Annotated in this window: 55 protein-coding genes, 4 tRNA genes and 2 pseudogenes (1 of these 61 only partly in view); 22 read left to right on the forward strand and 39 right to left on the reverse strand. The window is 74.3% G+C overall.

The genetic code is table 11. The features are described from left to right. Positions 1–341 (forward strand): annotated as a pseudogene (locus MY520_RS16050) (hypothetical protein); the annotation flags it as partial. Further along, entirely contained in the window at positions 338–2,929 is a 2,592-nt protein-coding gene (locus MY520_RS16055) for a LuxR C-terminal-related transcriptional regulator (protein WP_436693438.1), read from the forward strand. The pseudogene MY520_RS16050 and the gene MY520_RS16055, both read left to right, overlap by 4 nt. 50 nt (positions 2,930–2,979) lie before the next feature. On the opposite strand, the gene MY520_RS16060 is transcribed toward MY520_RS16055, so the two are convergent. Next, positions 2,980–3,204 carry a hypothetical protein gene (locus MY520_RS16060; protein ID WP_436693440.1) on the reverse strand — a complete coding sequence of 75 codons (225 nt, stop codon included), beginning with the start codon at positions 3,202–3,204 and terminating at the stop codon, positions 2,980–2,982. A 125-nt stretch (positions 3,205–3,329) separates the two neighbouring features. Here MY520_RS16060 and MY520_RS16065 point away from each other — a divergent pair, with 125 nt between their 5' ends. Next, positions 3,330–3,968, forward strand: coding sequence for an MBL fold metallo-hydrolase (locus tag MY520_RS16065; RefSeq protein ID WP_436693442.1), 639 nt, complete (start codon positions 3,330–3,332; stop codon positions 3,966–3,968). Positions 3,969–3,986: 18 nt separating this feature from the next. Here MY520_RS16065 and MY520_RS16070 read toward each other — a convergent pair whose 3' ends face one another. The 3 genes from MY520_RS16070 to MY520_RS16080 form a co-directional block, all read right to left on the reverse strand. After that, on the reverse strand, positions 3,987–4,262 hold the full coding sequence (locus tag MY520_RS16070; RefSeq protein WP_436693444.1) for a GlsB/YeaQ/YmgE family stress response membrane protein: 276 nt from the start codon (positions 4,260–4,262) through the stop codon (positions 3,987–3,989). A 108-nt stretch (positions 4,263–4,370) separates the two neighbouring features. Continuing rightward, positions 4,371–4,847, reverse strand: a complete 477-nt coding sequence (locus MY520_RS16075) for an SRPBCC family protein (RefSeq protein ID WP_436693446.1) — start codon at positions 4,845–4,847, stop codon at positions 4,371–4,373. A 58-nt stretch (positions 4,848–4,905) separates the two neighbouring features. Then, on the reverse strand, positions 4,906–5,361 hold the full coding sequence (locus tag MY520_RS16080) for a MarR family winged helix-turn-helix transcriptional regulator (RefSeq protein WP_436693447.1): 456 nt from the start codon (positions 5,359–5,361) through the stop codon (positions 4,906–4,908). Positions 5,362–5,509: 148 nt separating this feature from the next. Between MY520_RS16080 and MY520_RS16085 the strand changes: the two genes are divergently transcribed. Then, the gene (locus tag MY520_RS16085; protein WP_436693449.1) at positions 5,510–6,625 is read left to right on the forward strand and encodes a hypothetical protein; all 1,116 of its coding nucleotides are present in this window, start codon (positions 5,510–5,512) and stop codon (positions 6,623–6,625) included. 18 nt (positions 6,626–6,643) lie between these two features. Here MY520_RS16085 and MY520_RS16090 read toward each other — a convergent pair whose 3' ends face one another. Then, complete coding sequence (locus MY520_RS16090; RefSeq protein ID WP_436693451.1) at positions 6,644–7,384, reverse strand: GntR family transcriptional regulator; 741 nt, start codon at positions 7,382–7,384, stop codon at positions 6,644–6,646. 165 nt (positions 7,385–7,549) lie between these two features. On the opposite strand from MY520_RS16090, the gene MY520_RS16095 reads away from it, so the two are divergent. Beyond that, entirely contained in the window at positions 7,550–8,125 is a 576-nt protein-coding gene (locus MY520_RS16095) for a TetR/AcrR family transcriptional regulator (RefSeq protein ID WP_436693453.1), read from the forward strand. A 5-nt stretch (positions 8,126–8,130) separates the two neighbouring features. Here the strand turns inward: MY520_RS16095 and MY520_RS16100 are convergent, their stop codons facing one another. After that, entirely contained in the window at positions 8,131–9,357 is a 1,227-nt protein-coding gene (locus MY520_RS16100) for a metallophosphoesterase (protein ID WP_436693455.1), read from the reverse strand. A gap of 4 nt (positions 9,358–9,361) precedes the next feature. After that, positions 9,362–10,897, reverse strand: coding sequence for a CHAD domain-containing protein (locus MY520_RS16105; protein WP_436693457.1), 1,536 nt, complete (start codon positions 10,895–10,897; stop codon positions 9,362–9,364). A gap of 128 nt (positions 10,898–11,025) precedes the next feature. Here MY520_RS16105 and MY520_RS16110 point away from each other — a divergent pair, with 128 nt between their 5' ends. Next, positions 11,026–12,021, forward strand: coding sequence for a PRC and DUF2382 domain-containing protein (locus tag MY520_RS16110; RefSeq protein WP_436693458.1), 996 nt, complete (start codon positions 11,026–11,028; stop codon positions 12,019–12,021). A 48-nt stretch (positions 12,022–12,069) separates the two neighbouring features. Here the strand turns inward: MY520_RS16110 and MY520_RS16115 are convergent, their stop codons facing one another. The 7 genes from MY520_RS16115 to MY520_RS16145 all read right to left on the reverse strand — a co-directional run bounded on the left by MY520_RS16115 (position 12,070) and on the right by MY520_RS16145 (position 17,087). Continuing rightward, positions 12,070–12,828 (reverse strand): nitrilase-related carbon-nitrogen hydrolase, encoded by a 759-nt coding sequence (locus MY520_RS16115; RefSeq protein WP_436693460.1) that lies wholly within the window; start codon positions 12,826–12,828, stop codon positions 12,070–12,072. Continuing rightward, positions 12,825–14,015: a pyridoxal phosphate-dependent aminotransferase gene (locus MY520_RS16120; RefSeq protein WP_436693462.1), complete on the reverse strand. Its 1,191-nt coding sequence runs from the start codon at positions 14,013–14,015 to the stop codon at positions 12,825–12,827. The genes MY520_RS16115 and MY520_RS16120 overlap by 4 nt, the downstream gene beginning before the upstream one ends. A gap of 122 nt (positions 14,016–14,137) precedes the next feature. Continuing rightward, entirely contained in the window at positions 14,138–14,353 is a 216-nt protein-coding gene (locus MY520_RS16125; protein WP_436693464.1) for an RNA-binding S4 domain-containing protein, read from the reverse strand. Between the two features lie 4 nt (positions 14,354–14,357). Further along, positions 14,358–15,074, reverse strand: a complete 717-nt coding sequence (locus tag MY520_RS16130) for an MOSC domain-containing protein (protein ID WP_436693466.1) — start codon at positions 15,072–15,074, stop codon at positions 14,358–14,360. Further along, positions 15,075–15,992 carry an aldose 1-epimerase family protein gene (locus MY520_RS16135; RefSeq protein WP_436693468.1) on the reverse strand — a complete coding sequence of 306 codons (918 nt, stop codon included), beginning with the start codon at positions 15,990–15,992 and terminating at the stop codon, positions 15,075–15,077. Positions 15,993–16,032: 40 nt separating this feature from the next. After that, complete coding sequence (locus tag MY520_RS16140) at positions 16,033–16,497, reverse strand: GNAT family N-acetyltransferase (protein WP_436693470.1); 465 nt, start codon at positions 16,495–16,497, stop codon at positions 16,033–16,035. Next, positions 16,494–17,087 carry a TetR/AcrR family transcriptional regulator gene (locus tag MY520_RS16145; protein WP_436693472.1) on the reverse strand — a complete coding sequence of 198 codons (594 nt, stop codon included), beginning with the start codon at positions 17,085–17,087 and terminating at the stop codon, positions 16,494–16,496. Before MY520_RS16145 ends, MY520_RS16140 begins: the two co-directional genes overlap by 4 nt. Before the next feature lie 84 nt (positions 17,088–17,171). On the opposite strand from MY520_RS16145, the gene MY520_RS16150 reads away from it, so the two are divergent. The 3 genes from MY520_RS16150 (at position 17,172) to MY520_RS16160 (ending at position 19,419) form a co-directional block, all read left to right on the forward strand. Beyond that, positions 17,172–18,332 (forward strand): acyl-CoA dehydrogenase family protein, encoded by a 1,161-nt coding sequence (locus MY520_RS16150; RefSeq protein ID WP_436693474.1) that lies wholly within the window; start codon positions 17,172–17,174, stop codon positions 18,330–18,332. A 41-nt stretch (positions 18,333–18,373) separates the two neighbouring features. Then, the gene (locus MY520_RS16155) at positions 18,374–18,853 is read left to right on the forward strand and encodes a pyridoxamine 5'-phosphate oxidase family protein (protein ID WP_436693476.1); all 480 of its coding nucleotides are present in this window, start codon (positions 18,374–18,376) and stop codon (positions 18,851–18,853) included. 89 nt (positions 18,854–18,942) lie between these two features. Next, entirely contained in the window at positions 18,943–19,419 is a 477-nt protein-coding gene (locus MY520_RS16160) for a DUF1707 SHOCT-like domain-containing protein (RefSeq protein WP_436693478.1), read from the forward strand. A 142-nt stretch (positions 19,420–19,561) separates the two neighbouring features. Here MY520_RS16160 and MY520_RS16165 read toward each other — a convergent pair. Next, positions 19,562–19,644, reverse strand: a tRNA-Leu gene (locus tag MY520_RS16165). 175 nt (positions 19,645–19,819) lie between these two features. On the opposite strand from MY520_RS16165, the gene MY520_RS16170 reads away from it, so the two are divergent. The 7 genes from MY520_RS16170 (at position 19,820) to pknB (ending at position 29,284) form a co-directional block, all read left to right on the forward strand. Beyond that, a complete protein-coding gene (locus MY520_RS16170) occupies positions 19,820–20,629 on the forward strand; it encodes an FhaA domain-containing protein (protein WP_436693480.1) in 810 nt (269 codons plus the stop codon). A gap of 13 nt (positions 20,630–20,642) precedes the next feature. Continuing rightward, positions 20,643–21,104 (forward strand): FHA domain-containing protein FhaB/FipA, encoded by a 462-nt coding sequence (locus tag MY520_RS16175; protein WP_436693482.1) that lies wholly within the window; start codon positions 20,643–20,645, stop codon positions 21,102–21,104. Positions 21,105–21,144: 40 nt separating this feature from the next. Then, positions 21,145–22,548 carry a PP2C family protein-serine/threonine phosphatase gene (locus MY520_RS16180; protein ID WP_436693484.1) on the forward strand — a complete coding sequence of 468 codons (1,404 nt, stop codon included), beginning with the start codon at positions 21,145–21,147 and terminating at the stop codon, positions 22,546–22,548. Further along, entirely contained in the window at positions 22,545–23,963 is a 1,419-nt protein-coding gene (locus MY520_RS16185) for an FtsW/RodA/SpoVE family cell cycle protein (RefSeq protein ID WP_436693486.1), read from the forward strand. Before MY520_RS16180 ends, MY520_RS16185 begins: the two co-directional genes overlap by 4 nt. Continuing rightward, positions 23,960–25,402 carry a peptidoglycan D,D-transpeptidase FtsI family protein gene (locus MY520_RS16190; RefSeq protein ID WP_436693488.1) on the forward strand — a complete coding sequence of 481 codons (1,443 nt, stop codon included), beginning with the start codon at positions 23,960–23,962 and terminating at the stop codon, positions 25,400–25,402. The genes MY520_RS16185 and MY520_RS16190 overlap by 4 nt, the downstream gene beginning before the upstream one ends. Next, entirely contained in the window at positions 25,402–27,225 is a 1,824-nt protein-coding gene (locus MY520_RS16195) for a serine/threonine protein kinase (RefSeq protein ID WP_436693490.1), read from the forward strand. Before MY520_RS16190 ends, MY520_RS16195 begins: the two co-directional genes overlap by 1 nt. 133 nt (positions 27,226–27,358) lie before the next feature. Then, on the forward strand, positions 27,359–29,284 hold the full coding sequence (gene pknB / locus MY520_RS16200; RefSeq protein ID WP_436693491.1) for a Stk1 family PASTA domain-containing Ser/Thr kinase: 1,926 nt from the start codon (positions 27,359–27,361) through the stop codon (positions 29,282–29,284). 57 nt (positions 29,285–29,341) lie between these two features. Here the strand turns inward: pknB and MY520_RS16205 are convergent, their stop codons facing one another. Beyond that, the gene (locus tag MY520_RS16205) at positions 29,342–29,998 is read right to left on the reverse strand and encodes an aminodeoxychorismate/anthranilate synthase component II (RefSeq protein ID WP_436693492.1); all 657 of its coding nucleotides are present in this window, start codon (positions 29,996–29,998) and stop codon (positions 29,342–29,344) included. Positions 29,999–30,025: 27 nt separating this feature from the next. After that, positions 30,026–30,793: a DUF881 domain-containing protein gene (locus MY520_RS16210; protein WP_436693494.1), complete on the reverse strand. Its 768-nt coding sequence runs from the start codon at positions 30,791–30,793 to the stop codon at positions 30,026–30,028. Between the two features lie 68 nt (positions 30,794–30,861). Here MY520_RS16210 and crgA point away from each other — a divergent pair, with 68 nt between their 5' ends. Continuing rightward, positions 30,862–31,134 carry a cell division protein CrgA gene (gene crgA / locus MY520_RS16215; protein ID WP_436693496.1) on the forward strand — a complete coding sequence of 91 codons (273 nt, stop codon included), beginning with the start codon at positions 30,862–30,864 and terminating at the stop codon, positions 31,132–31,134. Positions 31,135–31,202: 68 nt separating this feature from the next. Here the strand turns inward: crgA and MY520_RS16220 are convergent, their stop codons facing one another. After that, entirely contained in the window at positions 31,203–31,598 is a 396-nt protein-coding gene (locus MY520_RS16220; RefSeq protein WP_436693498.1) for a VOC family protein, read from the reverse strand. 573 nt (positions 31,599–32,171) lie between these two features. Next, entirely contained in the window at positions 32,172–33,329 is a 1,158-nt protein-coding gene (locus MY520_RS16225) for a thiolase family protein (RefSeq protein ID WP_436693500.1), read from the reverse strand. 102 nt (positions 33,330–33,431) lie between these two features. Here MY520_RS16225 and MY520_RS16230 point away from each other — a divergent pair, with 102 nt between their 5' ends. Next, positions 33,432–33,857, forward strand: coding sequence for a PH domain-containing protein (locus tag MY520_RS16230; RefSeq protein ID WP_436693502.1), 426 nt, complete (start codon positions 33,432–33,434; stop codon positions 33,855–33,857). Here MY520_RS16230 and MY520_RS16235 read toward each other — a convergent pair. From MY520_RS16235 to MY520_RS16245, 3 genes are all read right to left on the reverse strand, one after another. Beyond that, entirely contained in the window at positions 33,854–34,612 is a 759-nt protein-coding gene (locus MY520_RS16235) for a rhomboid family intramembrane serine protease (RefSeq protein ID WP_436693504.1), read from the reverse strand. The two genes, MY520_RS16230 and MY520_RS16235, sit on opposite strands and share 4 nt — an antisense overlap. Positions 34,613–34,749: 137 nt before the next feature. Next, positions 34,750–35,283 carry a peptidylprolyl isomerase gene (locus MY520_RS16240; RefSeq protein WP_436693506.1) on the reverse strand — a complete coding sequence of 178 codons (534 nt, stop codon included), beginning with the start codon at positions 35,281–35,283 and terminating at the stop codon, positions 34,750–34,752. 61 nt (positions 35,284–35,344) lie between these two features. Next, complete coding sequence (locus MY520_RS16245) at positions 35,345–35,839, reverse strand: DUF1059 domain-containing protein (protein ID WP_436693508.1); 495 nt, start codon at positions 35,837–35,839, stop codon at positions 35,345–35,347. Positions 35,840–36,024: 185 nt separating this feature from the next. Here MY520_RS16245 and MY520_RS16250 point away from each other — a divergent pair, with 185 nt between their 5' ends. Then, entirely contained in the window at positions 36,025–36,627 is a 603-nt protein-coding gene (locus tag MY520_RS16250; RefSeq protein WP_436693510.1) for a carboxymuconolactone decarboxylase family protein, read from the forward strand. Positions 36,628–36,659: 32 nt separating this feature from the next. Here MY520_RS16250 and MY520_RS16255 read toward each other — a convergent pair whose 3' ends face one another. The 6 genes from MY520_RS16255 to MY520_RS16280 all read right to left on the reverse strand — a co-directional run bounded on the left by MY520_RS16255 (position 36,660) and on the right by MY520_RS16280 (position 41,172). Next, positions 36,660–37,244 carry a dihydrofolate reductase family protein gene (locus tag MY520_RS16255; protein ID WP_436693512.1) on the reverse strand — a complete coding sequence of 195 codons (585 nt, stop codon included), beginning with the start codon at positions 37,242–37,244 and terminating at the stop codon, positions 36,660–36,662. 201 nt (positions 37,245–37,445) lie between these two features. Next, positions 37,446–37,532: transfer RNA gene (locus MY520_RS16260), tRNA-Ala, on the reverse strand. 30 nt (positions 37,533–37,562) lie between these two features. Continuing rightward, complete coding sequence (locus MY520_RS16265) at positions 37,563–38,003, reverse strand: DUF1636 family protein (RefSeq protein ID WP_436693513.1); 441 nt, start codon at positions 38,001–38,003, stop codon at positions 37,563–37,565. A 66-nt stretch (positions 38,004–38,069) separates the two neighbouring features. After that, positions 38,070–39,380: an amidohydrolase family protein gene (locus MY520_RS16270; protein ID WP_436693515.1), complete on the reverse strand. Its 1,311-nt coding sequence runs from the start codon at positions 39,378–39,380 to the stop codon at positions 38,070–38,072. A 118-nt stretch (positions 39,381–39,498) separates the two neighbouring features. Continuing rightward, positions 39,499–40,260: an alpha/beta fold hydrolase gene (locus tag MY520_RS16275; RefSeq protein WP_436693517.1), complete on the reverse strand. Its 762-nt coding sequence runs from the start codon at positions 40,258–40,260 to the stop codon at positions 39,499–39,501. Between the two features lie 27 nt (positions 40,261–40,287). Then, positions 40,288–41,172 carry a fumarylacetoacetate hydrolase family protein gene (locus tag MY520_RS16280; RefSeq protein WP_436693519.1) on the reverse strand — a complete coding sequence of 295 codons (885 nt, stop codon included), beginning with the start codon at positions 41,170–41,172 and terminating at the stop codon, positions 40,288–40,290. Between the two features lie 144 nt (positions 41,173–41,316). Here MY520_RS16280 and MY520_RS16285 point away from each other — a divergent pair, with 144 nt between their 5' ends. Further along, on the forward strand, positions 41,317–41,976 hold the full coding sequence (locus MY520_RS16285; protein ID WP_436693521.1) for a FadR/GntR family transcriptional regulator: 660 nt from the start codon (positions 41,317–41,319) through the stop codon (positions 41,974–41,976). A gap of 675 nt (positions 41,977–42,651) precedes the next feature. Beyond that, a pseudogene (locus MY520_RS16290) lies at positions 42,652–43,128 on the forward strand (tyrosine-type recombinase/integrase); the annotation flags it as partial. A 217-nt stretch (positions 43,129–43,345) separates the two neighbouring features. Here the strand turns inward: MY520_RS16290 and MY520_RS16295 are convergent. From MY520_RS16295 to MY520_RS16325, 7 genes are all read right to left on the reverse strand, one after another. After that, positions 43,346–43,418 (reverse strand) — tRNA-Ala (locus MY520_RS16295). 25 nt (positions 43,419–43,443) lie between these two features. Further along, on the reverse strand, positions 43,444–43,581 hold the full coding sequence (locus MY520_RS16300) for a DLW-39 family protein (RefSeq protein ID WP_436693523.1): 138 nt from the start codon (positions 43,579–43,581) through the stop codon (positions 43,444–43,446). 105 nt (positions 43,582–43,686) lie between these two features. Next, positions 43,687–43,760, reverse strand: a tRNA-Ile gene (locus MY520_RS16305). Positions 43,761–43,902: 142 nt separating this feature from the next. Then, a complete protein-coding gene (locus MY520_RS16310) occupies positions 43,903–44,688 on the reverse strand; it encodes a DUF3566 domain-containing protein (protein WP_436693525.1) in 786 nt (261 codons plus the stop codon). Positions 44,689–44,859: 171 nt separating this feature from the next. Continuing rightward, the gene (gyrA, locus tag MY520_RS16315; RefSeq protein WP_436693526.1) at positions 44,860–47,328 is read right to left on the reverse strand and encodes a DNA gyrase subunit A; all 2,469 of its coding nucleotides are present in this window, start codon (positions 47,326–47,328) and stop codon (positions 44,860–44,862) included. A gap of 110 nt (positions 47,329–47,438) precedes the next feature. Continuing rightward, positions 47,439–49,472, reverse strand: a complete 2,034-nt coding sequence (gyrB, locus tag MY520_RS16320; protein WP_436693528.1) for a DNA topoisomerase (ATP-hydrolyzing) subunit B — start codon at positions 49,470–49,472, stop codon at positions 47,439–47,441. A 244-nt stretch (positions 49,473–49,716) separates the two neighbouring features. After that, positions 49,717–51,132 (reverse strand): APC family permease, encoded by a 1,416-nt coding sequence (locus tag MY520_RS16325; protein WP_436693530.1) that lies wholly within the window; start codon positions 51,130–51,132, stop codon positions 49,717–49,719. 126 nt (positions 51,133–51,258) lie between these two features. Between MY520_RS16325 and MY520_RS16330 the strand changes: the two genes are divergently transcribed. Further along, positions 51,259–52,782: an SDR family oxidoreductase gene (locus MY520_RS16330; protein WP_436693532.1), complete on the forward strand. Its 1,524-nt coding sequence runs from the start codon at positions 51,259–51,261 to the stop codon at positions 52,780–52,782. Positions 52,783–52,859: 77 nt separating this feature from the next. Here the strand turns inward: MY520_RS16330 and MY520_RS16335 are convergent, their stop codons facing one another. The 4 genes in view from MY520_RS16335 to recF are tightly spaced (at most 44 nt apart) and all read right to left on the reverse strand, a layout consistent with a single transcriptional unit that may run on beyond the window. Beyond that, positions 52,860–54,629 carry an ABC transporter ATP-binding protein gene (locus MY520_RS16335; RefSeq protein ID WP_436693534.1) on the reverse strand — a complete coding sequence of 590 codons (1,770 nt, stop codon included), beginning with the start codon at positions 54,627–54,629 and terminating at the stop codon, positions 52,860–52,862. Then, on the reverse strand, positions 54,626–55,519 hold the full coding sequence (locus MY520_RS16340; RefSeq protein ID WP_436693536.1) for a hypothetical protein: 894 nt from the start codon (positions 55,517–55,519) through the stop codon (positions 54,626–54,628). Before MY520_RS16340 ends, MY520_RS16335 begins: the two co-directional genes overlap by 4 nt. A gap of 44 nt (positions 55,520–55,563) precedes the next feature. Further along, on the reverse strand, positions 55,564–56,061 hold the full coding sequence (locus tag MY520_RS16345) for a DUF721 domain-containing protein (protein ID WP_436693538.1): 498 nt from the start codon (positions 56,059–56,061) through the stop codon (positions 55,564–55,566). Next, positions 56,058–56,295 carry the final stretch of a DNA replication/repair protein RecF gene (gene recF / locus MY520_RS16350; protein ID WP_436693540.1) on the reverse strand. 965 nt of this gene lie beyond the right edge of the window, so the window shows 238 of its 1,203 coding nt (coding positions 966–1,203); its start codon lies beyond the right edge, outside the window; its stop codon occupies positions 56,058–56,060. Before recF ends, MY520_RS16345 begins: the two co-directional genes overlap by 4 nt.

The raw sequence follows: 56,295 nt of genomic DNA on the forward strand, positions 1-56,295 counted from the left end.
GGCTCACAGACCGCCATGGCTCCGACCCGACTTCGGGCGGCCGCGCCGCCGCACCCGTGGCCGGCACCGGCAGCCCGAGCTCGGGCACCACCCCGCCGGCGCAGAACCCGAGCGAGTCCCCGGCGCCGCCCCCGGTCCCGACCCCGACCGAGCCGCCGGCCGGTCCCCCGCCCGCCACCGGCACCCCGGCCACGGAGACCCCCGCCCAGGACCCGCCGCCCACCGCGACCCCGCCCAGCAACCCGCCGGTCCAGCAGCCCCCGGTCGAGACGCCCCCGGTCTCGCCCACCCCCGAGCCGACGCCGCCGCCCGCCGAGGTGCCCGTGTCGGAGGCGGCATGAGCGCCGGCCTCGCCCCCGCGGGCCCGCTCCTGGCCGGCTGCGGACCGGAGACCGTCTCCGAGCTCGCCACCGGGTCCGCGGCCGCGGTGACCGTGCAGGGCCCCGGTGGCACGGGGAAGACGCTGCTGCTGGGTGAGCTGGCCGCGGCCTACGAGCGGGCGGGCGTTCCCGTCCTCGACCCGGCCGGCACCTGCGCACCGCCGTCCGGCCCGTTCGTCGTCGTCGTCGACGACGCCCACCGGCTGGCCGAGGGGCCGGCGGCGCGGGTCCGCGAGCTGATGGGCGCGCCCGAGGCGCGGGTCGTGCTCGCGTTCCGCCCCTGGCCCCGACCGGCGCCGCTGGCCGGCCTCCTGCGCGGGCTCGGGGCCGACCGGCGCGCGGTGGTGCTCGGTCACGCCGACCGGGCCCTGGTCCGCGGCTGGACCCGGGAGCACCTGGGGGACGCCGTCCCCCCGGCGTTCGCCGACGCCGTGTCGACCGAGACCGGCGGGCTGCCCGCGCTGGTGCACGCGCTGCTCCGCGCGCTGGCCCGGCGGGGCGGCCCGGCCCGGCCGGCGCCGGGTCAGCCGGTGCGGCTGGTGGTCCCCGGGGAGGTCACCGACCGGGTGCGCGCCTCCCTCGCCGCGGTGGACGACGAGACGCGCGCGCTGCTGCACGCCGTCGCCGCCGGCGCCCCGCTGGACGACGAGGTGCTCGGCGGCCTGCTCGGGGTCGACGAGCTGCACGCGGCCGACCTCATCGGCGCGGGGCGGTCCACCGGCGTGCTGCTGCCCGACGGCTCCCTCGTGCCGATGGTGGCGCACGTGCTGCTGGGCACCACCCCGCCCGACGTCACCCGCCGCACCCGCCGGCAGCTGCTGGGCCTGCTCGTGGAGCGCGGCGAGGAGCCGGTGGACCTGGCACGCCGGCTGGCCGCGGAGGGGATCCGCGACCGGCGCGCCGCGGAGCTGCTGGAGCGGCACGGCGAGGCCGCGCTCTCGGTCGACCCGCGGCGGGCGGCCCAGCTGTTCGGCGAGGCGGTGTCGAGCGGCGCGCCTCCGGCCGGGCTGGCCGCGCGCCGGGCGCAGGCCGTCGCGCTGGCCGGCGACCTGGACGGCGCGCTGCACTGGGCCGACGCCGTCCTCACCGACGACACCGCCCCCGACCGCGCCCGCGCCGCCGGCGTGGCCGCGGCCGTGCTGGCCCAGCGCGGGCTGCTCACGCAGGCGGCGCAGCTGTGCCGGATGGCGGGGCCGGAGCGGGCGGGGGCCGCGGCGCTGGCGCTGCTGGCCACCGGGGCGCCGGAGGAGGCCGGCGTGGTCCTCGCCTCGGGAGACGCGGCCGGCGGCGTCCCGACCGTGCTCTCGGTCAGCGAGCAGCTGGCCGCGCGCGGCGTCACCCAGTCCCTGCAGACCGGTGCCGACGCCGCCGACGACATCGCCGCGGCGCTGTCCACGCTCACCCGGGCCGCCGCGCTGCTGGAGCCGGTCGGCCGGACCGCGCTGCTGGTGGACTCCCCGGCGGCACTGGCCGCCCTCGTCGCGCTGCACTGCGGCGAGCTGCGGGTGGCCGAGTCGGTGCTGCAGCGGGCGGTGGACGCCGACCTCGGCGGCCCGCCCTGCCGGCCGCGGCACCGGCTGCTGCTGGCCTGGATCGCGATGCTGGCCGGGCGGATGTCGCGGGCGCGCGAGCTCATGGCGGCGGCGCAGGACTCGGCGCGCCCGGGCACGGCGCAGGAGGGGGACGGGGCGCTCGAGCCGCGGGACGAGGTGTTCCTGCAGGCGCTGGAGGTGGGCCTGGCCCGCCGCAGCAGCGACGTCCCGGCGCTCGTGCGGGCGTGGGTGCGGGCCCGAGAGGCGGTGGTCCGCTACCCGGTGGACCTGTTCACGCTGCTGCCACTGGGCGAGCTGGTGGTCGCCGCGGCACGGCTGGAGGACGGCGACCGGATGCGGCCGCACCTGGCCGAGGCGCAGGCCCTGCTGACGCGGCTGGGCGAGCCGCAGCTGTGGGCGACGTCGCTGCACTGGAGCGGCGCGCAGGCGGCGATCATCGCCGACGACCCCGCGGCACTGCGCCCGCACGCGGCGGCGCTGGTGGCGGCGGCGCGGACCAGTCCGTACGCGGCCACGCTGGCCCGGGCGGGGCGGTCGTGGACGCGGGTGCTGGCAGGTGACATCGACGCGGCCGCCGTGGTGACCGCGGCCGAGCAGCTGACCGCCGTCGGGCTGGGGTGGGACGGCTCCCGGCTGGCCGGGCAGGCCGCGGCGCGGACCACCGACCAGAAGGCGCGCGCCGTTCTGCTGGGCTGCGCGCGGTCACTCGCCGACAGCGCCGGCTGCGAGGCGGCCGCGGTGCCGGCTCCGGCCCCGCGTCCGGCCGAGGACGCCGGGCCCGTGCCCGCGGTCGCCACCGGCGTGCTCAGCGACCGGGAGCGGGAGGTGGCGCGGCTGGTGGTCGAGGGGCAGACCTACCGGGAGATCGGCGGCCGGCTCTACATCTCGGCGAAGACCGTCGAGCACCACGTCTCACGGATGCGGCAGCGCCTGGGCGCGAGCACCCGGTCGGACCTCCTGGCCCGCCTCCGCGCGGAGCTCGCCGACGGCGCCTGAGACCCGAGCTCCGGCGGTTTCCGCGGAAACCGCCGGTGACGGGGCGTTCCTCAGCGGGTGAGGACGACGCAGGCGGGGCAGACGTCGCGGGCCGGCGTCGGCCAGGGCTGGTCGGCGTCCACCCGGGCCAGGGATCCGCAGAGGGTCAGCTCGCAGGCGCCGTCGAGCTCGGCGGTGGGCCGGTGCAGCTCGACCGCGTGCCACAGGGCGGCGGTGGGTCCGTGGGCGCGGCTGCGGGCGGCGACGACGGTGGGGGCGAGGGTCGGGGTGCGCATGCCCAGGAGGTCGGCACCCGGGCGCCCGCGGGCAACGGCGCGGACGGGGCGTCTCCCCCGGAGGGGTGAGGCCGGCCACCCGACCGGGCTCAGCGCGCCTCGGGAAGTCACGGCAGGATGCGGACATGGAGCTGACGAAGCACGGTCACGCCTGCGTCGTCCTCAGCGAGGACGGCCGCCGGGTGGTCATCGACCCCGGGGCCTTCACCGATCCGGCGGCCCTCGACGGAGCCAGCGCCGTCCTGGTCACGCACGAGCACGTCGACCACTTCGCCCCCGACGCCCTGCGTGCGGCGATGGACGCCGATCCGGCGCTGGAGGTCTGGACCAACGGGTCCGTGGCGGGTCAGCTGGAGGGGCTGGGGAACCGGGTGCACGTCGTCGGGGACGGCGACGCGGTCACGGTGGCCGGCTTCGAGGTGACCGTGCACGGAGAGCTGCACGCGGTCATCCACCCCGACATCCCGCGGATCCCCAACGTCGGGTTCCTGGTCGGCGGGCACGTGTTCCACCCGGGCGACGCGCTCACCGTGCCGGACGAGCCGGTCGCCACCCTGTTGCTGCCGGTGCACGCGCCCTGGTCGAAGGTGTCGGAGGTCATCGACTACGTGCGGGCGGTGGACGCCGACCAGGCCTTCGCGGTGCACGACGGGCTGCTCAACGACACCGGACTGGGCGTCGTCGGCGGGATGCTGGGCGAGCGGGGGCCGGGGACGCCGACCCCGTACAGCCGGCTGGCCCCGGGGGACTCGGTCGAGCTCTGAGTCCCCCGGGCACCCGGGTCAGCGGACGGCGCGGTGGCTGCGCCCCGACATCCCTGCGTAGAGGCCGACCAGGATGACGGCGGCCACCACGGCGAGGATGAAGCCGAGGATGTTCAGCTCGAAGATGTCACCGGTGCCGAGCAGGCTGGCGATGAAGCCGCCGATCAGCGCGCCGATGACGCCGAGCACCATCGTGGCGAGGATGCTCATCTGCTGCTTGCCCGGCTTGATGAGGCGGGCGAGCGCCCCGATGATCAGGCCGACCACGATGAGTCCCAGGATGTCCCAGACCATGGCGTTCTCCCTTGCACTGGCGGGTGCGCCCCTACGACGCCCCCGATCGACGAGGGATTACCCCAAGATCACCGGCCAACACCTGCAGGTCACCGGTTCGGGTGAGGGTCAGCCCTCGGGGAGATGCTCGACGTGCTGTGAGAGCTTGTCCAGCTCCCCGTCCACGGTGCGCTGCACCATCTGCAGCACGCTGCGGCGCAGGAGCCGCTGGACCAGCCGGCCGCCGGTGCGCGCCTCGTGCGTGACGGCGATCGTCACCCGGGTGGCACCCGCCCCGGCGTCGTCGAGCTCGATGCGCGTCGTCCACGTCTCCGGGGTGAGCTCGAGCCGGGTGGTGACCCGGCGGCGCGGCTCCCACTCGACGATCTCCCCCTGCGGCGCACCGGCCTTCGGTTCCTCGCCGTCGGCCAGCCGGCCGGGCACGCAGACGAAGCGGGTGCCCCGTCCGAGCGCGCCGGCGCCGTCGACGACGTAGGAGACGTCGCAGACCGCGCAGTAGGGGGCGAGGACGGCCAGCGCCTTCCACACCCGGCCCCGGTCGTAGGGCACCTCGCGGGTGCCGCTGGCGGTGACCGGCTGCGGCATCGGACCTCCGGGGACGTGGATCGGGGCGAGGGGTGCGGTCCCGGTCGCCGGTCCGACGTTAGTCGGCGGAGGGCCGCGGCCCGCCGGAGGCGAGGTCGGTGAGGACGGCCCGGGCCGCGGCCCAGCGCTCGGCGCCCACCAGGCCGGCCCACTCCTGCTCGACGCCGGCCAGCCGGGCCCGCACCGCGGCGTTCGCCTCCCGGCCGAGCGGGCTGAGCCGGACCAGGCGCGCGCGGCGGTCCGACGGGTCGGGCACGACCTCGACGTAGCCGCCGGCCTCCAGCGGCGCCAGCGCCTGGGCCAGCGCCTGCTTGGTGAGCCCGCTGTCCTCGGTGAGCCGGCTGACCCGCTCACCGTCGGCCGGGAGCAGCGCGAGCAGCCGGTAGTGCCGCGACCGCAGGCCGGGGAAGCGGGCGTCGCTGAGCGCGTACAGCTCGTCGCGCACCCGCTTCATGGCCAGCTCGAACAGCGACATGATGATCGGTTCGGGGCGCCCGTTGACAGCAGTGGACAAGCTGCTTCACCATCTCCGCATCAGACAAGGTGCTTGACCATCTTCGCACGAGGTCCGCCATGACGTCCCTCCCCGCCGTGTACCGCTGGTCCCTCCTCCTGCCGCGTCCGCGGCACCCCCACCGTCCGGCCGCACCCCGCCCGGTCCGGTGACCGGCCTGCCCGGTGGCCTGGCCACCGACGCCCTGCGCGACGACCTCCGCCGGTGGACCGGCCGCCCGGCCCTGACCGTCGACGCGGTGGACTGCGCGCCGCTCCCCCACCGCATCTCCGCGCCCACCACCCGCGCGCTCACCCGTGTCCGGGTCACCGCCAACGACGGCACCGGGACGCAGGAGCTGCGGCTGGTCGCCAAGGAGCTCCAGGCCGCCCGCCACGGGCTCCCGCCGGAGATGCCGGACGACGTCCGCGCCCACCTCGACGCGGTCATCCCGTGGCGACTGGAGGCCGACGTCCTCACCTCCGGCGTCGACGCGCTGATGCCGCCGGGACTGCGGACGCCGGACGTGGTCGCGCTGCACGAGCAGGACGGCGACCGGATCACCCTGTGGATGGCCGACGCGGACCCGCTCGGCACCCCGTGGACGCCCGCCGACACCGTCCGGGCCGCGGCCGGGCTGGGCCGGCTGGCCGCGCGGCGGATCGGCACCACCACCGCGCCGATCCCGGGCGGGGACTTCCTCACCGGCTACCGCGACGAGCAGCTGGGCGCCTGGGCGGTCCCCTGGCTGCTGGACGACGCCACCTGGGCGCACCCGCTGTTCCGGCTGCCCGAGGTCGCGGTCCTGCGGGAGGAGGTGTGCGGCCTGGCGCGCCGAGTGGCCGACATCCACGCCCGGCTGGCGCCGCTGCCCCTGCTGCCCGCCCACGGCGACCCCACGCCGATGAACCTGCTGCGCCCGCGGTCCCGGCCCGGCGAGTTCGTGCTCATCGACTGGGGGATGACCGGCCCGGCGCCGGCCGGCTTCGACCTGCTGCCGCTGCTGTTCGGCCGCGCCGAGTCGGGGATCGGGCCGGCCGACGAGGTGCCCGCGCTGCTCGAGGCGGCCGTCCCCGCCTACGCCGAGGGCCTGGCCGCCGAGGGCGTGGAGCTGCCGGTGGGCGAGCTGGCGGCCGGCGTCCTGACCGCGGCGCTGCTGCGCTACCCGTGCACCACCATGCCGCTGTCGCTGATGACGGAGCCGGTCACCGACGGGGCCGTGGCCCGGGCGCGGGAGCGCGCCGCGTTCGTCCGGATGGTCCTGGACCTCGAGCACACGGCCTGACGCGGGCGCCGACGGCTCTCAGCGGCCGCCGACGGAGACCTCGAACTCGACCTGGCTGACGTCGGGACGCAAGCGGGAGAAGCTGTGCACCTGCGGCCGGCCGTCGCTGTCGCGCACCGTCGTCCGGACGACGAGCAGCGGCGAGCCGGCGATCACCCCGAGGACGTCGGCCTCGTCGGGCGCCGCGGTGCCGACGTCGACCACGATCCGGGCGTGCGCCAGGTCGGCGTCGTACTCCCGCCGCAGGAAGTCGTAGAGCGACCCCTGGCTGAAGTCCTCCTCCGCGGCGCGCGGATAGGCCGTCGCGGCCAGGAAGCTGTGCGCGACGTGGTTGGGCGTGCCGTCCACGCTGCGCAGCCGGACCAGCTCGACGACGTCGGCCGCCGGCTCCAGCCCGAGCTCGGCGGCGACGGGGACCTGCACGGGGACGATCCGCTGGGTGAGCACCGTGGTGCCGACCTGGGCGCCCTGCTCCGTCATGACCGAGTTGAACCCCGCGATGCGGTGCACGAAGCTCTCGCGGTACTCGTGCCGGATGGCCGGACGGGTCACGTAGGTGCCGCGCCCCTGCTCGCGCACCAGGTGGCCGTCGGCCACCAGCCCGTCGACGGCGCGGCGCAGGGTGATCCGGCTGACCCCGTACTCGGCGCACAGCACCGGCTCGGGCGGCAACAGGGTGTGCTCCGGGAGCGCGGACACCCGGCGGCGCAGGTGCTCCCGGACCGACAGGTACTTCGGCCCCGACACGGCGCTCGTCACGGCTCCGAAGGTACTGGAGAGCTAGACGTCTGGTCATCTGAGACGTCTGCCTCACCCGTCCGGGCGGGTCGGTCGCGGTGGCCTCCTCCGTTCCGGAACAGTTGAGAGCGAAAGCACACCTGGATGACCTGCACGGACGCCCCGCGCACCGGAGGATGGGAACCTGTGACGTCGCCGCCCCCGGACCACCGCGCCCGCAAACGCGCGGAGACGCACCGGCGCATCTACCGCGCCGCGATGGACCTGTTCCACGAGCACGGCTACGACGCCGTCACCGTCGGCCAGATCGTGGCCGCCTCGCAGGTCTCGGTGCCGACCTTCTACGACCACTTCCCCAGCAAGGAACACGTCGTCCTGCCGATGCCGGACCCCCGCGACATCGAGAAGATCCTGCTCGCCCAGGGTGAGGGCCTGACGATCGCCGAGCGGATGCGCAGCGGGATCATCAACTGGCTGTCGACCTTCCAGGGCACCGCCCGCGACGAGCTGCTCGAGCGCTGGCGGATCGTCGTCGACACGCCCGGGCTGCGCACGCGAGCCGCCACGTTCGAGCGGGCCACCGCCGAGATCGTCCTGGGCCTCGTCACGCACGACGACCGCCCCGGCGTCGTCCCCGACATCGTGGTCACGGCCAGCCTGTCGGCCTACACCCAGATCCTCGTGCGGTGGGCCGAGGCCGACGGCCGCCGGCCGCTGGAGGAGGTCGCCGAGGAGGTCCTGGCCGCCCTGCACGAGCTCTGAGCAGCTCACGGCGCGCGCAGCTCGATGACGGCGACCTCGGGCCGGGCGCCGATCCGCATCGGCGGGCCCCAGAACCCGGCCCCGGTGCTCACGTAGAGCTGGGTGTCGCCGAACCGGGACAACCCCTCCACGGCCGGCTGGTCGAGCCGGATCGCGTAGTCGAAGGGCCACAGCTGCCCGCCGTGCGTGTGACCGGAGACCTGCAGCTGCACGCCGGCGGCGCTGGCCTGGTCCACCATCCAGGGCTGGTGCGCCAGGAGCACCACGGGGACGGCGTCGTCCCGCCCGTCCAGCGCGGCGTCGAGGTCGGCCCCGTGGCCGGGCAGGCCGGAGCGCGCCGCCGTCCGGTCGTCGATGCCGGCCAGGTCGAACGAGGCGCCGCCGCGGACGATCGGCACCCGCTCGTTGCGCAGCACCTGGATCCCCAGCGTCGGCAGGTGCCGCAGCCAGGCGGTCGTGTCGACGAAGTACTCGTGGTTGCCGGTGACGAAGAAGACGCCCTGCTCGCTGACCAGGTCGGCCAGCGGGGCCGCCTCCTCGCGCAGGGCGGCCACCTCGCCGTCGACCAGGTCCCCCACGATCGCCACGACGTCCGGGCGCTGGGCGTTCACGGCCTCCACCAGACGCTCGAAGCGGCGGCCGCCGTGCATCGAGGACAGGTGGCCGTCGGTGAAGGTGACGATCCGCAGTCCGTCGAGCGCCGGGGCCAGGCCGGGCAGGGTGACCGGCACCCGGCGGACCACGGGGCCCGAGTTGGCCAGGTACGCCCCGGTGCCGGCGGTCCCGAGCGCGACGACGCCCGCGGTGAGCGCCAGCCCTCGGGCCACGAAGATCCGGCGGGACGGGTCGGGGACCGCGCGGTCCTCCCGGGCGGCTGCCGACCCCGCGTCGGGCGCCGCCGCGTCGTCCAGGCGGGCCGTCCTCGGGCGCCCGAACCGCGCCGCCCACCGGACCGGCTCGAGCACCAGCAGGGCGAGGAAGGCGTAGAAGGCCACCCCCAGCCAGGTGAAGCCGACCCAGCCCACCACCGTGGTGACGGGGGAGTCCTCGCGCCGGAGCACGACCGCCGCGGCCGGCAGGAGGGTGAGGACGACGGTGAGCAGGGTCAGCCACCGGCGCGCCCGTCCGGGGCGGGTGGTGCTGCGGACCAGCCGCCACCACAGGTAGCCGTGCAGGATGAGCATGGCCAGCAGGACGACGGTGGCGAAGCCCAGCAGGCCGATGAGGGACACCCGGTCAGGCCCGGACGGCCGCTCGGACCGCGCGCGCCACGGACGGTTCCAGCGCCCAGAACGCCGCCTCGGCCCGCTCGGCGCGGGCCTCCTCCAGCCCGTGCAGCCGGCCGTAGGTCCAGGCGTTCTCCCCGGCGGCGAACGCGGCGCCCCCCACGCGGACGGCGTACCCGCGGGTGACGACGGTGTCCTGGGCGTCCCCCAGCGCGTCCTGCACCGACTTCATGCAGTCGACCAGCTCCTCGGCCGGGCCGCCCAGCACGTCGGCGGCCACCTCGGCGGTGTAGCGCACCCGCTTGCCGGCCTTGCGCACCTCGTGCAGCGCGGTGTGCCGCTCCTCCCCCTCGCGCTCCTGCGCCGCCGCGATCCCCCGCCGCAGTCGCTTGCCACTGCGGCGGATCGCGTCGGCCAGCACCGGGGCGGCCCGCTCTCCCGCGAGGTCGGTCAGCGGCGGGTCGGCCAGCAGCGCGTCGAGCCCGTCGAGCAGCCGCAGGTAGCGCTGGTCGGTGAGCGCGCGGAGCACCCTCCGCGCGCCGTCGGCGGAGTCCTTCAGCGCGGTCTGCTGCAGCCGGGCGGCGACCGGGCCGAGCACCATTTCGACCGGCTGGGCGGCGACCACCTCGCGCAGGTGCGCCAGCGCCACCTCGCTGTCCCGCGCTGCGGACAGCTCGGCACCCACCCACCGCAGCTCCTCCCGCAGCGGGTCGGTCGCCTCGCGGGCCAGGACCGGGCGGAACGCGGCGAAGATGCTGCGCAGCCGGCGGCAGGCGACCCGCAGGTCGTGCACCCCCTCGGGCTGCTCGGTGCGGACGGCGACGTCGGCCTCCCGCAGCGCGGCGAGCCGGCCGGCCACGGCCGCGAGGACGACGTCCCCCGCCGCCCGCGTCTTCTCGCCGTTGGTCTCCGGCGGCTGCTCCTGCTGCCCGCGCCGGCCCTCCAGCACCCGCCCGACCTTCGACGGGGAGTCCGACACCCGGGCGCCGGCCGCCACGAGCCGCTCGGTGACCGCGTCGAGCAGCGTCTCGTCGCCGTGGACCAGCTCCACCTCGACCTCCCGCCAGCTAGTCACCGTCGCCGGCTCGCCGGGGGCGGCCGGCAGCGCCGTCCCGAGGACGGTGTCGTCGGCGACCTCGGCCAGCACCGCGCCGCCGTCCGCCATCAGCCGGCGCACCAGGCGGCGGGTGCGGAGGGTGGCCACCGGCTCGGGGCTCGCCGTGCCCAGCAGGCCCAGGACGGGGGCCAGGACCACCTCCGGGACGGTGCCGGAGGCCCGGCCGGGCGGGTGGTGCAGCTCGCGGCGGGAACCCGCGGCGGCGGGCAGCTTGACGTGCCAGCCGGCGTCCTCGCCCCCGGTGCGGCGGCGCAGGGTCACCCGGGACCGCAGCAGCCGGAGGTCGGGGGTGTCGAAGTAGGTGGCCTCGAGCGTGTGCTCCTCCGGCTCCCCCACCGCGGCGACGCCGTCCACACCCCCGAGGTCGGGCAGGACGAAGGAGTCGTCGGCCTCGAGCTTCCGCTCGACCTCCAGGTGCTCCGTGGTCACGACCGGTCACGGTATGCCAGGTCGACGCTGGTCAGCACGCCGTCGACGCTGCCCGATGTTCGCCGGGCGCCCGAGCTGGGCACGCTGCCCGGAGGAGCCCGTGCGGGCCCCACGAGGGGAGCCGACCCATGTTGAGCGAGCGTGAGCTGTCCGCGGCCATCGGCAGCGCGGCCTACGGGCCCGACGGCGAGAAGATCGGCACGGTCGAGCACTTCTTCACCGACGACCTCACCGGCGCGCCCACCTGGGTCGCGGTCTCCACAGGTCTGTTCGGCACCCGGCACTCCGTCGTCCCCGCCGGGGAGGCGACGTTCAGCGACGGGGTGGTGCAGCTGCCGGTGACCAAGGACGCCGTCAAGAGCGCGCCGTCGGTCTCCGACGAGCACCTCGACCCGGACGCCGAGCAGCTGCTGCGCCGCCACTACGGGCTCGGCGGGCAGACCGGCACCGACGGAGCCGGGAGCGGGGGTGCCGACGCCGGCGTGGCGTCGAGCGAGCCCGGCCCGGCGTCGAGCGAGCCCGGCACGGGCTCGAGCGGGCCCGCTCGTGCCGGCGTCGCCCCGGCCGGAGCCGCTCCGGCCGGCGCCGCCGACGCGACCACCGCGACCGTGCCCCCGGGCGGGCGCGCCGGGGACACCGTGAGCGTCGACGAGGCCGCCCTCGCCACCGGCGCCGCACCCACCGCCGCGGCACCGGCGACCGACGGGGCGATGACCCGCAGCGAGGAGCAGCTCCGCGTGGGCACCGAGCGGGTCGCCACCGCCCGCGCCCGGCTGGTGAAGTACGTGGTGACCGAGGAGGTCACGATCACCGTGCCGATCCGGCGGGAGGAGATCCGGGTCGAGGAGGTGCCCGTCGACGCCCCGCACACGGCCGGCGAGTCGCTGGTCGACACCCCGGCGGCGGGCGGCGCCGCGCCTGTGCCGGGCGGTGACACCGCTGCGCCGGGCGGCGCCGGCCTGCCCGAGGAGATCGTGCTGCACGCCGAGCGGCCGGTGGTGTCGGTCGAGGTGGTGCCGGTGGAGCGGGTGCGGCTGCGCACCGAGGTCGTGCAGGGGCAGGAGCAGATCAGCGACCAGGTGCAGCGCGAGCAGATCGTCGTCGACCAGGACCGCACCCGCTGACCCCTGATGGAGTGGGTCCGTCGGTGTGACGCCCACGCACCCACTCCGTCAGCGGCGATCGGGGAGGAAGCGCAGCTGGTCGCGGGTGGCGGCGACCTCCGCGGCGTCGACGTCGGCCAGCACGATCGTCTCCACCCCGGCCGCCGTCGCCAGGTACTCGCCCATCGGGCTGATGACCGCGCTGTCACCGGCGTGCTCGGTGCCGTCGCCGGCCGCACCCACCCGGTTGCAGCCCACGACGTAGGCCTGGTTCTCGATCGCGCGGGCGCGCAGCAGCGTCTGCCAGTGGTGCCGGCGGCGGGCCGGCCAGTTCGCCGTCACCAGGTAGACGTCGGTGTCCAGGGCGGCGGACCAGAAGACGTCGGCGAAGCGCAGGTCGTAGCAGATGAACGGGGTGACACGCAGGCCACCGATCTCCACGGTCAGCGGCTTCTCCCCGGCGCGGAACCGCTCGTCCTCGCCGCCGTGGGTGAACGGGTGCAGCTTCCGGTAGCGGTGCACCGTGCCGTCGGGCCCGGCGAGGACCAGCGAGTTGTAGGGCAACTCGCCGTCCGGCGCGACCTCCGGGCAGCTGCCGGCCACCCACACGCCGTGCCCGGCCGCCTGCTCCTGCAGGAACCGTGACGACGGCCCGCCCTCCGGCTCACCGATGCCCGGCGTCATGGTGAAGCCGGTCGAGAACGTCTCGCTGAGCAGCACGAACTCCGCGCCCGCGCCGACCGCCCGAGCCACCTGCGGGGCCAGCCGTTCGAAGTTCGCCGTCCGGTCCTCCCAGACGATGTCGTGCTGCACCGCCGCGATCCTCACGACCCCATCCTCCTCAGCCGCTCGACGGCCTCGCCGAGCACGTCGTCGCCCTTGCAGAACGCGAACCGCACGAGGTGCCGCCCGAGGTGGGCGTGCGCCGGGTCGTAGAACACCCCGGTGGGGATGCCGACGACGCCGGCGCGCTCGGGCAGGGACCGGCAGAACGCCGTCCCGTCGCCGTCGGGCTGCACCGACCGGACGTCGACCGTCGCGAAGTACGTCGCCTCCGGGCTGACCACCGGCAGCCCCGCCTCGGCCAGCCCCCGCACCAGGACGTCGCGGCGGTACTCCAGGTCACGGGCGATCCCGGCGAAGTACTCGTCGGGCAGCCGCAGCCCGGCCGCGATCGCCGGCTGGAACGGCCCGGCGTTGACGTAAGTGAGGAACTGCTTGGCCGTGCGGACGGCGGACACGAGCGGCGCCGGGCCGCAGATCCAGCCGACCTTCCAGCCGGTGACGTTGAACGTCTTCCCGGCGCTGCTGACGACGAGCGTGCGCTCCCGCATCCCCGGCACGGTGGCCAGCGAGGTGTGCCGGGCCCCTGAGAAGACGAGGTGCTCGTACACCTCGTCGGTGAGCACCAGCAGCTCGTGCTCCATGGCCAGCGCCGCCAGCGAGCCGAGCTCGGCGCGGCTGAACACCTTGCCGGTCGGGTTGTGCGGGGTGTTGAGCAGCAGCATCCGCGCCCGCGGGGTGACCGCCGCGCGCAGCTCGGCGACGTCGAAGGTCCACGGGCCGGAGCCGGAGGCCGGGGGGCGCAGCGGCACCGGCCGGGCGACGCCGCCGGCCATGGCGATGCCGGCGGCGTAGCAGTCGTACATCGGCTCGAAGAGCACGACCTCGTCGCCGGGCTCGAGCAGCGCCAGCAGAGCGGCCGACAGCGCCTCGGTGGCGCCGGCCGTCACCAGCACCTCGTCGGCGGGGTCGTAGACGTGCCCGCCGAAGCGCCGCACGTGCTCGGCGATCGCCGCCCGCAGCTCCGGGATGCCGGGGCCGGGCGGGTACTGGTCGTGCGGGGTGCCGATCGCCGCGCGGGCCACCTCGAGCACCTCCGGCGGGCCGGGGTAGTCGGGGAAGCCCTGGCCCAGGTTGATCGCGCCGGTGGCGACGGCGAGCGCGCTCATCTCGGCGAAGATCGTCGTCCCGAAGCCCTGCAGGCGGGCCGACAGGTACGGCGCGCGGGTCATGCCCCCAGCCTGGCAGACGCCGTTCCACGTGGAAGGCGATCAGCCGACCATGCCATCGGTCGGCTTCCGCGCCCCGGTCCGCTCCTCGCTCGCTGGCGCTCGCTGCGATGCTCCCGGGGCTGTCAGCCGACGGTGACGTCCTCTCCGCCCTCGATCGACACGACGTCGCCCCGGCGGACCTGCCGGCCGCGCCGCTCCTCGGGCTCGCCGTTGACCCGCACCGCGCCGGTGAGCAGCACGTCCTTCACCTGGGCGCCGGTCGGGACGGCGTCGACCAGCTTGAGCAGCTGGCCGAGCCGGATGGAGTCCTCACCGGGGCGGAGCTGGACGGTGCGCACCGGCTCAGTCTGCAGCCAGGGAGAGCTCGTCCCCCACCGACACGGTGCCCGGCCGCGCGACGAGGGCACCGACGGCCAGGAAGCCGTCCCGCTCGCGGTGGATCGTCTTCAGCACGCCGGTGTCCCGGCCGATCCCGCCGGGCTGCGGCCGGGTGACCATGACGCAGCGCGGCACCGCGACCCCGACGTCCAGCAGCACGCCCCCCACGACGACCCGGTGCCCGACCAGGTCCTGCTCGCCGGCCCCGTCGAGGACGACGTTGGCGCGGAACCGCCGCCGGTCCCAGCTGCCGAGCGAGCCGGTGGTGAGCAGGGTGACCCGGGCCGACGCGCTGTCGTGGAACGCCCCGCCGCCGGCGCCCTGCCACTGTCGCCACCGGCCGGTCGTCTCCTCGTCGTCCTCCGGGCTCTCGTAGGACGGCGGCACCGGACCGGCCCGCCGCAGCTGCACCGGCCGGCCGACCCAGGCCGAGAGGACGGCGTCGTCGGCGGTGACCGTCCCGTCCGGCAGCACCACCTCCACCTCCCCGTCGGCGCGCAGCCGGGCCGCCCCGAACAGCAGGTCGGGGACCCGCCGGGCGGTCAGCCCCAGCCCGGTGGCCTCGTCGAACAGCGCCCACTGCCGGTCGCCGGGCAGGCCCTGCGCGCCGACGTCGGCGGTGTCCAGCCGCTCGCCCTGCAACGACTTGACCGGGTAGCGCCACAGCTCGGTGACCCGCACTCAGACCTCCCGGGTCCAGGCCAGCGTCCAGGTGCCCGACCAGACGTCCCCCGGCTCCAGGACGACGACGTCCACCCCGTCGGCCAGGGCGTTCGGCGGGCAGCTCATCGGCTCGACGGCGACGCTGCGGCGCCGCTGGCCCTCGGGGAGCGTGTCGCCGGTGTAGACCTGCAGCCACGGCCAGGACCGGTCCACCGCGAGCTCCAGCTCCCCGGCCGGGCCACGCAGCCGGGTCCGGGCCCAGCCGTCGGCGTCGCGGGCGAGGTCGGTGAGCGGGTGGTTGAGCGCGCGGTCGCCGATCCGCCCGACGGCGCCGTCGAAGGCCGTCCGGCCGCCGGTGGGCAGGTTGTCCTCGGTGTCGAGGACGGTGCGGGCCGGGACGGAGAGCTCGGCGTCCGCGATGTCACCCTCGGCCGTGGAGCCGACCGCCAGGTACGGGTGGACGCCGACCCCGAGCGGCGCGGCGTCGGCCCCGGCGTTGCGCACCCGCACGGTGACCGTGAGCCGATCGGGGGTCAGCGCGTAGTCGACCGCCGCGGCCAGCCGGAACGGGTACCCGGGCCGCGCCTCCACGGAGGCGCCGACGGTGACGGCGTCGTCCCGCTGCTCGAGGACGGCGAACGGCTGCCAGGAGAGCAGCCCGTGCGAGGCGGTGGGGGACGACGGCGAGGCGACGTCCAGCTGCAGCGTGCGGCCGCGCCAGCTCCACCGGCCGTCGCGGATCCGGTTGGGCCAGGGGAGCAGCAGGCCACCGCGCCGGCCGGCCGGGACGGTGCCGGACGGATAGCCGTCGAGCACCTCCCAGTCGCCGACGGTGAGGGCCCGCGGCCCGCCGCCGCGGAGGTCCACGGCCAGCCGCGCGTCCCCCGCCGCCACCTGGACCTCGGTCGGCTCGGTGGCCGGCCACGCACCGCTCATGGCCCCACCCCACCACACGCACGCGGCGGGCCGCAGCGGGTCAGGCGGGGGCGAGCAGCCGCTCGTAGAACAGCGAGCCGGCGGCCTCGGGGGCGTCGACGTAGCCGCCGAAGGGCCCGATCGGCCGGTATCCCGCGCCCTCGTACAGCGCGATCGCCTCCGGCTGCCGCGGCCCGGTCTCCAGGCGCAGCGTCGTCCACCCGCGCTCCAGCGCAGCCGCCTCCAACCCGGCCAGCACCGCCTTCGACAGCCCCCGCCCCCGGGCGGAGGGGACGACGAACATCCGCTTGACCTCCGCGACGCCGCCGTCGAGAGCCCGGAGCGCGCCGCAGGCCAGCGCGGTGCCGGCAGGGTCGCGGGCGACCAGGACGACGCTCACGTCCGCAGCCGACGGCGGCGTCCCCGGCTCGCCCGCGCCGTCGTAGCGGGCCCGCAGCTCGACCTGCTGCGCCGCGGTGAGCCGCTGGACGTCGGGGTGGTCCCAGGCGACCGGCTCGACCCTCACAGGCTGATCCCGTGCAGCAGGAGCGCGGCGAGCTCGCGGTACGCGGCGGCGTCGTCCAGCCCCGTGGCCCGCGCGGTGTCGCCGCGGCCGATCCGGAACATCAGCGTCGAGACGGTGTCGGCCACCAGCGCGGGGTGGACCTCGCGGAACCGGCCCCGGGTCACGCCCTCGTCGATGAGCTCGCGCACGCGCTCGGCGGCCATGGCGGTGTTGCGCTCGTAGACCGCCCGGCCCGGCGGGAAGGAGTCCAGGTCGCGGTAGAACGCCGGGCCGGCCGGGGCGAGGGCCCGCGCCACCGCGGTGAGGTAGGCGGTGACCCGCAGCGCGGGGTCCTGCTCGGTCGCCGTCCGCGCCTCCACGGCGGCGGTGGCCTTGCGGAAGAAGTGCCGGATCACCCGGGAGGCGAGCTGCTCCTTGCTGCCGGCCAGCGCGTACAGCGTGCTCTTGGAGCAGTGCAGCCGGACGGCGAGGTCCTCGAGCGTGAACCGCGCGAAGCCCTCGGTGAGGAACAGCTGCTCCAGCTGGTCGAGCAGCTCGGCCTGCCGGCGGGTGAGCCGGTCGGCCGTCGCGCCCGTGGTCGTTACCGGCACGGCACCTCCCGGGTCATCATGGCCCTGGACGGGCAACAGTACTGACGTATCGTCGTCGGTACTGTTTCCGACGGAGGGACGCCGGTGCCGGTCGACCGCGAACTGCCCACGGAGGAGGCCGCCGACCTCCTCGCCCTCACGCGCGAGATCGCCGACGCCGAACTGGCGCCGAAGGCCGCCGGGTACGAGCGGGAGGAGCGCTTCCCCCGCGAGGTGTTCCGGCTGCTGGGCGAGGCCGGGCTGCTCGGCCTGCCCTTCGGCGAGGACGTCGGCGGGGGCGGCCAGCCCTACGCGGTCTACCTGCAGGTCGTCGAGGAACTCGCGGCGCGGTGGGCCAGCGTCGCCCTCGGCGTCAGCGTGCACACCCTCGCCTGCTTCCCGATCGACCGGTTCGGCACCGAGGCCCAGCGGCGGGACCTGCTGCCGGAGATGGTCGGCGGCCGGCTGCTGGGCGCCTACTGCCTCTCCGAGGCGCACGCCGGCTCCGACCCGCGGGCCATGCGGGCCGCCGCCAAGGGTGGCGCGGACGGCTGGGTGGCCAGCGGCGAGAAGGCCTGGGTCACCCACGGCGGCCACGCCGACTTCTACTCCACCTTCCTGCGGACGCCGGACGACGGGCCGCGGGGCATCTCGTGCTTCCACCTCACCCCCGACCTGGCCGGGTTCTCCGCCGCCCGGCCGGAGGAGAAGATGGGGCTGACCGGCTCGACCACCGCGGCGATCCGCCTCGACGACGTGCCCGTCCCCGCCGACCGGCTGGTGGGCGGCCGCGGCCAGGGCCTGGGCATCGCGCTGGCCGCCCTCGACTCCGGCCGGCTCGGGGTGAGCGCCGTGGCGGTGGGGCTGGCCCAGTCCGCCCTCGACCTCGCCGTCGCCTACGCCCTCGAGCGGGAGACCTTCGGCCGCCCGATCGTCGAGCACCAGGGCGTCGCGTTCCTGCTCGCCGACATGGCCGCCGCCGTCGAGTCGGCCCGGGCCACCTACCTGGTCGCGGCCCGCCGCAAGGACGCCGGCAAGCCCTACTCCCGGCAGGCCAGCATCGCCAAGCTGGTAGCCACCGACGCGGCGATGAAGGTCACCACCGACGCCGTCCAGGTGCTGGGCGGTGCCGGCTACACCCGCGACCACCCCGCCGAGCGGTTCATGCGCGAGGCGAAGGTCATGCAGATCTTCGAGGGCACCAACCAGATCCAGCGGATGGTCATCGGCCGGCACCTGGCCGCGGAGGGCGTGAGCGGCCGCTGAGGTCTGCCGTTCCGTCGGTGGCCGGGTGCACGATGCCGCCCATGTCCACCTTCGCGGACGTGGCCGCGGCCGAACCGGAGTTCGCCGACCGGGTGCGCGCGGCGTTCGACGCGCACCGCCACAAGGTCCTCGCGACGCTGCGGGCCGACGGCTCGCCGCGGGTCAGCGGCATCGAGATGAGCTTCGTGGCGGGCGAGCCGTGGCTGGCCGGCATGCCGCAGTCGGTCAAGTTCGCCGACCTGCGCCGCGATCCGCGCTTCGCACTGCACGGCGGCAGCGCCGATCCCGACACCTTCACCGCCGACGCCAAGCTCTCCGGCCGCGCGACGGAGGTCACCGACCCCGAGGAACGCCGCCGGTTCGCGGCCGCGGCGGGCGTCCCCGCCGAGCTGGGGGCCTTCGAGCTGTTCCGGGTCGACGTGGAGCAGGTGGTGCTGGTCGCGCTCAACGACGAGAAGACGGCGCTGGTCGTCTCCTCGTGGCGGCCCGGCCGCGGCCTCAGCCGCACCGAGCGGACCTGACGCGTTCCACGTGGAACGGGTGACGGACGTCAGTGGACCGCCCGGGGAGCCACGGACGAGACTGGACACCCCGAACCAGGAAGGTCCCGATGCCCGACCCGCACCTGCGCGCCGCCGACGTCGACCGCGCAGCTGTCGCCGCCCAGCTCGGCGAGCACATGTCCGCCGGCCGCCTGACCGTCGCCGAGTACGACGACCGGCTGGCCCGCGCCTACGCCGCCCGCACCTACGGTGAGCTGGCCGAGCTCACCGCCGACCTGCCGACGGCGATCGAGCGCCGCTCCCAGCCCACGCCGCCCGCGCCGGCGCCCTCCGGGCACGGCATCAGCCACGCCGGCTCCTGGGGCGGCTGGGCCGGCGGCCCCTCGAGGTACTCGGCCTGGCGCAACTGGCTGGCCGTGGCGGTCATCGTGCTGACCGTCTGGCTCGCCACGTCCATCGGCTCGGGCGAGCTGCTCTACCCGTGGCCGATCTGGGTCATCGGCCCCTGGGGCGCGGTGCTGCTCGCCCAGACGATCACCGGCGGCCGCCGGGACGACGACGACGAGCGCCGCCGGCTGACCTGACGCCGGGGCGCGGCGGACCCGGAGCTCAGGTCGTCGGCCTCCGCAGTCCTCCGCGGCCGCGGCCGTTCCCGCGGGAACGGCAGGCGGCTCCGACGACGAGGACGGGCGCCCCGCGAAGGGCGCCCGTCGTGTCACTGCTGAGTGGGCAAGGGGGGAGTTGAACCCCCACGTCCTTTCGGACACACGGACCTGAACCGTGCGCGTCTGCCATTCCGCCACTTGCCCTGGCGAGGAAGAACAGTAGCAGTCCTCCGTGACCTCCCTGGCCGGGGGGCCGAGGCGTCCCGCCGGCCCGGCGCGCCCGGGGCGTCGTGGGGTCGCTGGCCGGTCACCCGCTCCGCACCCGGCTACGATCAACAGTGCCAGATCGGGATGTCCGCGCGAACGCAAGGGAGCGACTGTGGGTGTGCTGCAGCGCTTCGAGCGGCGGCTGGAAGGCATGGTCGGGCTTGCCTTCGCCCGCCTCTTCAAGGGCAAGGTCCACCCCGCCGAGATCGCCAAGGCACTGACCCGCGAGGCCGACGAGCAGCGTTCGGTGCTGGGCGAGGGGCGTGTCCTGGCCCCCAACGTCTACGACGTCCGCCTCGGCTCCACCGACTACGACAACCTCGCCGAGTGGTCCGAGCAACTGGCCGCCCAGCTCGCCGACATGGTGACCGAGCACATCGAGACCGAGGGGTACCAGGTCTTCGACGCGGTGCAGGTCCGCATCGAGCGGGACGAGAACCTGCCCACCGGCGTCTTCGAGGTCAGCTCGCACGTCGCCGACCCGGCCCGGCCGGGCACCGGCGTCAACGACGTCCTCCCCCCGCCGGCCACCGGCGGCGTCCCGCCGCTGCCTCCGCTGCGCGGCCGCATGGCCACCGACACCGGCCGGCAGGTGCCCTCGGCGGTCGTCGGTCGGGCCGGCTCCAAGCCCGGCGTCACCCACGTCCTGCTCGTCGACGGGCCCGGCACCCGGCACGAGCTCACCACCGGCCGCAACGTCATCGGCCGGGGCACCGACGCCGACATCCGGCTGCCCGACACCGGCGTGAGCCGCAAGCACGTCGACGTCGTCCTCGACGGCGGCACCGCGATCGCCGAGGACCTCGGCTCGACCAACGGCACCCTGGTCAACGGCCGCCGGATCACCCGGCAGCCGCTGGCCGACGGCGACGTCATCCGCATCGGCCACTCCGTGCTGGTGTACCGGCAGGACGGCGCGTGAGGCGGGTCGAGCCGTGACGGCCGAGATCGTCCTGCAGATCTTCCGCTTCGGCTTCCTCCTGCTGCTGTGGCTGTTCATCTTCGCCGCCTTCCGCGTGGTGCGGGCCGACCTCTTCGGCGGCCGGGCCGGCCGGGTGGCCTCGGTGCCGCCACGCGCGGCCGCGGCCGGCAAGAAGAAGAGCCGCGGACCGAAGACGCTGGTGGTCACCGCCGGCCCGCTGAGCGGCACCAAGATCACCCTGGGCGACCAGCCGATCCTCATCGGCCGGGCCGACGACTCCACCCTCGTCCTCACCGACGACTTCGCCAGCTCCCGCCACGCGCGGCTGACCAACCGCGGCGGCTCGTGGTACGTCGAGGACCTCGGCTCGACCAACGGCACCTACCTGGACCAGCAGCGCGTCCAGGGCCCCCTGCTCGTGTCCCCGGGCCAGCCGATCCGCATCGGCCAGACGGCCCTGGAGCTGCGTTCATGACCGAACTGCGGAGCAGCCGCACCACCGGAGGCCCCACCCGATGAGCCTCGCGCTGCGCTACGCGGCCCGGTCCGACCGCGGCCTGGTCCGCGGCAACAACCAGGACTCGGTGTACGCCGGGCCCCGGCTGCTCGCCGTCGCCGACGGCATGGGCGGCCACGCGGCCGGCGACGTCGCCAGCAAGGTGGTCATCGCCGCGCTCGAGCACCTGGACGACGACGCGCCGTCGGGCGACATGCTGCAGGCGCTGCGGGCCGCGGTGTTCGACGGCAGCGAGCACCTGCGCGAGGTCATCCGCGAGTCGCCCCAGCTCGAGGGCATGGGCACCACGCTGACCGCCGTCCTGTTCGCCGGCGGCCGGCTGGCGCTCTGCCACGTCGGCGACTCCCGCGCCTACCTGCTGCGCGACGGCGTCCTCACCCAGATCACGCACGACGACACGTTCGTCCAGACGCTGATCGACGACGGGCGGATCACGCCCGAGGAGGCCAACCACCACCCGCAGCGGTCGCTGCTGCTGCGCGCGCTCAACGGCCAGGACGTCGACCCCGACCTGTCGATGCGCGAGGCCCGCGCCGGCGACCGCTACCTGCTGTGCTCCGACGGGCTCTCCGGCGTGGTCAGCGAGGAGACCCTGGCCGACGCGCTGCAGGACCCGGACCCCCAGTCGACGGCCGACCGGCTGATCGAGCTCGCCCTGCGCAGCGGCGGGCCCGACAACATCACCGTGATCGTCGCCGACGTCGTCGAGGACGGCGGCCACGCCACCCCGCTGGAGCCGGTCGTGGACGGCGCGGCCGGCGACAACGTCGGGCAGCGGGAGGTCGACCCGCGGTCGGCGGCCGGTCGCGCGGCGCTGCACGACCCGCCCCCGACCTCGCCCCCGCCGTCGGCGCCCGTGGCGTCGGCCCCGTCGCCGCGCCGTCGCCGGCGCCGGCTGCTCTGGATCCTGGCCGCGGTGCTCCTGGTGGCCGCCGCCGCGGTGGGCGCCTATCTCTGGCTGCTGTCCAACTGGTTCGTCGGCGTCCAGGCGGCCGACGACGGGGAGCGGGTCACCGTCTTCCGGGGCCTGGACACCTCGCTGCTCGGCGTGGACCTCAACCAGGTCGACGACGTCACCGACCTCGCCGTCAGCGACCTCACCCAGGCCGACGCGAGCAAGGTGCGCCGCGGCATCGAGGCCGACGACGCCGACCACGCCGACCGGATCGTCGCGATGCTCCGCGACCAGCGGCTGCCGGTGTGCCCGGACGCCGAGGAGGCCGGCAGCGCCGTCTCGGCGTCGCCGAGCCCGTCCGCCACCCAGCCCGTCCCCGCCCCCGACGGCCAGGTGCCCCAGGGCGTCACCCCGACCACCCCGGCCGAGCCGACCGCTGCCGAGCCGACGGCCGAGCGGACGACGCAGACGCCCGAACCCGGAGTGGACTGCCGGGAGGTGGAGTGACCGCCGGCCCGACCACCGACCCGCGGGGCGCCGCCGCCGGTGCCGCCCCGCCCAAGCGGCGCGGCACCGAGCTGGCGCTGCTCGGCTTCGCCGTGCTCATCACCCTCACCGCGCAGGCCGTCGTCGACCTGACGATCACCGGGTCGCTGCGGGCGGAGCTCCCGGTGTTCGGCGCCTGGATCACCGCGCTGTGGCTGGTCGCGCACCTCGTCGTCCGCCGGTTCGCGCCGTACGCCGACCCGCTGCTGCTGCCCGCCGTCGCCCTGCTCGTGGGGCTGGGTCTGGCCGTCATCCACCGGCTCGACCTCGCCGCCGAGCAGGTGGACTCCACGGTCACGCGGGAGGACGCGCCGGTCCAGCTGGTGTGGGCGACGCTGGGCGTGGTGCTGTTCGTCGTCGTCCTCGTGGTGCTGCGCGACCACCGGGTGCTCTCCCGGTTCGCCTACACCCTGGCCCTGGTCGGCCTGGTGCTGCTCGCCATCCCCGCGGTGCTGCCCTCGTCGCTGTCGGAGGTCAACGGCGCGAAGATCTGGATCCGCATCGCCGGCTTCAGCATCCAGCCCGGCGAGTTCGCCAAGATCTGCCTGATCGTCTTCTTCGCCGCCTACCTGGTCGACAAGCGCGACGTCCTCGCGCTGGCCAGCCGGCGGGTGGCCGGCCTCGAGCTGCCCCGCGCCCGCGACCTCGGGCCGGTGCTCGTCGCCTGGGCGATGTCGATCCTCGTGCTGGTCTTCGAGCGGGACCTCGGCAGCTCGCTGCTGCTGTTCGGCATCTTCGTGGTGATGCTCTACGTGGCCACCGAGCGGGCCAGCTGGCTGCTCATCGGCCTCGGGCTGTTCGCCGGCGCCGCGCTCATCGCCTACCAGGTCTTCGCCCACGTGCAGTCGCGCGTCGACGTCTGGCTGAGCCCCTTCGACTACCGGGACGGCGCCGGCTACCAGCTGGTCCAGTCGCTGTTCGGCCTCGGCACCGGCGGGCTGTTCGGCGCCGGCCTGGGCGGTGGGCGGCCCGACCAGGTGCCGGTGGCCAAGAGCGACTTCATCGCCGCGGCGATCGGCGAGGAGCTCGGCCTCTTCGGCCTGGTCGCGGTGATCATCGTCTACCTGATCCTGGTCGAGCGCGGCCTGCGCAGCTCGCTGATCGTCCGGGACGCCTTCGGCAAGCTGCTCGCCGCCGGCCTGGCGTTCGCCATCGCCTGGCAGGTCTTCGTCGTCCTCGGCGGGGTGACCGGCCTGCTCCCGCTCACCGGTCTCACCACGCCGTTCCTCGCCTACGGCGGGTCGTCCCTGGTGGCCAACTTCGTGCTGGTCGCCGTCCTCGTGCGGATCAGTGACGCCGCCCGCCGCCCGGCCGCCCCGGCCGGGCCCCCCAAGCCGGCGCTCGGTGACGCGCCAACAGAGGTCGTGAAGCAGTGAACGCGCCCCTGCGCCGGGTGGCGATCAGCGTGCTCGTGTTGTTCACGCTGCTGATCATCAACGTCAACTACATCCAGGTGGTGCGCTCGGAGGAGCTGCGCAACGACACCGGGAACACCCGCGTGCTCTCCGAGGAGTACGACCGCGAGCGCGGCTCGATCCAGGTGGCCGGCACCGAGGTCGCCTCCTCGGTGGCCACCGACGACCGGCTCACCTATCTGCGGCAGTACTCGCAGGGCGAGTTGTACGCGGCCGTCACCGGCTACTACTCGCTGGTGTACGGGAACTCGCAGATGGAGCGGGCGACCAACGACGTGCTCTCCGGCAACGACGCCCGGCTGTTCGCCCGGCGCCTGGCCGACCTGTTCACCGGCCGCGACCCGTCCGGCGGGGACGTCCTGCTCACCCTGGACCCGGCGGTGCAGGAGGCCGCCATGGCCGGGCTCGAGGGGCTGACCGGCGCCGTGGTGGCCCTCGACCCCTCGACCGGCGCGGTGCTCGGCATGGCGAGCACGCCGACCTACGACCCGAACCTGCTGTCCAGCCACGACCCGCAGGGGATCCGCGACTACTGGGCCCAGCTCAACGAGGCCGAGCGGGACCCGCGGCTGAACCGGGCCGCCAGCGAGATCTACCCGCCCGGGTCGGTGTTCAAGGTGGTCGTGTCAGCGGCGGCACTGTCGGAGGGGTACACCCCCGAGTCGGTGATCCCCGCGCCGGACGTGCTCACCCTGCCCGGCACCTCCACCGAGCTGGAGAACTTCGGCGGCTCGAGCTGCAGCAGCTCCGGCGAGCAGACGCTCATCGACGCGCTCACGATCTCCTGCAACACCGCTTTCGCCCAGCTGGGCATCGACCTGGGTGAGGACAGCGTGCGGGAGATGGCCGAGGCCTTCGGGATGGACGGCGAGGAGCGGGAGATCCCGCTGACCGTCGCCGGCAGCAGCATGGGCGACCCCGAGAACGACGCCCAGCTCGGCGTGAGCTCGATCGGCCAGCAGGACGTGCGGATGACCCCGCTGCAGGCGGCGATGATCGCCGCCGCGGTCGCCAACGACGGCTCCCTGATGACGCCCTACCTGGTCGACCAGCTGCGCGCCCCCGACCTCAGCGTCATCGACGAGACCGACCCCGAGGAGCTGAGCCGGCCGGTCAGCGCCGAGGTCGCCGACCAGCTCACCGAGATGATGCGCAGCGTCGTGACCAACGGCTCCGGCCGCGCCGCGCGCATCCCGGGGGTCGACGTCGCCGGCAAGACCGGCACCGCCGAGGTGGGCAACGACCAGCCCGACCACAACTGGTTCATCGGGTTCGCCCCCGCCGAGGATCCGCAGATCGCGGTCGCGGTCTTCGTCGCCAACGGCGGGGGTACGGGTGGGGACGTGTCCGCCCCCATCGCGCGTGAGGTCATGCAGGCCTACCTGGAGGGGCAGGGCTGATGGCGCTGTCCACCGGCACGATCCTCGCCGGCCGTTACGAGATCACCGCCCCGATCGCCACCGGCGGGATGGGTGAGGTGTGGCGGGCCCGCGACCGGGTGCTCGACCGCGTCGTCGCCGCCAAGGTGCTGCGCAGCGAGTTCACCGGGGACCCCAGCTTCGTGGCGCGGTTCCGCAACGAGGCCCGGCACACCGCGGCGCTCACCCACCCCAACATCGCCTCGGTCTACGACTACGGCGAGACGACGGAGGACGAGCGCTTCCCCGGTCAGCAGCTGGCGTTCCTCGTCATGGAGCTGGTCGAGGGCAAGCCGCTGGTGACGATCCTCCACGAGGAGGGCAAGCTCCCGGCCGACTGGACGCTGCACGTGCTGGGGCAGGCCGCCGACGGGCTGTCGGCCGCGCACAAGGCCGGCGTCGTCCACCGGGACATCAAGCCGGGCAACCTCATCGTGCGCCCGGACGGCGTGGTGAAGCTGACCGACTTCGGCATCGCCCGGGCCCGGGACGCCACACCGCTCACCCGCACCGGCATGGTGGTCGGCACCGCGCAGTACCTCTCCCCCGAGCAGGCGCAGGGCTTCGAGGTCACCGCGGCGTCGGACGTCTACTCCCTCGGCGTCGTCGGCTACGAGTGCCTGACCGGCGGACGCCCCTTCGACGGCACCTCGCAGGTCGCCGTCGCCCTCGCGCACATCAACCGGCCGCCGCCGCCGCTGCCGGCCACCGTGCCGCCCGCCGTCCGGCTGCTCATCGAGCGCGCCCTCGCCAAGGACCCGGCCGACCGCTTCGCCGACGGCGCGGCCTTCGCCGCCGCCGTCCGCTCCGTCGCCGCCGGCAACGGGCTGGCCGGCACGTCCGGCACCGGGGCGGTGTTCCCGCAGCCGACGTCCAAGGCCGCGGAGCCGCCCACCGCGGCGACCGAGCTGCTCGCCGACGGCGACAACAGCCGCACCCAGGTGCTGGGCGCGACCTCCGCCGCGGCGGCCGCGGTCGGCGCCGCCGGCCAGGGGCCGGGGACCGCGCCGGGCACGATGCCGCCGCTGCGCCGCCCCTCGGACGACGAGGACAGCACCTGGGAGGGCCGGCACCGGGCGACCGACGACCGCCGCTGGGGCTGGCTGGTCGCCGGCCTGGTCGCGCTCGCGCTGCTGGCCGGCGGCGTCTGGTACCTGCTGGCCGGGGGCGACGACCCCGCGGGGACCACTCCCGAGAGCACCACCGCCGCCACGACCAGCGCGTCGTCGGCCGCCGGCACCGTCACGGTGGCCACCGACAGCTACGTCGGCCGGGACGGCGACGAGGTCGCCGCGCTCCTGGAGCAGGACGGCCTCGTGGTCGAGACGCGGGACGCCACCGAGGACGAGGTCGCCCGCTGGGACCGCGCGATCGACGCGGGCGCCGTCGTCGGGTCGGACCCGGCCAACCAGCCGGTGCCGGTCGGCGGCACGGTCACCCTCTTCCTGGCGCCGGAGGACTACACGCCGCCGGCCGATGAGGAACCGGCCCCGACGGAGGACCAGCAGCAGCCGGCGCCCACCCAGGACACCCCCACGACGACGCCGAGCGTGCCCGCCTCCAGCAGCAACCCGGGTGGCACCGGCGGACAGCAGAGCGGCGGGAACGGCCCAGGCTCGGACGAGGACGAGAATCCCGACGGCGACACCGGTGACGGGGACGGCGGAACCGAGCCGGACTCGAACCTGCCCGGCAACACGCCCGAGGAGCCTGCGCCGACCGTCCCGACGACGCCGTCCGCCCCGGCGGTCGAGGGCCAGGGGGCCGGGTCGGCGGCCCAGCAGGCGGCGGACCAGGACGAGTGATCGGGCACCCCCGCGCGTCCCGGGAACGGCCGGTCGCACCGGTTAGGCTCGCCGCCGGCCCACCCGCCCGCCGCGTTCCCCTGTGCCCCCACTCCCCCTGGACGCACGACCGCACCGCCCGAGAGGACCTCCGATGACCACGCCGCAGGTGCTCGGTGAGCGCTACGAGATCGGCGGGGTGCTCGGCCGCGGAGGCATGGCCGAGGTGCACCGGGGCCGCGACCTGCGGCTGGGCCGCGAGGTGGCGGTGAAGGTGCTGCGCAGCGACCTCGCCCGCGACCCGTCCTTCCAGGTGCGCTTCCGGCGGGAGGCCCAGGCGGCGGCCTCGCTCAACCACCCGGCGATCGTCGCGGTCTACGACACCGGCGAGGACCGGACGACGACCGGCGCGACCCCCTACATCGTCATGGAGTACGTCGAGGGACAGACCCTGCGCGACCTGCTCCGCAGCGAGGGCGTGCTGCCTCCGCAGCGGGCCATGAGCCTGGCCGCCGACATCTGCGGGGCGCTGGACTTCAGCCACCGCAACGGGATCGTGCACCGCGACGTGAAGCCCGGCAACGTGATGATCACGCCGGACGGCGCGGTCAAGGTCATGGACTTCGGCATCGCCCGCGCCGTGTCGGACTCCGCGGCGACGATGACCTCCACCGCCGCGGTCATCGGCACCGCCCAGTACCTGTCCCCCGAGCAGGCGCGGGGCGAGGGCGTGGACGCCCGCTCCGACGTCTACTCACTCGGCTGCCTGCTCTACGAGCTGGTCACCGGCGCGCCGCCGTTCACCGGGGACTCCCCGGTCGCCGTCGCCTACCAGCACGTGCGGGAGGACCCCCGCCTGCCGTCGTCGATCAACCCGGCCATCCCGCCGGAGCTCGACGCGATCCTGCTCAAGGCCATGAGCAAGAACCCGGCGAACCGGTACCAGTCGGCCGCCGACATGCGCAACGACCTGCTGCGGGCCCTGGCCGGCCAGCGGGTCGAGGCGACGCCGGTGATGAACGACGCCGAGAAGACGACGATCCTCGGTGCCACGCCCGGCTACGGCGACGAGTGGGACGACGAGGACGCCGCGGCCGCCAAGCGCAAGCGCAACCGGGTCATCGCGATCGTCGCCGCCGTGGTGCTGGTGGTCGCCGCCGTCGTCGGGATCGCGCTAGCGCTGACCTCCGGTGACGGCGAGGACGAGCCTCCGGCGGTGCAGCAGGTCGCCGTCCCGACGCTGACGGGCGTCCCGCAGGCCGAGGCCGAGTCGGCGATCACCGAGGCCGGCCTCGTGGTGGGCGACGTGACGACCGAGATCACCTCCGACGAGTCGCAGGTGGGCAACGTCCTGTCGAGCAACCCGGCCAGCGGCGCGCGGGTCGACGAGGGCACCGCGGTCGACCTCGTCGTCGCCACGGCCCCCGACAGCATCGCCGTCCCGCCGGTGGTGGGCCTGGACGAGGACCGCGCCCGCACGACGCTCGAGAACGCCGGTCTCACCGGGAACACCGACAGCGACCAGGTGGACAGCACCGAGCCCGAGGGCACGGTGGTGGAGGTCGACCCGGCCGAGGGCACGCAGGTGGCTCCGAGCGCCACGATCACGCTGTCGGTGTCCGACGGCGACGCCGAGGTGCCCGACGTGGCCGGCCAGCAGCAGGACGCCGCCGTCCAGGCGCTGCGCGACGCCGGCTTCACCAACGTGGGCACCGAGGAGGTCGACTCCGCGGACCAGCCGGCCGGCACGGTCATCGGCTCCAACCCGTCGGCCGGCAGCCAGGCGGCCGCCGACGACCGGATCACCCTGCAGGTGTCCAGCGGCCCGGCTCCGGTCGAGGTGCCCGACGTGGTCGGCGACAGCGAGGCGGAGGCTCGCGCGGCCCTGCAGTCCGCGGGCTTCACCAACATCACGACGACGACCGCACCCGCGGGCGACCCCGGCGATGTCGGGGTGGTGCTGGCGGTGAACCCGGCGGAGGGCACCGAGGTGCCGACGACGCAGGCGATCACCCTGACCGTCGGGGCGGAGCCGCCCGACGGCGGGACGGGCGCTACCCCAGCCACGCCCACCCCCTGACCGACGGCGAAGGGCCCCTCCCGCGCGGGAGGGGCCCTTCGCCGTTCCTGGGGCGGCTCAGGCGGGCGTGGCGGCCGCCATGAGCTTCCGGGCGGCCTCGGTGGCCGCCTCGACCGCGTCCGGGTCGGGGGTCAGTCCACAGGTCGCCAGCCAGGTGGCGAGCATCCGGTGGCCGCCCTCGGTCAGCACCGACTCCGGGTGGAACTGCACGCCCTCGATCGGCAGCTCGCGGTGCCGCAGCGCCATCACGATCCCCGACGGCGTCGCGCCGGTGATCTCCAGCTCGTCCGGCACGGTCGCGCGGTCGACGGCGAGGGAGTGGTAGCGGGTCGCGGTGAACGGCGACGGCAGCCCGGCGAGGACGCCGACGCCCTCGTGCAGCACCTGGCTGGTCTTGCCGTGCAGCAGCTCCGGCGCCCGCACGACCGCGGCGCCGAAGGCCTCCGCGATCGCCTGGTGGCCGAGGCAGACCCCGAGCACCGGCGTCCCGGCGTCCGCGGCCGCCCGCACCATGGGCACCGTCACGCCGGCACCGGCCGGGGTACCGGGCCCGGGGGAGAGCAGGACTCCGGCGACGTCGAGGCCGGCCAGCTCGTCGACGGTGACCGCGTCGTTGCGCCGGACGATGCAGCGCACGCCCAGCTGGCCCAGGTACTGGACGAGGTTGTAGACGAAGCTGTCGAAGTTGTCGACGACGAGGACGGGGCGGCTCACGCCCCTGTGTGTACCAGGAGGACCCGCTCAGCCGTCAGCGGCCGTGGCGTACTCCATGTCCGGCGGGCCCTCGTAGGCGGGCAACGACAGCGACGGGCGCTCCCGGACGGCGTAGGCCAGCCCGAAGTCCTCCACCGCCTGCTGGAACACCCGCACCTGCGGCGAGGCGGCCAGCTGGGTGCGGATCGCGGCGGCGTCGCCGATGGCCGTGACCACGAACGGCGGCGAGTAGGTGCGCCCCTGCAGGAGCAGCACGTTGCCGACGCACCGGACGGCGCTGGTGGCGATCAGCCGCTGGTCCATGATCGCCACCGCGTCGGCGCCGGCGGCCCAGACCGCGTTGACCACGGCCTGGACGTCGGACTGGTGGATGACGACGTCGTCCGGCCGGGCACCGATCGGCAGCGACCCGTCGGGGCGGCGCGGGGCGTCGTCCAGGACGATCTCCACCCCCGGCCCGGCCATGGCCACCATCCCGGCGGACACCTCCCCGTCGCGGCCGGCGGCCTGCGCGGCGGCCACGTTCCCGTACCGCGACGCGGCCTGGTCGGTGAGCGCCTGGGCCTGGTCCTGCAGGGCGTTCAGCAGCCGCTGCTGCTCGGCGATGGCGTCCTGCCGGGTGCTGATCAGGGAGGACAGCTCAGTGACCTCACCGCCGCGCAGGTCCGTGCCCTGCGCCGTCTGGCTGGACGTGGCGAAGAGCAGCCCGGCCGCCAGGGCCACCACGGGCACCAGCGCCGCCCACGCCGTGGGACGGCGGCCACCCCGAAGGGTCAGGGTGCGGGCTCCGGCCACGAGCGCAGCTTAGGCTTGGGGGACGTCACGGCCGGCAGCGACGAACCGGCCCGGAGGGAGTCCGTACGGTGCCCAAGTCCAAGGTGCGCAAGAAGTCGGTCTACACGCCGCCGCAGGGCACGCTGCAGTCCGGGTCGCCGGCCGCCCGTGCGGTGCGGCCCAGCCCCCGCTGGTACGCGCCGCTGATGGTCACCCTCATGGTGCTCGGCCTGCTGTGGATCGTCGTGTACTACGTGGCCGGCGACCGGATCGGCTTCCTGTCCTCGCTGGCAGCCTGGAACTTCCTCATCGGCTTCGGCCTCATGGTGGCCGGCCTGGTCATGTCGATGCGCTGGCGGTAGTCCTCAGGTCCGCACCGAGGCCCTCGTCCCCACCCGGGGACGGGGGCCTCGTGCGTTCCGCCGGCCGGCTAGGGGAGGTTCAGCTGCCAGGAGACACCGAAGCGGTCGTTCACCCAGCCGAAGCGGCGGCTGAAGCCGTAGTCGTCGAGCGGCATCAGGACGCCGCCGCCGTCGGAGAGGCCCGCGAACAGCCGGTCGAGCTCCTCGGCCGATGCGACGTCGACGAAGATCGAGAAGGACGGCGTGAAGGTGAATGCGTGGACCGGGGGGCTGTCGAAGCAGCGGAACACCTGACCGGCGATGGAGAAGGTGGCCTGTTCCACCGTTCCCTCCACACCCTGCCCCTCCGCTCCCCAGCGGGTGAGGGTCAGGACCCGCGCGTCGTCGAACAGCGACGTGTAGAGCTCGATCGCGCGTTCCGCGTCGCCCGTGAACATGAGGAAAGGGGTCACCCGCTCCGGCATGGCGGCAGGCTAGCCGGAGTCGCCGACAGCTCCCGGGGCCGGTCGACACGCCTCCGCCGGTCCCGCGTCGTGCGCAGGCGGCGCTGTGCACAGCCGACCACGCCGTCCACAGGTCGACAAAGCGCGATACCCCCAGAGTTGTCCACCGAGTGTGGAGAACGCATGTTCGACCGCTCTGCGCTGACCTGGGGTTTTCCCTCGGCTGGGACGGATGTGACGAGAAGGGCAGCCGAGTAACTACACGTCTGTGACTCCATCCCCAGCTGTGCACACAGCTGTGGATGAGTCGACATGGCGGCCAGCGGGAGGCGGTGAACTCGCCCCTCCCCTACCCGGGGCAGGGCCCGCGACACGCGGTCCGACCACGGCAGATGCGCCGGTCCCGCGACGCCGTCCCCGGGACGCCGACGGCCCCCGGTCCAGAGGGACCGGGGGCCGTCGGTGGGGACTGTGGACTACGCGTCGATCACACGGGACGAACGCGACGGCGTCAGCCGTCGATCGCACGCGACGGCGTCCGCCCCCCGCTCCGCTCCTCGCTCACCGGCGCTCGCTGCGATGCTCACTCCGGCGTCAGCCGTCGATCAGCTCGAGGATGGTCGCGTTCGCCATCCCGCCGCCCTCGCACATCGTCTGCAGCCCGTAGCGGGTGCCGGTGCTCAGCATGCTGTGGACGAGCGTCGTCATGATCCGCGCGCCGGAGCCGCCCAGCGGGTGGCCCAGTGCGATCGCTCCACCGCGCGGGTTGAGCCGGTCCGGGTCGGCGCCGGTCTCCACCTGCCAGGCCAGCGGCACGGGCGCGAACGCCTCGTTCACCTCGAAGACGCCGATGTCGTCGACCGACAGCCCCGAGCGCTGGAGCACCTTGTGCGTGGCCGGGATGGGGGCGGTCAGCATGATGACCGGGTCGTCCCCCGCCATCACCGTGGTGTGGATGCGCACCAGCGGGCGCAGGCCGAGCTCGCGGGCCGTCTCCGAGGTGGTGACCAGCAGCGCGGCCGAGCCGTCGGAGATCTGGCTGGCGTTGCCGGCGCTGATGACGCCGTCGGCCTTGAACGGTGTCTTCAGCGTGGCCAGCTTCTCCAGGCTGCCGCCGGGCCGGATGCCCTCATCGGACCGCACCACTGTCCCGTCGGGGGTGGTGATCGGCGCGATCTCCTCGTCGAAGGCGCCGTCGGCCTGGGCCTTGGCCGCCTTCTCGTGCGAGGCCAGGGAGTACTCGTCGAGCTGGGTGCGGGAGAAGCCCCACCGCTCGGCCATCATCTCCGCACCCACCCCCTGGTTCGGAGCGACGCCGTAGCGCTCCATGAACCGCGGCCCCAGCGGGCGGCCGGCCGAGCCGTCCCCCACCGAGGAGCCCATCGGCACCCGGCTCATCGACTCCACGCCACCGGCGACGACGACGTCGGCCTGCCCGCTGATCACCGTCGCCGCGGCGAACGCGACCGCCTGCTGCGAGGAGCCGCACTGGCGGTCGATCGTCGTCCCCGGCACCGTCTCCGGCCAGCCGGCGGCCAGGGCGGCGTTGCGCGCGACGTTGTAGGTCTGCTCGCCGATCTGGCTCACGCAGCCCCAGAAGACGTCGTCCACGCGGGCCGGGTCGATGCCGGCGCGCTCGACCAGCGCCTCGAGCACGGCGGCGGAGAGGTCGACGGCGTGCACGCCGGACAGCCCCCCACCACGCTTGCCCACCGGGGTGCGCACCGCGGCGCAGATGACGGCATCTCGCATGACCACTCCTCGTCGACGTGGGCGGCGTCACGCCTGTCCCGACCCCGATGGTAGGACGTCCACGCATCCGCGCCGACGCGCCGGGCTGGGAGGCTGGTGTGCGTGGAGTGGTCGACCCGGACCGGGGAGACGGCGGTGCTCGCCGCCGTGGGCGTCGCGCTGGCGGTCGCGGCCGGGGCCCTCGACCCGGCCGGCCGCGTGCTGCTGGGCGCGGCGGGCCTGCTGGCGATGGCCCTCGCCGTCCGCGACCGCCTGCTGCGGCCCCGCCTGGCGGCCGGGCCCGACGGCGTCGCCGTCCGGACGCTCACCGGCACGCGGACGCTGCCCTGGCCGCTGCTGCGCGTGCGGGTGCGGGACAGCCGGCGCTGGGGCCTGCGGTCGGTGCTGCTGGAGCTGGACACCGCCTCCGGGCCGGACGACGCCGGCGTGCTGGTGCTGCTCGGCCGCCGGGACCTCGGCACGGACCCGGCGGACGTAGCCCGGGCGCTGCTGGCCTGGACGACGTCCCCGCCGGGGTCCTCCGACTAGCCGAGGACGACGACCGTCGACACGGTCAGCGCGACGACCACGAGCCCGGCGACGAGCAGCATCAGCGCCAGCACCTGCAGCTCAGTGCGCCGCCGGGCCAGCACGATCAGGCCGGTGGCCACGAAGCCGGCGACCAGGCCGCCGAGGTGGCCGAGCAGCGAGACGCCGGGCAGGAAGCTGATGACCACGTTGATCGCCAGCAGGGTCAGCAACCCGCGCAGGTCCTCCCGCCGGCTCAGCATCAGCACGGCCAGCCCGCCCAGCAGGCCGTAGATGGCCGCCGAGGCGCCCGCGACCGCGCGTCCCGGCTCACCGAACAGCTGCAGCGCCACGGCACCGCCGAGGAGCGAGACCAGGTAGACGGCGAGGTAGCGCCAGTGGCCCAGCTGCCGCTCCAGCTCGGAGCCGAAGAGCAGCAGGGCGAGCATGTTGAGCCCCAGGTGCACCAGGCCGATGTGGAGGAACGCGGCGGTGAGCAGCCGCCAGTCCTCGCCCAGCTCGACGAGGATCGGGATCTGGGCCAGCTGGGCGAACAGCGGCGAGAACTGGTTGTCCAGCGGGTTGGCACCGGCGATGCCGGCCGACACGGCGGTGGCCACGAACATCGCCACGTTCACGCCGATCAGGCCGATCGTCACCGCGCCGAAGCGGCGACCGGCGCGGCGCAGCCCGGGCGTCGACCGCGGCTGGCGCACCGTGGCCCGGCCATCGCGGATGCACTCCGGGCACTGGAAACCGACCGACGCCGGGGTCATGCACTCCGGGCAGATCGGCCGCCCGCACCGCGTGCACGAGATGCGGGTGGGCCGGTCGGGGTGCCGGTAACAGGTGGTGGTCGGGGGCGCCGGCTGCGGTCTGCCGGGCGCGGCGCCCCCGTCGTCGGGTGCGGTGGTCAGCTGCGCTGCACCTCGACCGACTCCAGGACGACGTCCTCCACCGGCCGGTCCCCGCGCGCGGTCGGCACCTTCGCGAGGCGGTCGACGACGTCGCGGCTGGCCTGGTCGGCCACCTCTCCGAAGATCGTGTGCTTGCCGGTCAGCCACGTGGTCGCGGCGACCGTGATGAAGAACTGCGACCCGTTGGTGCCGGGGCCGGCGTTGGCCATGGCGAGCAGGTAGGGCTTGGTGAAGGCGAGCTCGGGGTGGATCTCGTCGCCGAACTGGTAGCCGGGACCGCCGATGCCCTGACCCAGGGGGTCGCCGCCCTGGATCATGAAGCCGTCGATGATCCGGTGGAAGACCGTGCCGTCGTAGAGGCGGTCGGTCGTCTTCTCGCGGGTCTGCGGGTGGGTCCACTCCCGGCGGCCCTCGGCGAGGTCGGCGAAGTTGGCGACCGTCTTCGGGGCGTGGTCGGGGAACAGGTCCACGGTGATGTCGCCGTGGTTGGTGTGGAGCACGGCGCGGCGTGCTGGCGTCGATTCGGTCACGACGCCCACTCTCCCACTGGTCCGCTCCCCGTGAGGCACGGGGAGCGGCCACGGGTGCCGCTCACATCCGCAGCACCTCGGCGACGTCGAGGTTGCGGAACGACGCCTCGCCCTCGGTGACCTCCTGCATCCGCTTGGCGAAGTCGCTGGTCACCGGGTGTTCGGAGTTGCGCATCGCCGAGGCGTGGTCCGGGAAGGAGACGATCTCGACGTAGGTGTCCGGGCGGTCGCGGTCGGCTGCGATCACCCCCCACCGGGCGGTGGCCTCCCGCCCCATCCGGTCGCGCCACTCCTCGGCGATCGTGCGGAACCCGTCGAGGTCCCGGGCGTGGAACTCGATGAGCTGGAGGAACGAGCCCTTCTCGGCCTGCAGCGCCTCCTCGTCGCGCAGCCCCGCCTTCACCCCCTCGCGGAGCTCGGGACCGTCGGTGTGGCCGTGCGCGCTGATCGCGTGCGCGACCGCGATCTCGAGGACCTCGTCCTCCTCGCCGGAGATCTGGACGGTGCAGTTCTTCTCGCTGGGCATCGTCCGGCAGTCCATGGTCTTCCGTGCCATGGCCCCTCCTCAGCAGACCGCGGCCCACCCCGCCGGCGGGCCGGCGGCGCCGACAGTGGCCCGGCGGTGCACGGCGGTCCAGGGACCGAGGTCCCTGCCCGTGGACCGCGGACGGCGGCGCCACTAGCGTTCCGCCGTCGCCGCACGACAGGGACGCCGTGACGCCGGACCACGAGCCCGCCTTCGTGGGCCCTCCCCCCACCTCGCCGGAGACGGAGCGGCTCTACGCCGACGACCTCGCGGGCGACGGCTTCGTCATGAACTCGACGCGGATCTGGGCCCACCAGCCGGGGCTGCGCGACCACGTCGACGACCTGCTGCGGGCGTCGGCCGCCGCGGCGGGCCTGTCGGTGCGTGACCGCGGCGTGCTGGTCGTCGCCTGCGCCGCCGCCCGCGGCGACTCCTACTGCGCCCTCGCCTGGGGCCGCCGGCTGTCCGAGCAGGCGGGGGACGCCGTCGCCGCGGGCGTCGTCCGCGGGAACGACTCCGGCCTCGACGCCCCGGAGCGGGCACTGGCGCGCTGGGCGCGGCGGGTCGCGCTGGACCCGAGCGGCACGACGGCGGCGGACGTCGCCGAGCTGCGGAGCGCCGGCTACGACGACGCCCGGATCGTGGCGATCACCGCCTATGTCGGGCTGCGGCTGGCCTTCTCCGCGGTGAACGGGGCGCTGGGCGCCGGTCCGGACGCCGAGCTGGCCGCCGCCGCGCCGCCGGTCGTCCTGGACGCCGTGCGCTTCGGCCGGCCGGTGGGCCACGGCGGACCGGATCGGAGCGCGCCGGACCACTGACCGGCCCGCGCACCCGCGGGCGCCCGGGACGACTAGGTGTGGTCGCCGGCGCCGGGCGGTCCGTCGAGCACCGTGGGCACGTACTCGAGCAACTGGAGCCGACCGTCGAACGTGCGGTTGTCGACCAGCTGGAGGGCGATGTCGGGATACCCGTCGAAGATGCGGTCCCTCCCGGTGGCGCCGGTGATGACCGGGAAGACGACCACGCGGAAGCGGTCCACCACGCCCGCTCCGAGCAGCGACCGGCAGAGGCTGAGACTGCCGAGGGTGCGCAGCGGCCGGGAGTCGCGCCGCTTCATGTCCTGCACGACCTCGACGGCGTCCCCGTCGATCAGCTCGGTGCTGCCCCACGACAGCGGTGTCTCCAGGGTCGAGGAGAACACCACCTTGGGCGTCGCGGTCAGTGCGGCCATCCCGGGGTCGTCGGGCATCTCGGCGGCGAACCCGGACATCAGCCGGTACGTCGTCGCACCCATGAGGGCGACGTACTCGTGGTCGGCCTCCTCCTCGAGGAAGGCGAGGTACTCGGGCCCCTCCATGCCCCAGAAGCCGGGCCAGCCCTCCGCTGCCCCGTATCCGTCGAGGGAGATGATGAAGTCCACCATCAGGCTGGACATGGGGGTTCCTTCCGTCGGCGCGCGCATCGCGCTCTGCTCGCCCGTCGAGCCGCGTGGGTCGATGGGCTCGACAGGGATGACCGGCCGCGAGGCGGAGACTCATCGTCCCGACGGCGACCGGGACGTGGTGGCCAGACGGATGGAGGCGCTGAGGGCGGCCTCCCGCGGACGAGTCCGCGGGTCGGACCGTGGAAGACGACGTGGAGACGAGGGGAATCGAACCCCTGACCCCCGCCTTGCGAAAGCGATCTCGGGGTGGTTGGCGCGGTGGGCTGTGACTGAGAGTCCTGACCAGGGCATTCGCGGGGAGCAGCCGGCTCACCGCCGATGCGGCTCGATGACCCACCGCCCCGCCGTCCGTCGGAGGGGAACGTGTCGCGGCGCGCCGGGGTCGCCGCTGTACGGCTGTGGGGTCCGCTTGAGGGTGACCGAGCTGATCCGGTCGGCGAGCTCGGCGGGGATCTCCCAGTCGTCGGGTGCGCCGGTGGGGCAGGCGTCGTGGGCGGCCGCGGCGGCGAAGACCGCTTTCGCGTCGGACTCGTCGAGGCCGGTGAAGCGGACGCGGGCCTTCTGCGGTCCGTCGACGGCGACCACGCCCTCGTCGGGGCAGCCGCCCAGGCACTGGACGTTGCGGATGGCGACGGTGGTGCCGGGCTCGTTGTCGGCGACCTGGGCGATGGCGGCGGTCAGCCGGCGGCCGAAGTCACCGGTGGCGCGGGGGTCGTAGCGGGGGCAGGTGCGGCAGATCAGCAGGGTCATCGGTGGGCTCCCCGGTCAGGGGTGCCGGCGACCAGGGTGGGCTGGTCGCCGGCACCGTGATCGTCGTCAGGGCCGGTGTGCCACCACGGGCGCGGCCATGTCGTGCACGAGGTCGGCCGCCCGAGGGGCGGGCACGGTGTGGTCGTCCTCGGCGTGCTGCTTGTGGAACCGGCCGTCCTTCATGACGTAGTTGATCTTCGAGTGGTCCTGCAGGATGGTGATGTCGGCGAGCGGGTCGCCGTCGATGAGGATCAGGTCGGCGAGGTAGCCGGGCTGGACCTTGCCGAGCTCGTCGGGGCGCAGCATGATCTCCCCGCCCCAGGCGGTGGCGGAGATGATCGCCTCCATCGGGGTGAAGCCGAGCAGCTCGACGAAGTGCTGCAGGTCGCGGGCGTAGGTGCCGTGGGGGGTCCAGGCGAAGCCGTAGTCGCCGCCGGGCAGGACCTTGATACCGCGCCGGTGCATCTCGCGAAGGCCCTTGACGGCCATGTCCAGTTCCCGCTTGTAGCCGACGGCCTCGGCGGCCTCCTGCGGGAAGCCGAAGGACTCGGCCTCGTAGAGGGTGGCGATCAGCCAGTTGAGGCCGGGGGCGACGAAGACCCAGTCCTTGTTGGCCTCGAGCATGTCCATGCCCTCGGCGTCGGTGAAGGAGGCGTGGTAGATGATGTCGACCTTGTTGCGGACGCACATCTTCACGCTCTCGGCGCTGCGGGCGTGGGCGCAGACGCGCTTGCCGCGGCGGTGGGCCTCGGTGACGGCGGCGGCGGTCTCCTCGTCGGAGAAGTAGGTGTCCTCGGCGCGCTGGGTGCCGGTGATCTCCTCGCCGGTCATGGACAGCTTGATCTGGTCGACGCCGAGTTCGATGAGCTCGCGGACGGCCTTGCGCATGCCCTCGGGGCCGTCGGCGAACTTGGTGATGCTCTTGATCAGCGCGCCGCCGGTGACCGCGATCTCCGGGCCGTTGGCGAGGTAGCGGGGGCCGGGGAAGCGGCCGGCGTTGATGGCGTCGCGGCAGACGACGTCGAGGCGGTCCTTCGCCGACGCCGCGCCCAGGCACATGGTGTAGCCGGAGTCGATGTAGGTGCGGGCGGACTCCAGGGCGAACAGCAGGTGCTCCTCGACCGGCATGGTGCCCAGGCCGTCGAGGTCGGCGCTGTTGTTCCAGGTGAAGTGGGTGTGGGCGTCGCACAGCCCGGACATCAGGGTGCGGCCGCGGCCCTCGACCACCCGGGCGTCACCGATCTGCGCCGGGTCGACGGTACCGACGGCGGCGATGCGGTCGTTCTCGACCAGGACGTCGCCGGGATAGGGGTCGGCGCCGGTGGAGTCGAGGATGCTGACGTTGCGGAACAGCGTCTTGTCGGTGGGGACGGGCACGGTGAATCTCCTTCGCGGTGAGGGGCACGCCGGACGGGTCGCCGGCGCCCCGGGTGCGCCCGACCGGGCGCGATTGACGGTTCTGCGGAAGCGGGGGTGCGGTGCAGCTCGGAGTTGCTCAGAGGAACTCGAGCAGCTGGTCGGTGACCGGGCCGGCGGCCTCGAGAGCGGTCCAGTGGCCGACGCCGGGCACGATCTCGACGGTGGCGTTGCCGTGGGCGGCGGCGAGTTCCTGGCTGGCCTCGGGCGGGCCGACCTTGTCGTCGCTGCCGGTCACGAGCAGCAGCGGCAGGTTGGGGTCGATGGGCCCGGGGTCGGTGGCGGCGGCGAGTGCCTCGCAGTTGCGGGCGTAGCCCTCCGGGTCCTGGCGGGTGATCAGCTCCCGGACGAAGGCGGCCACCTCGGGCTTGTCTCGCCGGGTGGTCTCCGACAGGGCGTTGGCGACGACGGCCGGGGCGACGGCGGCGGTGCCCTTCTCGCGGAGCAGGGCGGCCCGGTCGCGTTGGGCCTGCCGGCCCGGCTCGGCCGGCTCCCGGACGGCACCCAACAGCGCCAGGGCGGACACCTTGTCCGGGTAGCGGGCCGCCAGGTCCCGCACGACCAGGGTGCCCATCGAGTGCCCGACGACGACGGCGCTGGCCACCCCGAGCTCGTCGAGCAGCGCGGCCAGGTCGTCGGCGTGCGCGGCGATGCTGATCCCGTCGGCGACGGGTGACCGGCCGGCGCCGGCCGAGTCGACCCGGATCACCTGGAACCGGTCGGCCAGGGCGTCGGCCTGCACCTGGTAGAAGTTCGTCGTGCCGCCCAGGCCGTGCACCAGCAGCACCGCCGGGCCCCGGCCGTCGATCTCGACCGCGAGTTCCTTGCCGTTGATCTTCACGTCGTCTCTCCTGTCGTTCCGGCCGGCTCAGGCGATCCGGTTGCGCTGCGCGCCGAGCCCGGTGATGGAGATCTCGATGACGTCGCCGCTGGTCATGAACTTGGGCGGGTCGAAGCCGATGCCGACCCCGGCCGGGGTGCCGGTGGCGATGATGTCGCCGGGCAGCAGCGTGATGCCGGCGGAGATGGTGGCGATCAGCTCCGGGATGTCGAAGATGAGGTCCTTGACCGACCCGTTCTGGCGGGGTTCACCGTTCACCGAGCTCTCCACCACCAGCGCGGTCACGTCGGGGACCTCGTCGGCGGAGACGGCAAAGGGGCCCATCGGGCAGTGCGTGTCCAGCGACTTGCCGATCAGCCATTGCTTGTGGGTGCGCTGCAGGTCCCGGGCGGTGAAGTCGTCGATGATCGTGTAGCCCCACACGTGGTCGAAGGCCTGCTCGCGGGTGATCCCGCGGCCGCCGCGGCCGATGATGACGCCCAGCTCGGCCTCGTAGTCCAGCTCGTTGGTGACGCCGTGGTGCGGGTCGATGTCGTCGAAGGGGCCGGTGACCGACGTGGTGGCCTTCGAGAAGACCACGGGCGCCTCGGGCATGGCCTGCGAGCGGTCCGGGCTGTCGTAGCCGCTGCGGCCGAACTCCAGGACGTGGTCCCGGTAGTTCTTGCCGACGCAGAAGATGTTGCGCCGCGGCGCCGGGATCGGTGCCAGCAGGCGCACCGCATCCAGCGGGCGCTCTGGCAGCCCTGCGGCCTGCTGCTCCAGGCGCGGGCCGAGCTCGGCCCACTCCTCGATCAGCTGCAGGACGTCGGTGCCGTCGGGGAGGGCGGTGGTGACGTCGTGGACCACGCCGCGCTCGACGTCTACGACGCCCACGCGCTGATCCGTACCGGTGGAGAACGTCACGATCTTCATGTCTGAACCAATCTAAACCATTGTGACCAATGCTCGGCTGGCTGGGACGCTACGGGGTGACGCGCGCCATGTCGAGAGAAGATCTCCGCCTGTTCCCGTTCGGACTATTGGTCTCGATTGGTACAAGTGCGGTAAAGTGCGAGCGTGTTGAACGTCGAGCAGTCACTCCGCGCCCTCCTTGACGAGGGGGCGGCGGAAGGTTCCCTCGTCCCCGGCGCGAAGTTGCCCACTGAGCGCGAACTCGTGGAGCGGCTGTCCGCGCCGCGTAGCGCGATCCGTCGCGCGCTGGACGTGCTGGAGGAGGAGGGGCTGGTCTTCCGCCACGTCGGGCGGGGCACGTTCCTCAGCGAGCTGGCGCAGCGACGGGCCGATGCGCCGGCCGACACCAGCCCGGCCGAGATCATGCAGGTGCGGCTGGTGATCGAGCCGCCGGTGGCCGCGCTGGCCGCCCGCGTCGCCACCCAGGCCGACCTGAACCGGATCACCGTCTGCCTCGAGGGTGGCGGCGCCAGCGCCGAGTTCGAGGCGTTCGAGTCCTGGGACGCCAAGCTGCACCGGGCGATCGCCGAGGCGGCCCACAACGGGTTGCTGATGAACATGTTCGACGTCATGAACACCGCCCGGCAGCTACCGGTCTGGGGCAGCCTCAAGCGCCGAACGTCCACCCCCGAACGCCGCCGCTGCTACCACGTCGAGCACACCGCGATCGTGGAAGCGCTGTGCGACCGCGACCCCGACGGGGCCGAGAAGACCATGCGCACTCATCTGGAGAACGTCGGCGACAACCTCCTCGGCCGTCGCTGAGACAGCTCGAGCGGCGGCTCCTCGTGTACGCGGCCGCGGCCAATCGGGGATCCAGGCTGCGGACGGTTCCGCCGGTGAGCTGCCGAAGGACCGGCGTCGCAGCAATCCACGGAGTGCGGTCCGTCCGCTGAACGAGCGAGCGACCGACGGCAAGCTGGCCCTCGCGGTGCTCGCGTCGGCCATGGAGCGCGGCTCGCACAGGCCCCCGGGGATCGACGAGATGGAGGTGGTCGGTGATGGCGTCGATCGCGCGGAGGCCCGACGGCACGCACCGGCCCCGGTACCCGCGACGAGCACGGCAAAGGAGCACGCCCGTCACTTCAAGCGGAAAGGCCGACGCCCAGCGGGGGCTCGACGAGGTCACCGCGGCGGTGCAGACCGGCACCTTCGTCGACCGGCACGCTCGAAGGTCACCGAGGAGATCAATCTCAAGCCCACGACCCGGGCCGCTACGCCGACGTGCTGCGGACCCACGTGTTGCCCCGCTGGGCCGGCGTGCCGTTGATCCAGGTGATCCACGGCGAGGTCCAGCCCTGGCTGACGGAGCTGTCCTCGCGGGGACTGTCCGGGGGTGTCGGTCCTGAGGCCCAGGGCGTTCTCGCCGGCGTCCTCGGGCTCGCGGTCCGCGACCGGCGCCTGGCGGTCAACCCCGCCCTCGGCGTGGCCCTGCCGGCGATGGGAGAGAAGCGCCGTCGGTATCTGAGCGCCGAGCAGCTGGAGGCGCTGGCCGAGGCCGCCGGGCCCGGCCGGGTCGCCGTGCTGGTGCTGGGCTACTGCGGGCTGCGCTGGTCGGAGCTGGCGGCGCTGCGGGTGCGGCACTTCGACCTGCTGCGCCGGCGGTCCTGGTCGAGGAGGCCGTCACCGAGGTCGATGGCGCCCGCCTGGTCTGGGCACCTCCAGGACCCACGGCCGACGCTCGGTGCCGCTGCCACGCTTCCTGGTCGACGAACTGGCCGGACGGTGGTGAACCGCCCCGCGGACGAGCTGGCCTTCCCGTCGCCGCAGGGCGCGGTGCTGCGCAACCGCAACGCCCGGGCCGCCTGGTTCGACGCCGCCGCGCGGGCCATCGGGGAGCCCGGGCTCACGCCGCACGAGCTGCGGCACACCGCGGCCTCGCTGGCGATCAAGGCGGGAGCCAACGTCAAGGCGGTGCAGCGGATGCTCGGGCATGCGTCGGCGGCCATGACCCTGGACCGCTACGCCGACCTGTTCGATGACGACCTGGACGAGGTGGCCGACCGACTGGACGCCCTGCGGGCGGCCACGCGCGGACGAGGTGCGGACTTTTTGCGGACTGCGCCGGATCAGCGGCGCGCCGGTGAGTCGCCCGGAACCGATGAATCGCAGGTCAGTAGGCCTGTCGAGGGAGTGGAGACGAGGGGAATCGAACCCCTAACCCCCGCCTTGCAAAGGCGGTGCTCTGCCAATTGAGCTACGTCCCCGGGGCGGGGCGGACGCCCCGCCGGGTCAGCGGGCGCCGGGAGTGCTGACCGACCCGCTCGTGGCCTCGTGCCACAGGTCGGCCTCGGCCTTGCCGGCCGAGCGCTTGCGGACCAGGGCCAGTGCCCCGGCCGCGGCGGCCGCGAGGGCGAGTCTCTTCAGCACGCGGGTTACCTCCTCGAGGGGAGTTCCCCCCTCGCTGCGAGGGGCCCCGACCGCTCCTCCCGTACGGGAGGGGGCCGGGTGACGCCGGTGGCGCCGGGACACGGGTGGGCCTGGGAGGACTTGAACCTCCGGCCTCATCCTTATCAGGGATGCGCTCTAACCGCCTGAGCTACAGGCCCGTGGACCTCGGACAGCTTACCTGGCCCTTCCCCCGGTCTCGCCGGGGGGTGGTCCGTCCCCCGGCCGCCGGCTCGCGAGGGCCGTCGCCCCGTCCCGGGCACCGCCGCGAGCCTGCGAGCGGCGGGGAGGACGGGGTCTTTCTCAGTCGCGCTCGGAGAGGGTGACCTCCAGGCCGCCGACGAGGTCGGAGCACATGTTGTAGATGAACGCCGCGACGGTGCACAGCGCGGTCATCAGCACGATGTTGATCGCCCCGATGACCGCGGCCCCGCCGAAGACGATGCCCGGGGTGATGACCTCGCCGCTGCCCTCGGCGCCGGACGCGGTGCCGAGCTGGCCGAACAGGTCGTTGAGCGTCTCGAAGACGCCGAGGCCGGACAGGACGCCGTAGAGGATGCCGATGGCGACCATCCAGATGAAGAACATCGCGATCGACAGGACCAGCGAGATCTTCAGCGCCGACCAGGTGTCGATGTGCCGCAGCTGCAGGCGGGCACGACGCGGACCGCGCGCCGCCTTCTGCTGCTTCGGGGAGGCCGCCTTGCCGGTCCCCGTGGCGGCAGCCGAGCTGCCCGCCGCGACCGCACCCTGGACCGGCGCCAGCTGGCCCTCCTGGGCCGACTCCGCGGGTGCCGCGAGCGCGGTCTCGGTCCCGCGGGCGACCGGGGCGTCGCTGCCCCGCGCCGGCGGGGCCTTCGTGGTCGAGACACCCGCCGTGGTCGAGACCGGGCCGCCCGCGACCGGGACCGTGCCGTCGACCGCGGCCTCCTGAGCGCGCTGGGTCCCCGTGCCGGGGATCGACTGCGTGGCCGTCACCGGCGCCTGGCCGTCCGCGACGACGTCCTGGCCGGTGGCCGGCCCCTGCGCCGTGCTGGTGTCCCCAGGCCGGGCCCCGGTGCGCACCGAACCCTGCGTCCGGTCGCTCATGCGAGTCTCCCGTTCCCCGGCGGCCTGCGCCGCTCTCTCGTACCCGGGTGGTCCGGCTCGCGGCCGGGGGCGCCCGGGCGCCGGTCAGATCCGTGGTTGCGTGACCGGAGGAGGCGGAGCGACCGGACCCGGGGCCACGGGCGCTGCGCCTCCTCCGTCATCGCATCCAGACTAGGCTGCGGGCTCGTCGTTGTCCGTCGTCCGCGCGATCGCCACGATCGACACGTCTTCGGGCAAGTTCATGAGCTTGACACCCATGGTGGCGCGGTCCTTGTTGTGCCGCACGCCGTTGACCGGGGTGCGGATGACGCCGCCGCCGGACGTGATGGCGTACAGCTCGTCGCCCAGCCGCACGGCGAGCGCCCCGACCAGCGAGCCCTTGCGGGCCTTCGGGTCTGCGGTGAGCACGCCCTTGCCGCCGCGGCCCTGCGCCGGGTAGTTCTCGATGCCGGTCCGCTTGGCGAAGCCGCGCTCGGTGGCGACGAGGACGTCGACGCCGTCCTCGACCACCATCATCGACAGCAGGTTGTCGTCGGGCGCGAGCGAGATGCCGCGGACGCCCTCGGTGGCCCGGCCCATCGGCCGCAGCTGGTCGTCGTCCGCGCGGAAGCGGATCGACATGGCCTTGCGGCTGACCAGCAGCAGGTCCTGATCCGAGTCGATGAGCGCGGCGCCGACCAGCTCGTCGTTCTCGCGGAGGTTGATCGCGATGACGCCGCCGCTGCGCGGGGAGTCGAAGTCGGTCAGCCGGGTCTTCTTCACCTGACCGCGGGCGGTGGCGAGCACCAGGTACGGCGCGACGCCGTAGTCCTTGATCTGCATCACCTGGGCGATCCGCTCGTCGGGCTGGAACGCCAGGATGTTGGCCACGTGCGCGCCGCGGGCGGTGCGGTTGGCCTCGGGCAGCTCGTAGGCCTTCGCCCGGTAGACCCGGCCCTTGTTGGTGAAGAAGAGGATCCAGTCGTGGGTGGAGCCCACGAAGAAGTGGTCGACGATGTCGTCCTGCTTCAGGGCCGCCCCCATCACGCCCTTGCCGCCGCGGCGCTGCGACCGGTAGAGGTCGCTCTTCGTCCGCTTGGCGTACCCGGTGCGGGTGATGGTGACGACGACCTCCTCCTCGGCGATGAGGTCCTCCATGGAGACGTCGCCGTCGTTCGCCACGAACTTCGTGCGCCGGTCGTCGCCGTACTTCTCCACGATCTCGGCGAGCTCGTCGTGGATGATCTGCCGCTGCCGCTCGGGGGAGTCGAGGATCGCCTGCAGGTCGGCGATGCGGGCCTCGAGCTCGGCCAGCTCGTCGAGGATCCGCTGCCGCTCCAGGGCGGCCAGCCGGCGCAGCTGCATGTCGAGGATCGCGGTGGCCTGGATCTCGTCGATGTCGAGGAGGTCCATGAGGCCGCCACGGGCGGCGTCCGCCGACGGGCTGTTGCGGATCAGCGCGATGACCGCGTCGAGCTGGTCGAGCGCCTTGGCCAGACCGCGCAGGATGTGTGCGCGCTCCTCGGCCTTGCGCAGCCGGTAGCGGGTCCGCCGCTGGATGACCTCGATCTGGTGGGTGACGTAGAGCCGGATCAGCTCGTCGAGCCGCAGCGTGCGCGGCACGCCGTCGACGATCGAGAGCATGTTGCAGCCGAACGTCGTCTGCAGCTGGGTGTGCTTGTAGAGGTTGTTCAGCACGACCTTGGCGACGGCGTCGCGGCGCAGGGTGATGACCAGCCGGCGGCCGACGCGGTCGCTGGACTCGTCGGCGATCTCGCTGATGCCCTGCAGCCGGCCGTCCTTGACCGCCTCGGCGATCGCCTCGGCCAGGTTGTCGGGGTTGACCTGGTACGGCAGCTCGGTGCAGACCAGCTGCACCCGTCCGCGGGCGTCCTCCTCGACGGTGACGACGGCGCGCATGCGCACCGAGCCGCGCCCGGTGCGGTAGGCGTCCTCGATGCCCTCGCGGCCGACGATGAGGCCGGCGGTCGGGAAGTCCGGGCCGGGGATGCGCTGCATGCAGGCGGTGAGCGCCTCCTCCGGCTCGGCGTCCGGGTGGTCGAGCACCCAGAAGACGGCCTCGGCGACCTCGCGCAGGTTGTGCGGGGGCATGTTGGTGGCCATGCCGACGGCGATGCCGGCCGAGCCGTTGATCAGCAGGTTGGGGATGCGCCCCGGCAGGACCAGCGGCTCCTGGTTCTTGCCGTCGTAGTTGGGCTGGAAGTCGACGGTGTCCTCGTCGATGTTGGCCAGCATCTCCATGGCCAGCGGCGTGAGCCGGGCCTCGGTGTAGCGCATGGCCGCCGCCGGGTCGTTGCCCGGGGAGCCGAAGTTGCCCTGGCCGTCGACCAGCGGGTACCGCATGGCCCACGGCTGGGCCAGCCGGACGAGGGCGTCGTAGATCGAGGTGTCGCCGTGCGGGTGGTAGTTACCCATCACCTCACCGACGACGCGGGCGCACTTGACGTAGCCGCGGTCGGGGCGGAAGCCCTGGTCGTACATCGCGAACAGCACGCGGCGGTGCACCGGCTTGAGGCCGTCGCGGACCTCGGGCAGCGCGCGGCCGACGATGACCGACATCGCGTAGTCGATGTAGCTGCGCTGCATCTCCTGCTGGAGATCGACCGGCTCGACGCGGTCGCGGCTGGGGGTTTCGGTCACGGTTCAGATCTCCACGGTTCGGTGCAGAAGAGCGGCAGTCACGCTGTGTCCGGCCCCCTCGCAGGGTCCCGCTGCGAGCCTGCGAGCAGTGGGGGGCGAGGGGGCCTCGGTCACACGTCGAGGAAGCGGACGTCCTTGGCGTTGCGGGTGATGAAGCTGCGGCGGGCCTCGACGTCCTCGCCCATCAGGACGCTGAACAGCTCGTCGGCAGTGGCGGCGTCCTCGAGCGTCACCTGCAGGAGCACCCGGGTCTCCGGGTTCATCGTGGTCTCCCACAGCTCGGTGGCGTTCATCTCGCCGAGGCCCTTGAACCGCTGGATCGCGTCGTCCTTGATCTTGCGGCCCTGCTCGGCGCCGAGCCGGAGCGCGCCTTCCTTCTCCTTGTCGGTGTAGACGTACTCGTCACCCGTCTTGCCGCCCCACTTGATCTTGTACAGCGGGGGCTGTGCGAGGTAGACGTAGCCGGCCTCGACCAGCGGCCGCATGAAGCGGAACAGCAGGGTCAGCAGCAGCGTGCGGATGTGCTGGCCGTCGACGTCGGCGTCCGCCATCAGGATGATCTTGTGATAGCGCAGCTTCGACAGGTCGAACTCGTCGTGGATGCCGGTGCCGAACGCGGTGATCATCGACTGGACCTCGTTGTTCTTGAGGACCCGGTCGATACGCGCCTTCTCGACGTTGATGATCTTGCCGCGGATGGGCAGGATCGCCTGGAACATCGAGTCGCGGCCGGACTTGGCCGAGCCACCCGCCGAGTCGCCCTCGACGATGTAGACCTCGGAGTTGCGCGGGTCGGTCGAGCGGCAGTCGGCGAGCTTGCCCGGCAGCGAGTTGTTGCTCAGCAGGTTCTTGCGCGCGAGCTTGCGGGCGTCCTGCGCCGCGCGGCGGGCGCGGGCCGCGGACGAGGCCTTGGTGATGATCGTCTTGGCCTCGGTCGGGTTGGCCTCGAACCAGTGCGTGATCTGCTCGTTGCAGACCCGCTGGACGAAGCCCTTGACCTCGGTGTTGCCGAGCTTGGTCTTCGTCTGGCCCTCGAACTGCGGGTCGCCGAGCTTCACCGAGACGATCGCGGCGAGACCCTCGCGGATGTCCTCACCCGTGAGCTTCTCGTCCTTCTCCTTCAGCAGCTTCTTCTCGACGGCGTAGCGGTTGACGATCGACGTCAGCGCAGCGCGGAAGCCCTCCTCGTGAGTGCCGCCCTCGTGCGTGTTGATGACGTTGGCGAAGGTGTAGACCGACTCGGAGTACGCGTCGGACCACTGCATCGCGACGTCCACCGACATCCGCATGTCGTTCTTGCCCAGGCCCTCGGCGCCGAAGCCGATGACCGACTTGTGGATCGGGGACTTCTTGGCGTTGATGTGCCTGACGTAGTCCTCGAGGCCGCCGTCGTACCGGTAGGTGATCTCGGTGGCCTCGAACGCCTCCGCCTCGGTGCCGGCCTCGGGGGCCGCCTCGGCGATCGAGATCTCGTCGGCGAGCCCGGTGTCCACCTTGCTGTGCCCGGGGCGCTCGTCGCGCAGGACCATGGTCAGGCCCTTGTTGAGGAAGGCCATCTCCTGCAGCCGCCGGTTGATGGTGTCGAACGAGTAGTGCGTGGTCTCGAAGATGTCGCCGTCGGCCCAGAACGTGACCGCCGAGCCGCGCTTCTTCGTCGGGCCGACCTTCTCCAGCGGCCCGGCCTTGGCCAGGTCGTAGCGCTGGAACCACTCGGCGCCGTCGCGCCAGACGTTCACCTCGAGCCGCTTGGACAGTGCGTTGACCACGGTGACGCCGACGCCGTGCAGACCACCGGAGACGCCGTAGCTCTTGCCGTCGAACTTCCCGCCCGCGTGCAGGACGGTCATGATCACCTCGAGCGTGGGCCGCTTCTCCACCGGGTGCATGTCGACCGGGAAACCACGGCCGTTGTCCTCGACCCGGACGCCGCCGTCGGCCAGCAGGGTGACCCGGACGGTGTCGCAGTAGCCGGCGAGCGCCTCGTCGACGGCGTTGTCGACGACCTCCCACACCATGTGGTGCAGGCCGCGCTCACCGGTGGAGCCGATGTACATACCGGGGCGCTTGCGCACCGCCTCGAGACCCTCGAGGACGGTGATGGAGCTGCCGGAGTAGGCGTTCTCGGTCTGGGGTCGTGCGACCACGTGGGGCCCTTCTGTCGCGCAACCGGCGCACGGCACCCCCGCGGCGGAGCGGGGGGCACGACGGCGTAGAGAGGCACTGGGGCCGGTTGCTGGCGGTTCCTGCCGTCCAGGATACCGGGTCCTACGACAAGAACGTCGCCGTCCACGCCCTGAGCGCGTCCCTGCGCCTCTCGCGGCTCGTCCGCCACCCCCGGTGGCGGGCCCCGGGTCGACACGCCGTCCCGGGGCCGCCTGGGCCCCCGGTTCAGTTGACGGGGCCGCCCTTGGTGAACCGGTCGGGGTCCAGCGGGGGCACGGCGGGACCGGTCCGCCGGTTGACGAGGACGGTGACGCCCCAGAGGGCGACGCCGATCACGAGCAGGACGCCGGCGATGCGGTACTGCTCGGTCGGCCGGCCGGCCCACGGCGTGGCGAGGAAACCGCAGGCCAGCGCCCCGACGACGGGCAGCACGGTCGGGGTGCGGAAGTGGTCCTCGTCGACCTGGTCCTTGCGCAGCACCAGGACGGCGACGTTGACGACGGTGAACACGATGAGCAGCAGCAGCGCCGTCGTGCCGCCCAGGGCCGGCACCGCACCCACGAAGGTGATCAGGCCGAAGGCCAGCGCGGTGGTGAAGAGGATCGCCGTGGTGGGCGTGCGACGGGTGGCGTGCACCTTGCCCAGCAGCGGCGGCAGCACGTGCTGCCGGCTCATCCCGTAGACCAGCCGGCTGGCCATGAGCATGTTGATGAGCGCGGAGTTGGCGACGGCGAACATCGTGATGACGCCGAAGATCCCGACCGGGAACCCGGGTGCGCCGGCCTCCACCACCTGCAGCAGCGGGGTGTCGCCCTCGCTCAGCCGCTCGGCCGGCACCAGCGCGATCGCCGAGATCGACACCAGCACGTAGATCAGGCCGGTGAGGCACAGACCGGCGAGCAGCACCTTGGGGAAGATCTTCCGCGGGTGCTTGCACTCCTCGGCCATGTTCACCGAGTCCTCGAAGCCGACCATCGCGAAGAACGCCAGCCCGGTCGCCGCGATCACCCCGCCCACCACCGAGCGGTCCCCGGTGTCGATCTCGGTCACCCGGCCGAAGTCGCCCTCGCCCAGCCCCAGCGCCCAGACGCCGACCCCGATGACGATGAGCAGTCCCGAGAGCTCCACGCAGGTGAGCACCACGTTGGTCTTGACGCTCTCGCCGACCCCCCGGTGGTTGACCAGGGCCACCAGGGACATGAAGCCCAGGCCGATGAGCGTGATGCCGACGCCCTCCTCGATGCCCAGGCCGAAGACGTTGGCGAAGTTCGCGCTGAACGCCCGCGCCGCGGTGGACGCCGACGTGATGCCGGAGCTCATCACCGCGAAGGCGACCAGGAACGTGACGAAGTGGATGCCGAACGCCTTGTGGGTGTACAGCGCCGCGCCCGCGGCCTGGGGGTACTTGGTGACCAGCTCCAGGTAGCTGAACGCGGTGACCAGCGCGACGAGGAACGCGACCAGGAACGGCAGCCAGACGACGCCGCCGACCTGGGCCGCCACCTGGCCGGTGAGCGCGTAGATCCCGGTGCCCAGGATGTCGCCGACGATGAACAGCAGCAGCAGGCCGGGGCCCATCACCCGCTTGAGCGTGGGCTGACCGTCCTCGGTCCGGTCGGCGACCGGGCTGGTCTCGGCCATGGCTGCCTCCTGCAGGGCTCGTCCCGGTGTCCGACCGCCGTTGGCCAGGCTGCCCCGCCGATGGTGGACCGTGGCCGACCCGCCCGCGACCGGAGCGGGACGACCGGCGGAGCCGGACACTGGGGCATGACCGAACCCGCCGCCACCCCGAAGACCTGCCTCGTCACCGGCGCGACCGGCTACATCGGCGGGCGGCTGGTGCCCGAGCTGCTGGCCGCCGGTCACCGCGTGCGGGTGATGACCCGCTCGCCGGAACGGCTGCGCGACCACCCGTGGGCCGGGCAGGTCGAGGTGGCCCGCGCGGACGCCGGGGACGCCGAGGCGGTCGCGGCCGCGTGCGACGGGGTCGACGTCGTCTACTACCTGGTCCACGCGCTGGGCGCCGGCCCGGCGTTCGAGGAGACCGACCGGCGGACGGCGCAGGTGGTCGCGGGGGCCGCCCGCGAGGCCGGCGTCGGCCGGCTGGTCTACCTCGGCGGGTTGGAGCCGCAGGACGAGGAACTGTCCCCGCACCTGCGGTCGCGGGCGGAGGTGGCGCGGATCCTGCTCGAGTCGGGCGTCCCGACGGTGGTGCTGCGGGCGGCGGTGGTGCTGGGCTCGGGGTCGGCGTCCTTCGAGATGCTCCGGTACCTCACCGAGCGGCTCCCGGTGATGGTCACGCCGCGGTGGGTGCACAGCCGGATCCAGCCGATCGCGATCCGCGACGTGCTGCGCTACCTCGTCGGGTGCGCGCAGCTGCCGGCCGACGTCCACCGCTGCTTCGACATCGGCGGCCCCGACGTCATGAGCTACGCCGAGATGATGCAGCGGTTCGCGATCGTGACCGGCCTGCCGCGGCGGCGGATCCTGCCCGTGCCGCTGTTCACGCCGTCGCTGTCCAGCCACTGGGTCGGGCTGATCACGCCGGTGCCGGCCGGGATCGCCCGCCCGCTGGTCGAGTCGCTGCGCAACACCGTCGTCTGCACCGAGCACGACATCGCGCGGTACGTGCCCGATCCGCCAGAGGGGCTGCTCGGGTTCGAGGAGGCGGCGCGGCTGGCGGTGCAGCGGGTGAAGGACGCCGCGGTGGTCACCCGCTGGTCGTCGGCGTCGGTGCCCGGGGCGCCGTCGGACCCGCTGCCGACCGACCCCGACTGGGCCGGCGGCAGCCTCTACGTCGACGAGCGGACGCGGGCGACCACGGCGTCGCCGGCGGCCCTGTGGCAGGTGGTCGTGGGGATCGGCGGTGACACCGGCTGGTACTCGTTCCGGCTCGCGTGGGAGGTGCGCGGCCTGCTGGACCGGGCGGTCGGCGGAGTGGGCCTGCGCCGGGGTCGGCGGTCACCGCGGGACCTCTACGTCGGCGAGGCCCTCGACTTCTGGCGGGTCGAGGAGATCGAGGACGGCCGGCTGCTGCGGCTGCGCGCCGAGATGCGGGTGCCCGGCCTGGCCTGGCTGGAGTTCCACGTGGAACAGGACGGCGAGCAGCCGCTGCTGCGGCAGACCGCGACGTTCAAGCCGCAGGGACTGTTCGGTCACCTGTACTGGTGGGCGCTCGTCCCGTTCCACGGGTTCGTGTTCGGCGGGATGCTGCGCAACATCTGCCGCGAGGCCGAGGCGAGGACGGCGCAGGCCGGCGAGAAGCGCTCCCGGGAGGACGACGCCGCCTGACAGCGCGGCCTCGGTGTGCGCCGGTGGGCAGTTCCCGGCCCGGGAACTGCGCGTCAGCGCACACGGTCGACGCCGGGTCAGACGAGGAGCTGGGCGGCGGCGAGCTCGCGGTAGAGGGGGCTGGACTCGACCAGCTCGTCGTGGGTGCCGCGGGCGACGACCCGGCCGTGGTCGAGCACCACGATCTGGTCGCTGTCGAGCACCGTCGACAGCCGGTGGGCCACCACGAGCAGCGCCCGGTCCTCCGCCGCCGCGGCGAGGGTCTGCCGGAGCAGCTGCTCGTTGCGGGCGTCGAGGCTGGCGGTCGGCTCGTCGAGCAGCAGCAGCGCCGGGCGGGCCAGCAGCGACCGGGCGATCGCCAGGCGCTGCCGCTCCCCGCCCGACAGCAGCACGCCGTCGTCGCCCACCGGGACGTCGAGCCCCCGCGGCGAGCGCTGCACCACCTCGGTGAGCCCGACGTCGGCGAGCACCGCCCACAGCTCCGGGTCGGTCGCGCCCGGCGCGGCCAGCAGCAGGTTGTCCCGGACCGAGCCGGCCAGCACCGGGGCCTCCTGCTCGACGTAGCCCAGCCGTGCGCGCAGGGCGGCCCGCGGCAGGTCGCGCACGTCCGTGCCCGCCCACCGGATCACGCCGCCGTCCAGCGGGTAGAAGCCCTCCACCAGCGCGAGCACCGTCGACTTGCCCGCGCCCGAGGGCCCGACCAGGGCCACGCGGGAGCCGGCGGGGACGGCGAGGGACACCCCGCGCAGCACCCCGGTGCCGTCCGGGTAGCCGAAGGTGACGTCGTCCAGCTCGAGCAGCGGTACCGCGCGGGACGGCGGCGTCGCGGGGACGGGCAGCACCGCGCCGCCGCGCTCGGGCCGGGCGTCGTCCTCCGGCGCCAGCGCCAGGATCTCCTGCACCCGCGCCAGCGCGCCGAGCCCCATCTGGATCTGGTTCCACGCGCCGATCGCCTGCCCCAGCGGCATGACCAGCAGGAACAGGTAGAGGATGAACGCGACCAGGTCCGCGACGGCGATCGACCCGGCGGCCACCCGGTACCCGCCGAGCCCGAGGACGGCGAGGAACGCACCCTGGACGGCGATCGAGCCGGCGGGGGAGACCAACGCCTCGAGCCGGGCCACCCGCACCCCGGCGTCGTACGCCCGGCCCGCGCTCGCGCCGACGACCTCCACCTCGCGGCCGGTGGCGCTGCTGGCCCGGATGGTGCGCACCGCCGACAGCGCCCGCTCCACGGCCGCCGTCATCGCGCCGACCTCCTCCTGGGCCTGCTTCGACAGCCGGCGCACCCCGCGGGACACCGTGGCCACCACCGCGACCCCGATCGCGACCGACACCACCGTGACCAGCAGCAGCCAGCCGTCGACCAGCGCCATCGCCACCAGCGCACCGGCGCCGACCACCACCGAGCCGAGGATGTCGACGACGCCGGAGGTGACCGTGGCCCGCAGCAGCGTGGTGTCGGCGCCCACCCGCGACATGAGGTCGCCGGTCCGCCGCCGGTCGTACTCGGCGACCGGCAGCCGCAGCAGCCGGTCGGCCAGCGTCCGCCGGGTGGAGAGCACCACGCCCTCGGCGGTGCGCTGCAGCAGGTACTGCTGGAACGCCGACAGCGCCGAGGACGCGACCAGGACGACGACCAGCGTGAGCACCGCCGGCAGCAGCGCCCGCCCCGCACCCACCGCCTCGATGACCCGGGCGACCAGCGCCGGCTGGGCCAGCGCGCCGGCGGCCGCGACCAGCGACAGCCCGGCCGCGGCGAGCAGGGGGCGGCGGTGCGGGCGCAGCAGCGGCAGCAGCTCCCGCAGCCCGGCCGACGGCGACGGTGCCGGCGCCAGCTCGGTCACGCGCCCGCGGCCAGGGCGCCGACGATCGCGGTGAGCAGCCGGGCGTGGTGCTCGATCAGCTCGGGGCGGTGGCCGTCGGGGCGGATCGCGGCGACGAAGCCGCCCGCCCAGCCCCCTCCGTGCCCGGCCGTCGTCCAGAACTCGTCGCCGTCGTCGGTGCCGAGCAGCAGGCCGCGCACCGTCGTGTCCTCCACCAGCCGCCGGACGGCGGGGCCGTCCTCGGCGGCCAGCAGCACCCACCGGGCGTCGAACACCGGGTCGCCGCTGGGCACCTGTGCCAGCCCGCCGGTGCGGTGCTTCCAGAACCGGGCGGGGGACAGCCGCAGCCGCGGCACCGTGCCGAGCACCGGCGCGGCGGTGACGGCGTACTCGGGGACGGCGTAGCGGCCCGAGGCGTAGAGGACGTCGAAGGCGACCAGGTCCAGCGACCCGTAGCGGCCACGCATCACGCCGGCCGGACGGTGGTCCTTCGTGGCCCGCACCGGCGCGGTGGTGACCAGCTCGGCCAGGACGGCGTCCTGCGGAGCGGTGCCGTCGGAGATGTCCCAGCCGTGCTGGATCGCCCAGCCCTGCGCGCCGACCGGGTCGCCCTGGTAGGCGAAGACCCGCTCCAGCTCGCTCGGCGTGCGCGGGCGGCGGCCGCCGAACCCCCCGGCCCCGGCCGGCTGCTCACCCACGGTCTGCGGCTGGACCGGGCGCTCGGGCTCCGCGGCCGGGAGGTCCCAGCCGGGCGGCTGCCACGCCGGCTCGGGCTGCGGCGGCTCGGCCGGCCGGTCGGGTGCCGGACCCGGGGTGTCCCCCTTGCCCAGGTGGACCGGCTCCCGCCAGCCGCTGCCCTCGTCGGGCCGGTCGTCGAAACCGTCGCGATCGCGGTCGCCGGGGCTGCTCATCGCTGCATCGTCCTCCCGGAGCGGCCCGGTCCCGGGCGGCGCTCCTATCCGTACGTGTCGCGCGGCCCCCGCCCGCGGACCGACCGCGGACCCTTCTTCCAGCTCGGGGCCGTCGGTCCGACAACGCGCAGCCGGGTCACGACGTCCCCGCCGATCGAGGCGCGCAGCCGGCCCAGGATGGTCGGGGCCAGCAGCCGCAGCTGGGTGGCCCACGCCGTGGACTCGGCGATGACCAGCAGCTCGCCGTCGTTCAGGGTCTGCGGGGCGCAGTGCGCGGCGATGTCCGGCCCCACCAGGGCCGACCAGCGGCCGAAGACGGCGCCCACCTTGGTGTGCTCGGTCCAGTCCTGCGCGCTGACCAGCGAGTCGACCAGCCGGCCGAGCGGCTGGGGGTCGTCGTCGCCCGGGCGGGCACCGGTCCAGGTGCGCCGCGGGCCGGCGATCCGCCGCCGGGTGGGCCGCGGCCGGGACGCCGACGCGGCGCGGGCGGCCTCCAGCGCCGCCCGCGCGATGTCGCTCGGCCGCCCCTGGTCCGAGGTCACCGCGCACCCTCCTCGAGCACCGCGCCGTCCACGGCCCCATCCTCGGCCGCCGCGGCCCGGGACGGAACCGCCTGCCCCCCGGCGACCTGCACGACGGTGCGGCGCAGCTCCGTCGGGACGTCGTCGAGCACGGCCGCGGTGATCAGCGTCTGCTCGGCCGAGCGCGCCACCGCCGCCAGGGCCGCCCGCCGCTCGGCGTCGAGGGTGGCGAAGACGTCGTCCAGCAGCAGGACC

It is taken from the genome of Geodermatophilus sp. CPCC 205506 (assembly GCF_051383635.1).
Taxonomy (GTDB): Bacteria; Actinomycetota; Actinomycetes; order Mycobacteriales; family Geodermatophilaceae; genus Geodermatophilus.

What these genes read in the sequence shown, in the direction of transcription:
- MY520_RS16060 (WP_436693440.1), bottom strand. Translation starts at nt 3,204, where the DNA reads ATGCGCACCCCGACCCTCGCCCCCACCGTCGTCGCCGCCCGCAGCCGC.
- MY520_RS16225 (WP_436693500.1), bottom strand. Translation starts at nt 33,329, where the DNA reads ATGCGAGATGCCGTCATCTGCGCCGCGGTGCGCACCCCGGTGGGCAAG.
- MY520_RS16235 (WP_436693504.1), bottom strand. Translation starts at nt 34,612, where the DNA reads ATGACCCCGGCGTCGGTCGGTTTCCAGTGCCCGGAGTGCATCCGCGAT.
- MY520_RS16330 (WP_436693532.1), top strand. Translation starts at nt 51,259, where the DNA reads ATGACCGAACCCGCCGCCACCCCGAAGACCTGCCTCGTCACCGGCGCG.
- MY520_RS16070 (WP_436693444.1), bottom strand. Translation starts at nt 4,262, where the DNA reads ATGGTCTGGGACATCCTGGGACTCATCGTGGTCGGCCTGATCATCGGG.
- MY520_RS16065 (WP_436693442.1), top strand. Translation starts at nt 3,330, where the DNA reads ATGGAGCTGACGAAGCACGGTCACGCCTGCGTCGTCCTCAGCGAGGAC.
- MY520_RS16280 (WP_436693519.1), bottom strand. Translation starts at nt 41,172, where the DNA reads ATGAAGATCGTGACGTTCTCCACCGGTACGGATCAGCGCGTGGGCGTC.
- MY520_RS16245 (WP_436693508.1), bottom strand. Translation starts at nt 35,839, where the DNA reads ATGGCACGGAAGACCATGGACTGCCGGACGATGCCCAGCGAGAAGAAC.
- MY520_RS16195 (WP_436693490.1), top strand. Translation starts at nt 25,402, where the DNA reads ATGGCGCTGTCCACCGGCACGATCCTCGCCGGCCGTTACGAGATCACC.
- MY520_RS16180 (WP_436693484.1), top strand. Translation starts at nt 21,145, where the DNA reads ATGAGCCTCGCGCTGCGCTACGCGGCCCGGTCCGACCGCGGCCTGGTC.
- MY520_RS16265 (WP_436693513.1), bottom strand. Translation starts at nt 38,003, where the DNA reads ATGACCCTGCTGATCTGCCGCACCTGCCCCCGCTACGACCCCCGCGCC.
- MY520_RS16255 (WP_436693512.1), bottom strand. Translation starts at nt 37,244, where the DNA reads ATGTCCAGCCTGATGGTGGACTTCATCATCTCCCTCGACGGATACGGG.
- MY520_RS16160 (WP_436693478.1), top strand. Translation starts at nt 18,943, where the DNA reads ATGCCCGACCCGCACCTGCGCGCCGCCGACGTCGACCGCGCAGCTGTC.
- MY520_RS16075 (WP_436693446.1), bottom strand. Translation starts at nt 4,847, where the DNA reads ATGCCGCAGCCGGTCACCGCCAGCGGCACCCGCGAGGTGCCCTACGAC.
- MY520_RS16340 (WP_436693536.1), bottom strand. Translation starts at nt 55,519, where the DNA reads ATGAGCAGCCCCGGCGACCGCGATCGCGACGGTTTCGACGACCGGCCC.
- MY520_RS16135 (WP_436693468.1), bottom strand. Translation starts at nt 15,992, where the DNA reads ATGAGCGGTGCGTGGCCGGCCACCGAGCCGACCGAGGTCCAGGTGGCG.
- pknB (WP_436693491.1), top strand. Translation starts at nt 27,359, where the DNA reads ATGACCACGCCGCAGGTGCTCGGTGAGCGCTACGAGATCGGCGGGGTG.
- MY520_RS16325 (WP_436693530.1), bottom strand. Translation starts at nt 51,132, where the DNA reads ATGGCCGAGACCAGCCCGGTCGCCGACCGGACCGAGGACGGTCAGCCC.
- MY520_RS16110 (WP_436693458.1), top strand. Translation starts at nt 11,026, where the DNA reads ATGTTGAGCGAGCGTGAGCTGTCCGCGGCCATCGGCAGCGCGGCCTAC.
- MY520_RS16120 (WP_436693462.1), bottom strand. Translation starts at nt 14,015, where the DNA reads ATGACCCGCGCGCCGTACCTGTCGGCCCGCCTGCAGGGCTTCGGGACG.
- MY520_RS16310 (WP_436693525.1), bottom strand. Translation starts at nt 44,688, where the DNA reads ATGAGCGACCGGACGCAGGGTTCGGTGCGCACCGGGGCCCGGCCTGGG.
- MY520_RS16155 (WP_436693476.1), top strand. Translation starts at nt 18,374, where the DNA reads ATGTCCACCTTCGCGGACGTGGCCGCGGCCGAACCGGAGTTCGCCGAC.
- MY520_RS16220 (WP_436693498.1), bottom strand. Translation starts at nt 31,598, where the DNA reads ATGCCGGAGCGGGTGACCCCTTTCCTCATGTTCACGGGCGACGCGGAA.
- MY520_RS16055 (WP_436693438.1), top strand. Translation starts at nt 338, where the DNA reads ATGAGCGCCGGCCTCGCCCCCGCGGGCCCGCTCCTGGCCGGCTGCGGA.